The sequence below is a fragment of the Lysobacter sp. H23M47 genome (assembly GCF_015209765.1).
Classification (GTDB): domain Bacteria; phylum Pseudomonadota; class Gammaproteobacteria; order Xanthomonadales; family Xanthomonadaceae; genus Novilysobacter; species Novilysobacter avium.
Window position 1 is genome coordinate 2,223,756 of record NZ_CP063658.1, and the last position, 56,897, is coordinate 2,280,652.

The window sequence follows — 56,897 nt, forward strand, 5'->3', positions numbered from 1 at the left end:
ACACCGGAGCAACGCAAGGCATGGGTGGAGGCCAACCCGGCGCCGGAAAGTGGGGATCGCCCGCGCTGACCTGACGATACTGGCTGGCATCGGCTGAGCCGGGCTAGCGCCGCGTTGCCGGAGACGGCCCCGCCTTCACGACGTGAAGGTATTCGCACGGCCGGACTTTCGATATTGACTTCGGACCGCCCACACGGTCGCCTGAAGCTCAGGCGCCGGTGGCTTGTCCGGCTGCGGACACCTGCGGCTAGGTCGCCGATGCCGGCGCCTCGGACGGTGCTTCCGGGCGCGGCGGCCACACCGTCTTCGCCAGCAGTTCATCGTCCCAGTCGAAATCGATCGCACCATCGCGGACGAACAGGCTGACGAAATTCAGGACGTTGCGGGCGAACATCTCGCTGGCGTGGGTAGCACCGCTGCTGGGCAGGTTCAGCGGCCCGGCCACGGTGACGCCACCCACATCAACCGTCTCACCAGGCCGGGTGCACTCGCAGTTGCCGCCGGTTTCCGCCGCCAGGTCGACGATGACGCTGCCCGGCCGCATCCCCGCCACCATCGCGGCAGTGAGGATTTTTGGCGCCGGCCTGCCCGGTACAGCAGCGGTGGTCACCACCACATCGACGAGCTTGAGGTGTTCGCCAAGCCGGCGCTGCTGCTCTGCTCGCTCCTCTTCGGTGAGCTGACGCGCGTAGCCGCCCTCGCCCGCTGCGCTGACGCCCAGGTCGAGGAACTTGCCGCCGAGCGATTCGATCTGCTCGCGGGTCTCCGGGCGCACGTCGAAACCCTCGACCTGCGCTCCCAAGCGCTTCGCGGTCGCCACCGCCTGCAGGCCGGCAACGCCTGCGCCGATCACCAGCACACGTGAGGGGCGGATCGTCCCGGCGGCCGTGGTCAGCATCGGAAAGAACCGCGGGGCGAGCTGGGCGCCGAGCAACACCGCCTTGTAGCCGGCCATGCCCGCTTGCGAACTGAGTACGTCCATCGCCTGGGCGCGGGTGGTGCGTGGCAGGCGCTCCAGCGGAAAGGCGACCAGTTGCCGCGCGGTGATCGCTTCGCTGCGGGCGGGGTCGGCCTCGGGCGCCAACTGGCCCACCAGCACGGTTCCGGGCTCCAATGCCTGCAGGACGTCCGCAGGCGGGCTCTGCACGCAAAGCACGACGTCGGCTCCTGCAAGGGCGCTGACGGCATCAGCGACGACCTCGACACCTGCCGCTGCATACGCGTCGTCGGCAAAGCCCGCTGCGCTGCCGGCGCCGCGCTCGATACGCAGTTGCGCACCCAGGGCGGCCAGCTTTTTGGCAGTCTCGGGGACCAGGGAAACGCGACGCTCGCCGGCCGCGGTTTCGCGGGCGACGCCGATGGTGATCGTCATCAGGCATTCCTTATGCGGGTTCAGCCCATCCTAGCGAATGCCCTGGCAATTGGGCGCACCGCGATACCGGAACGGCGGGCCAAAAGGGGAAGCTACGGCTGCGCGCACATGGCGAGCCGCGCTCGACCCGGCGCTAGCGGGCCACGGAACCGGCGGCGCGGTCAAGCTGCTCGCGCACGTGCTGCATCGCCTGCTCGAACGCGGTGGGCTCGCAGCCCACCTTCAGTCGACCGGACGCTTCCATGACCGCCAGTTCCTCCACCGTGGCCACCAGGATCCGCAAGCCGCGGCGGTTGACCAGCAGCCGGCGGTCGCTGAGCGGACTGACCCAGGCGATCTTGGCTGCAAGTGATTCGCCCTTCAGGTCACTGATCTGCAACCACGACCCGGCCTCGAGCGCGCGCAGCTCTTCCACCTGCGCGGACTTCGCACGCGCCGCGCCGCGCGGGTCCAACCACAGCCGGCGCTCCTCATCGTCGTCCTCCGCCTGGCGCGGCGGCGGCGGGTACAGGTCGCGCGGCGTGTGCGGATACACCAGCCCCTTCACCAGCAACGCCAAGGCATGCTCGGCGGCGGTCTGGTCGAGTCCGGAGCTGGCCAGGCATTCAGTGATGCGCGGCTCCAGTGCCAGCAGGTGATCGGCCAGTTCGGCGCCCCGGCCTTCGGCGGCAAGGCGGTCGGCGGCGACCAGCGCATCGCCCAGGGAAACGGCCTCGACCAGGCGTTCGCGGTCGTCGCCGTCGCGCAACCAGGTCTGGACCAGGTGGTGGCGCCAGGACCCGCGCAGGAACTCGGCGATGGCCGGGCTCAGCGGTGGGGCCGAGAGTCGCCTGGCAAGTACGGTGTCGGCCTGCTCACGGGCATGGTTCAGTCGCTCGCGGCCGTTGGTCGCCTTCGCCGCACGCTCTTCCTGCAACTCGATCCGGCGGCGCTGCTGCTGGAGCAAGGCATCCAGCTCACGATGCGCGGTTTCGAAGATCACCAGATCCTCGGTGTATTCGGCGACCACGCGTTGGGAAATGGAGGTGGCACGGTCCAGCAGTTCTCGCTCCTGCGGGGTGTTGCCGGGGTTGCCGGCCACCGCTTCGGTAATCGCATCGAACAGGCGCCGCGCGGGGTGGGTCGGACTGACAAAGAGCTGCTGGTCGGTCAACGCGACCTTGACGTAGGGCAACACGAGGCGCGCATACATCCGCCGTGCACGGTCCTGCAGCTGCTGACTGCGGAACAGCGCGTCAAACAGCATTCCGACCAGGTCGATCGCGTCCTCGTCCTCGGCGCTGAAACTGATCTGCTCAGGGTCCAGCCCAAGACGGCGCGAACCGGTATTGAGCTGCTCGCGGATCGCCCCGGCCAGGCTGCCGGAACCGGCCAGAGCACGTGCAAACACGTCCGCCGGCTCGGACTGCATCAGTGATGCAACGTTGACCAGTTCGTCCAGGCGCAGCTGACGCCGCCCTCCGGACTCCGCCGGCGCCGGACCCGGCGTCGGCGTCGGCGCGGCAGCATCCCCGCGACGGCCTTCGCGCCAGGCGTGCAGCATGCTGCGCAATTCGGTGAGCTCGGCCGGGCTCGGGGTGTCGACCCCGCGAGACCCGGCACGCCCCTCGCCGCCCCAGCCGCCCTGGCCTTGTCCGGAATTTCCGTAGCCGTAAGCGCCGTGCCCCTGTGGACCGGGTCCGCTCACGGAAGCCGCTGCCTGGCCCGATTGGTAGCCGTCCGCAGCGGCGCCCGATCCCCGTCCACCGTGGCCTGCGGAGGTGTCATCTGTCGGGACTGGACCAGGCTGTTGGGGGGGTCCGCCGGACTGACCGCGCGGTGCGGGGGAACCTGCCACAGCGGGTGCATCGGCGGCAGGCAAGCCGTACCCACCACGTGCAAGCAACGTGTTGGCCGCATCGTAGAGCTCGCCCAGGACACCCTCCAGCGCCTTGCCGTAGTGCTGGAACAGTTGCGTCCGCAGCAGCTCGGGGATCTGCTCGTCTTCAAAGGTGTCGACGAATGCCATCGCCAGGCGCGTGGGGCCCAGCGGATTCATCGATGGCTCCGCGCCCAGTGCACCGGCAAGGATGTCCAGGCGTGCGCCCATCATGTCCAGACTCGCGCTGTGCCGGTGATCCAGGGTGGCGGCCAGGGCCTGCCCGGCGAGATGGAAGTCGATCTGGCCCTCGTCGATCAACCCAAGCGGGATGTCCACGCTGTCACGAGCGTGCAGCAGGCGGAAATCATCGAAACCCTGGGCGATCCGCTGGCGGTAACGCATCACGTGCGCCGCATGATGCTGGCGCAGGACCCACAGTGCGGACTGGCTTTGATAGACCAGTTGCGGGGAATGCGACCCATCGCCGCCCACCGCGATGGCAGCCAAGGCCACGTCGATCGCGGGATAGAACTCGCCCGGCAGTCCGGCCAGCCGCTCCAGTACCAGGCGCTTGATCTCTTCAAGCACCCGCGTGGGATCCACGGGAGTGGAGTGGAAGCCGCGAGCGGATGGAATAGACACGTGTGCTCCAGACCGGGTGACGCAGGATGCTGTCCCTAAACCTGTATAGGAGCATAGTGGCAATATGGGTCAGGTCTCTCCGCCCAATGTCTGAACTGTGACTTATGACCCCCAAACCTGATGGCTCGCGGCCACTTGCGTCGTCCCGCGACGCGCTTGACGCCGCATTGGCCCACCTCGACGACCGCCGCTCCGTGCCTTTCATGCGTCTGCAGGAACCGGGTCCGGACCCGGCGACGCTGCTGCGCCTCCTTGCTACTGCGACAAGGGTGCCCGACCACGGCGCACGCGTACCCTTCCGTTTCGTGACCCTGCGCGGGGATGCCCGCCGGGTGTTCGGCGAGCGCCTCGCCGCGCGCCATCGCCAGGCCGACACCGATGCCAGCGAAGCTGCCATCGCCAAGGACCTCGACCGTTACCTCCACGCGCCGCTGATCGTGGTGCTGGTGGCACAGCTCGGCCCGGACCCGAAGATTCCCGAGCAGGAGCGCCTGCTCAGCGCCGGCTGCACCGGTTTTGCGCTGCTGCAGGCGGCCCAGGCCGCCGGATTCGGTGGCTGCTGGCTGACCGGCTGGGCGGCCTACGACCGCGGGGTTGCCTCGATGCTGAGGCTGGAGGCGCATGAACACGTCATCGGCTTCATCCACCTGGGCACGCCCTCGCAGGACATCCCCGAGCGCCGTCGGCCGGACCCGGCGGCCCTGCTGTCGGAGTGGACGCCTTGAATCAGGCGGTCGCCGCGGCGCCACGCGCTCCGACGTCCACCCTCTACCTGGTCGATGCGAGCCTGTACGTGTTCCGCGCCTGGCACTCGATGCCCGACGATTTCCGCGGCGCGGACGGTGCGCCGACCAATGCCGTGCATGGGTTTGCCCGTTTCCTGCTGGAACTGCTGGATCGTGCGCGGCCGCAGCACATCGCGGTGGCCTTCGACGAGGCGCTGGACTCCTGCTTCCGCAATGCGATCTACCCGGCCTACAAGGCCAACCGCGAGCCCGCTCCGGAAGCGCTCAAGCAACAATTCGTCCACTGCCGGGAACTGTGCGCGGCGCTCGGCCTGAGCGTGCTCTCGCACCGCGAGTACGAGGCGGACGACCTGATCGGCAGCGCCTGCATGAGCGCCCGCGCGCACCGGTTCCGCTCGGTCATCGTCTCGGCCGACAAGGATCTCTCGCAGTTGCTGGGAGATCACGACGAGCAGTGGGACTTCGCGCGCGGCCAGCGCTGGGGCGCGGATGGCGTGCCCGCACGGCACGGCGTGGAGGCCCGCCAGATGGCCGACTACCTGGCGCTGACCGGCGATGCGGTCGACAACATTCCCGGGGTGCCCGGCGTGGGCGCGAAGACCGCCGCGGCGCTGCTGGCGCATTTCGGCAGCCTGGATGCGCTGTTGGAGCGCATCGACGAGGTTCCGTACCTGCGCCTGCGCGGGGCGGCGTCCTGCGCCGCCCGGCTGCGCGAGCATCGCGACCTGGCCCTGCTGTGCCGCCAGCTGTCCACGGTGGCCTGCGACGTGGCCCTGGGGGATGCGGACACCCACTTCGTGCGCCGATCCGCCGCGCCCGCCCGGCTGCACGCGCTGTGCGAGCGCGTCCGCTTCGGACCACTGACCCGGCGCCGGCTTTACGGCGCGGCAGGCCTGGAATTCAATCCGGGCACGTGAACAAGCGCGCCGGGAAGGTTTAGCATCGGGCCAATGGACGATCACGCGGACGATCACGAAAAGCCGGTTGAAATCATCTACGACGGCAAGTGGCTGCGGATGTTGCGCCGCGGCCGCTGGGAGTACGTCGAACGCACCCATGGCAAGGGGATGGCGGTGATCATCATCGCCGTGACCCCGGCCGACGAGGTCCTGTTCGTGGAGCAGTTCCGCGTGCCGCTGGGTTCACGCACCATCGAGATGCCGGCCGGGCTGGTCGGCGACGATGACGCCTCCGATACGCTGGCCGCCGCCGCGCATCGCGAACTGGTCGAGGAAACCGGCTGGGAGCCCGGCCGGGTCGAGGTGCTGCTGGTCGGTCCCACTTCGTCGGGGATGAGCAGCGAACGGATCGCCTACGTGCGCGCCCGTGACCTGGTCAAGGTGGGCGAAGGCGGCGGTGTCGGCAATGAGGACATCACCGTCCACCACGTGCCGCGCGAGCGGGCGCCCGCCTGGCTGATGGAGAAACAGCGCGAAGGCTTCGAGCTGGACCTGAAGCTGTGGGGCGGCCTGTGGATGATCGACCGCGACCCGGACGGATCGCCGGTCGCGCCCTGACGGTCATTGACCGCCGGGCTCGGCAGGTGCGCTGGCCTCAGCCGGCGAACCCGTCGGTGGCCCGCACCAGCGAGTCGACGTTCTCGGCCTCGAAGGCCGAATGCCCGGACGCCGGCGAGATGGCCAGCGTCGCCTTCGGCCACGCCTTGTGCAGGTCCCAGGCGTTCTGCACCGGGCACACCACGTCGTAGCGGCCATGCACGATCACGCCGGGAATGTCGGCGATGGCGTCCACGTCGCGCAGCAACTGGTCATCGACTTCGAAAAAGCCGCCGTTGACGAAGTAGTGGTTCTCGATGCGGGCGAATGCCAGCGCGAACTTCGGGTCCTCGTGGCTGGTGGTGAAGTCGTCGTCGATATGCAGGAAGCTGGTCGCACCTTCCCAGACGCTCCACGCCTTGGCGGCCGCGAGCTGCGTGGCCTCGTCCTGGCTGGTCAGGCGGCGATGGTAGGCGCTGATCAGGTCGTGGCGTTCAGTGACCGGGATCGCCTCCAGGTAGTGCTCCCAGGGCTCCGGGAAGAGGCGGCTCGCGCCTTCCTGGTAGAACCACTCCAGTTCCCAGCGACGCAGCATGAAGATGCCGCGCAGCACCAGCTCGGTCACGCGCTTGGGGTGCTTCTGCGCATAGGCCAGCGCCAGCGTCGAGCCCCAGCTGCCACCGAAGACCTGCCACTTGTCGATGTCCAGCTTGACCCGCAGCTTCTCGATGTCCTCCACCAGGTGCCACGTCGTGTTGGCGACCAGGTCGGCGTGCGGAGTGGAGCGACCGCTGCCGCGCTGGTCGAACAGGATGATGCGGTAGCGCGCCGGGTCGTGGAACCGGCGCATCTTCGCACTGCATCCGCCACCCGGGCCACCATGCAGCAGCACCACCGGCTTGCCGTCGGGATTGCCGCACTGCTCGTAATACAGCGTGTGGCGTTCGTCGACGCCCAGCGTGCCGGTGTCGTAGGGCTGGATCTCGGGATACAGGGTGCGCATGGCGACTCCGCCGCAGGGTGGGCCGGCAATTCTACCGAGCGCTGTGCGTGCTCGCAGCCTGACCCAGCGAGCTCATTCAGCGACCCGGCCAACGCTCACCCGGTCGCGCTGCTCCAGATCGACTACCGTTTCCACGTCGCGCAGACCCGCCTGGACCATCAGTGCACGCACCGCAAGACCCTGCTCCAGCCCGTGCTCCAGGAGCAGCCAGCCGGCCGGCGCCAGCAGCGCCGGTGCATCGCCGATGATGGTGCGGATGTCGTCCAGTCCGTCGGCACCCGCGGCCAGCGCGTTGCGCGGCTCGAACCGCAGGTCGCCCTGGACCAGGTGCGCATCATCCTCGGCGATATAGGGCGGATTGCTGACGATCAGGTCGAAGCGCATGCCGGCCAGCGGTTCCAGCCAGTTGCCGTGGCGGAATTCCACGTTGCCCAGATCCAGCGCCCGCGCGTTGCCGGCGGCCACTTCCAGCGCCGTTTCGCTGGCGTCCGTGGCGATCACCCGGGCCAGCGGGCGCTCCATCGCCACGGCGAGCGCCACCGCGCCACTGCCCGTGCCGAGATCTGCAACCCGAAGCTCCCGATCCGCTGGCAGCCGGGCCAGGGTTTGCTCTACCAGGAGCTCTGTTTCCGCCCGCGGGATCAGCGTGGCCGGGCTTACCTGCAGGTCGAAGCGCCAGAACCCGCGTTGGCCGGTCAGGTAGGCGACCGGTTCGCCCGCGCGCCGGCGCTCCAGCAGCGCTCCGAAATGCTGCGCGGCCGCGTCATCGAGCTCCTCGTCGCCGTGCGCGTAGAGCCAGGTGCGCGAGCGGCCGAGCGTGTGGGCGAGCAGCAACTCGGCCTCGCCCGGCTCCGTGCCCAAACGCGCCTCGCGCAGGAGTGAATCGATTCGCGCCATAGGTTCTACCGAACGTTGGAAAGCCGCGCGCCTCCGATCCGACTGCGGCGCATCGAACGCCATGATAAGCGAGCCTGCTTTGCCACAATCGAGAACGGCCGGGGTTGATAAGCGCTGCTCACGCCGCGATGTCGAAAGGGTCGCCTTCACCGGCGATGTGCGTTTTCGAACGTCCGCCGCGAATGATAGGTCTTGGCTATTGAATCAATCATATCAATCGATTTGATTAATCCCATAGGCCCCACTAACCTGTGATTCGTAGCTTCTTCTCCCCCATCCACTGCAAGAGGATCCAGCGATGTCCCTGATCAATACCGAAATCAAACCGTTCAAGGCCCAGGCATTCAAGAACGGCGAATTCAAGGAAATCACCGAGGCCGACCTGAAGGGCAAGTGGTCGGTGTTCTTCTTCTACCCGGCCAACTTCACCTTTGTCTGCCCGACCGAACTGGAAGACCTGGCCGACAAGTACGAGGAGTTCCAGAAGCTCGGCGTCGAGATCTACAGCGTCTCCACCGACACCCACTTCTCGCACAAGGCGTGGCACGACACCTCCGAGTCGATCAAGAAGATCAAGTACACGATGATCGGCGACCCGACCGGCACGATCACCCGCAACTTCGGCGTGATGATCGAGGACGAGGGCATCGCTGACCGCGGCACCTTCGTTGTCGACACCGACGGCAAGATCCAGATCGTCGAGATCAACGCCGGCGGCATCGGCCGCGATGCCAGCGAGCTGCTGCGCAAGGTCAAGGCAGCCCAGTACGTTGCTGCCCACCCCGGCGAGGTCTGCCCGGCCAAGTGGAAGGAAGGCGAGAAGACCCTTGCTCCTTCGCTTGATCTGGTCGGCAAGATCTAAACCGCTGCAATGGCGACGCTGCGGCGTCGCCCAGATGTCGGCCCGGGCGCTGTAGCCGCCCGGGCGCATGATCCGAGCCCCGGGTGTTCTCCACCCGGGGCTCTTCAGGGCTGGTTTCGCCGGATTCCACACCGATTCCACACTCGATCTCGCCGTACGCGAGTGGGTGACGCGTCACCGGTTGCTTGCACAAGCGGCCTGGGCTGAGCCGGATGCTGGAGATATCCACCGGCACCCCCCACCGGCCCCCTCCCCCGGCCCAGGCCGCTCCTGCAAGCATCCCTACGCCTTCCCCCCTTTCAATGGAGCCGTTGCCATGCTCGATGACAGCCTCAAGACCCAGTTGCAGACCTACCTGGAAAACGTGACCCAGCCGATGGAGCTGGTCGCCTGCCTGGACGACAGCGCCAAGTCGCAGGAGCTGCATGCCCTGCTGACCGACATCGCCGCGATGTCCGGGAAGATCACGCTGCGCCGCGATGACGATTCGCAGACGCGCAAGCCCTCCTTCGCGATCAACCGCGTCGGCACCGATATCGGCGTTGCCTTCGCCGCGATCCCGATGGGGCATGAGTTCACCTCACTGGTGCTGGCGCTGCTCCAGGTCGGCGGCCACCCGGGCAAGATCAGCGATGAGCTGGCCCGGCAGGTGCGTGAGCTGAAAGGCGAGTTCAACTTCGAGACCTTCATGTCGCTGTCCTGCCAGAGCTGCCCCGACACGGTGCAGGCGCTGAACCTGATGAGCGTGCTGAATCCCGCCATCCGCCACGTGGCCATTGATGGCGCGCTGTTCCAGGACGAAGTGGAAACCCGCGAGATCATGTCCGTGCCCACCGTGCTGCTCAACGGCGAGGCCTTCGACACCGGGCGCATGTCGGTCGAGCAGATCGTTGCCCGGCTCGACACGGGCGCCGGCGAGCGCATGGCCGAGGAAATGAGGACCAAGGCGCCGTTCGAGGTGCTGGTCATCGGCGGCGGCCCAGCCGGAGCGGCGTCGGCCATCTACGCCTCACGCAAGGGCATCCGCACCGGCTTGGTCGCCGAGCGTTTCGGCGGCCAGGTGCTGGACACGATGTCAATCGAGAACTTCATCTCCGTGCCGCACACCGAGGGCCCGAAGTTCGCGGTGGCCATGGAGCAGCACGTGCGCGAGTACGACGTGGACATCATGAACCTGCAGCAGGCCACAAAGCTGGTGCCTGCCAGCGAACCCGGCGGCCTGGTGGAGGTGCAGCTGGCCAATGGCGCATCGCTCAGGTCGCGCAGCGTGGTCCTGGCCACCGGCGCGCGCTGGCGCCAGATGGGCGTGCCCGGCGAGGAGGAGTACCGCAACAAGGGCGTGGCCTATTGCCCGCACTGCGACGGCCCGCTGTACAAGGGCAAGGACGTGGCGGTGATCGGCGGCGGCAACTCGGGCGTCGAGGCCGCGATCGATCTGGCCGGCATCGTCAACCACGTCACCCTGGTGGAGTTCGACAGCCGGTTGCGCGCCGACGAGGTGCTGCAGCGCAAGCTGCGCAGCCTGCCCAACGTCACCATCCTGGTCAGCGCGCAAAGCACCGAGGTGCTCGGCGACGGCAGGAAGGTCACCGGACTGGTCTACAAGGACCGCGAGGGTGGCGATATCCACCGCGTGGCGTTGGACGGCATCTTCGTCCAGATCGGCCTGCTGCCCAACACCGAATGGTTGAAGGGCGACCTGGACTTGTCGCCGCGTGGCGAGATCGTCATCGATGAGCGCGGCGCCACCTCGATGCCGGGCGTGTTTGCCGCCGGTGACGCTACCACCGTGCCCTACAAGCAGATCGTGATCGCCATGGGTGCCGGCTCGACCGCCGCGCTGAGCGCGTTCGACTACCTGATCCGCACTCCCGCGCCCGCCGAAGCCGCAGCCGCCCTGGCAGCGGCCGCGGACACCGCCGCGGCCTGAGGGCCAACCGTTGCCGCCGCGCCCAACGGCCGGCGGCAGCGGGTCTGGAATCCCCGATGAATCTTCGCGACCTCAGGTACCTCGTCGCCCTGGCCGAACACCGCCACTTCGGCCGCGCCGCGGCGGCCAGCTTCGTCAGCCAGCCCACCCTGTCCACCCAGATCCGCAAGCTGGAGGAGGAGCTGGGGGTGACCTTGGTGGAGCGCGCACCGCGCAAGGTGATGCTGACCCCGGTCGGTCGCGACATCGTCGAACGGGCCCGGCGCGTGCTGGCGGACGTCGACCAGATGGCCGAGATCGCGCGCCGCAGCCAGGATCCCGACGCCGGCTCGATCCGTCTGGGCATGTTCCCCACGCTGGGGCCCTACCTGCTGCCGCACGTGCTGCCGGGCCTGCGGGAGAAGTTCCCGCGCCTGGAAATGCTGCTGGTGGAGGAGAAGACCGACGCCCTGCTCGAGCGCCTGCGCGAGGGACGACTGGATGCCGCGCTGCTGGCACTGCCGATCCACGACGACCAGCTCCACGTGGAGACGTTGTTTGAGGAACCCTTCCTGCTCGCGGTTCCACGCCAGCACGCGCTAGCCAAGCGCCGCTCGCTGGCCATCGACGACCTCGACCGGATCCCGCTGCTGCTGCTCGAGGAAGGCCATTGCCTGCGCGACCAGGCGCTGGATGTGTGCCGCCTGACCGGCGCGGGCGAGCGTGAGGGGTTCCGCGCGACCAGCCTGGAAACCCTGCGCCAGATGGTCGCCGCCGGGGTGGGACTGACCCTGCTGCCGGCGCTGTCGGTGCAACCGCCGGTGCCGCCGTCGCCGGACATCGCGCTGTTGCCTTTCGAGGGCGAGTCGCCGCACCGCACGATCGCCATGGTCTGGCGCAGGAGCTCGGCGATGGCCTCGTTGCTGGAGCGCATCGCCGGCCAGCTGCGTGAACTGCCACCCGGTTTGCTGCTGCCGCCGGCGGAATCCTAGAAACCAGGGAGCACCCGACAGCGGATCAGACCGCCGGCGCTGCCCCATCCAGCCAGTCAACCTGGTCGTCTTCGAGCGAAACGGGATTGCCGAGGTCCAGCGCGTCGACCACCTCGCGCGCCTGCATCCACGCCGCTTCCGGCACGCAGACCTGGACCAGACCGAACATCGGCAGCTCGCCCATGCCGCCCAGCAGGGCCTCGCCCTTGACGAATACGGGGATGTCCGCCGCTTCCAGTGCATGCCGCACAAGATGGGCATCGATGATGCCGGCGGCTTCATAGACCACCCGCATCATGGGCGGGCTCCGGGACGGGCAGAGACGTGGCTTCGCATCGCTCCACCATACGCCGCCGCGCGTGAGCGCCAGCAGTCCGGCGACACCGGCTAGACTGGTCGCTTCCCCACGCCGATCCCGCGCCGCATGTCCGACTCGACCGCCTCAGCATCCATTCCTCCGGCCGACGCGCCGATCAAGCAGGACTTCGTCCGCCAGATCGTCCGCGACGACATCGCCAGCGGCAAGCACACGGCAATCAAGACCCGCTTCCCGCCCGAGCCCAACGGCTACCTGCACATCGGCCACGCCAAGGCGATCTGCCTGGACTTCGGCATCGCCGACGAGTTCGGCGGCGTGTGCAACCTGCGCATGGACGACACCAACCCCTCGCGCGAGGACATCGAGTACGTCACCGCGATCCAGGAGGACGTGCGCTGGCTGGGCTACGAGTGGAACGAGCTGCGCCATTCCTCGGACTACTTCGAGGTCTTCTACCTGGGCGCGGAGAAGCTGATCGAGCAGGGCGATGCGTTCGTCTGCGACCTCACCGCCGAGCAGGTGCGCGAGTACCGCGGCAGCCTGACCGAACCCGGCCGCGAATCGCCTTGGCGCAACCGCAGCGTCGAGGAAAACCTCGACCTGTTCCGGCGCATGCGTGCCGGCGAGTTCGCCGAAGGCGCGCACACCTTGCGCGCAAAGATCGACATGGCCAGCGGCAACATCAACCTGCGCGACCCGGCCATCTACCGCATCCGCCACCTGGCCCACCAGAACACCGGCGACGCCTGGTGCATCTACCCGATGTACGACTACGCGCATGCGCTGGGCGACGCAGTGGAAGGCATCACCCACTCGCTGTGCACGCTGGAGTTCGAGGATCACCGGCCGCTGTACGACTGGTGCGTGGACCGCGTCGACCTGGCCGGCCATCCCGAATTGCTGCGCCCGCTGACCGAACAGGGCATGCCGCTGGAGGCCGCCAAGCCGCGCCAGATCGAGTTCTCGCGGCTCAACATCAACTACACCGTGATGAGCAAGCGCAAGCTGATGGCGCTGGTGCAGTCCGGCCTGGTCGACGGCTGGGACGATCCGCGCATGCCCACGCTGCTGGGCCTGCGCCGCCGCGGGTACACGCCCGCGTCGCTGCGCCTGTTCGTCGAGCGCCTCGGGGTGAGCAAGGTGAACTCGGTGATCGATTTCTCGGTGCTCGAAGGCTGCCTGCGCGAGGACCTGGACGTCAGCGCTGCACGCCGCATGGCCGTCATCGACCCGCTGCAGGTGACGCTGACCAACCTGCAAGACGGTCACGGCGAATCGCTGGAGTTCCCCAACCATCCCAAGGACGAGTCCTTCGGTAGCCGCCAGGTGCCGTTCTCCAATCGCCTGTGGATCGAGCGCGACGATTTCGCCGAAGTGCCGCCCAAGGGCTTCAAACGTCTGGTGCCCGGCGGCGAGGTCCGCCTGCGCGGCGCCGGCATCATGCGTTGCGATGAAGTCATCAAGGACGCGGACGGTACTGTCATCGAACTGCGCTGCTCGCTGGATCCGGAATCGCGGCCCGGCATGGAAGGCGCCAACCGCAAGATCAAGGGCACCATCCACTGGGTCAGCGCCGAGCACGCGGTGGCCACCGAGGTCCGCCTGTACGATCGCCTGTTCTCGGTCGCCGATCCGGACGACAACAGCGACGGCCAATCCTACGAGGACCACCTCAATCCCGAATCGCGGCGCACCGTCACCGGCTATATCGAGCCGGCCGCGGCGGACGCGACGCCCGAGCAGTCCTGGCAGTTCGAACGCCTGGGCTATTTCGTCGCCGATCGCCAGGACCACAGCCCGCAGCGACCCGTGTTCAACCGCAGCGTCACCCTGCGCGACATCTGGGCGGCCAAGGCGTGACCGATCCACGGCTGCAGCAGCCTGCGCAGCCTGCCAAGGAGTTCCAGCCGATGCTGTACGCCCAGGTGCACCTGACCCTGCCCGCGTGGATTCACGAGGGCATCGACACCAGCGCGCCCTATCCGGGCGATGAGGCGAAGGTCGCCCTGGCAATCGAACTGTCGGCACGCAACATCGAAGCGCGCAGCGGCGGCCCGTTCGGCGCGGCGGTATTCGGCCCCGATGACCGCATCATCTCGGTCGGCGTCAACCGGGTGATCCCGCAGGCGTGCTCGCTGGCGCATGCCGAAACGATGGCCTACATGCTCGCCCAGCAGCGCACCCAGCGCAGTCGCCTGAACGAGAGCGAGCCCGGCGTTCGCGCCGGACCGGTCACCCTGGCCACCTCGGCGCAGCCGTGCTGCCAATGCTACGGCGCGACCATCTGGGCCGGCGTGGACCGCTTGCTGATCGGCGCCCGCAGCGAAGACGTCGAAGCGCTGACCGAGTTCGATGAAGGCCCGTTGCCGGCAGATTGGGTCGGCGAACTGACCCGCCGGGGGACCGACGTCGTGCGTGATATCCAGCGCGATGCGGCGTGCGAGGTGCTGAAAGACTATGCCCGCTCCGGCGGGGCGGGCTATTGACGATGCCCGACGCCCTGTTTTGCTGGTGCCGCGCGGGCTTTGAACCCGAACTGGCCGCCGAACTCACCGAGCGCGCCGCGCTGGCCGGCCACCCCGGCTATGCCCGCGCCGAACGCGGCAACGGCTACGTCGAGTTCATCGCCTCCGGGGCGCGTGCGTTGGCGATGGCCTTGCCGCTGGAGCGGATCGTCTTCGCCCGCCAGAAGCTGCTGCGCCTGGCCGACCTGCCCGGCCTGAACCCCAGCGACCGCATCACGCCCATCATGCAGGCCCTGGACGCCCTGAAAGAACAGGGCGAAGTGGCGCCGGGGATGTTCGGCGAGCTGTGGGTGGAGCATCCCGATTCCGACGACGGCAAGACCCTGGCCGGGCTGGCCCGCAGCTTCGGCAACGCGCTGCGTCCGAGCCTGCGCAAGGCCGGCTGGCTGAGCGCGAAGGACGACCCGCGCCGGCCGCGCCTGCATGTCGCCTTCCTTGGCGGGCACCACGTCGTGCTCGCCACCAGCGATCCGCGTGACAGCTCGCCGTGGCCCCTGGGCATTCCGCGCCTGCGCATGCACGCCGAGGCGCCCAGCCGCTCGGCCCTGAAGCTCGAGGAGGCGTTCCTGACCCTGCTCGACGAGCGCGAACGCGGGCTCCTGCTTCGCGACAACATGCAGGCGGCCGATCTGGGCGCCGCGCCCGGGGGTTGGAGCTGGGTGCTGATGCGCCACGGCATGCTGGTCACCGCGGTCGACAACGGCCCGATGCGCGAGCAGCTGCTCGACAGCGGCCGGGTCGAGCACGTCAGGGCGGACGGCTTCCAGTGGCAGCCGCGGCGACCGGTCGACTGGATGGTCTGCGACATGGTCGAGCAGCCGCGCAAGGTCGCCGACCGCATGGCGACCTGGTTCCGTGAAGGCTGGTGCAAGCAGGCGGTGTTCAACCTCAAGCTGCCGATGAAGAAGCGCTGGGAGGAGACGCGTATCTGTCTGGAAGCCTTCGAGCTGCAGACCCACCGGCCGATGACCATCCGCGCACGTCAGCTTTATCACGATCGTGAAGAGATCACGGTTCTGGCGATGCCCTCGCGTTGAGGTTCGCCGACGCGCGCCGTCGGATCCGTTCAGGCAAGCCGCCTGTTTATTGACGTCGGATTAACCCGTGGCGCCGCACGCTTTTTGCCTCCCCCGCAGACTGTGAGGTGGCACCATGAAAATGCAAGCGAGCCTGCTCGGCCTGGCCCTTGTCACCGCAATGGGCGTATCCGCAACCGTCACCGCGCAGGATGCCCGGCTTGATCCCCAATCCAGGGTCGACGCCGCCAATGCAGCAGAACAGGCAGTTGACGACGCGCATGCCGCCAGGGACGCCGCCGAGATTGCAGGGGAGGCCGCGCGCGAAGCGAAAGCGATGGAAGCCGGTGCGCTGACCGCCCATGGCGCCGCGATCGCCGCGGATGCAGCCTCCGTCGCCGACCAGTCCGCCGTGGAGGCGCGCGAAGCGTCCAATCTGGCTGGACAAGCGGCAAACGAGGCGCTTGGAGCAAAGAGCTACGCGGACGTAGGCAACCAGCCCGAACGCGCGGTGGCCGAGGCACGCGATGCCGCGACCGAGGCCGAACGCGCCGGCAACCTCTCCGCTGATGCGGCCGCCAACGCAGCAGCCGCGGCCGCCGCAGCCGAAGACGCGGCTGCGATGCTGCCGGCACCGCCGGTCTCCGAAACCCTGATCGTTGCCGAAGTGGTCGAGCCCGAGGTGACCATCGTCTCCCAACATCCCGATTCAATCGTGGGTGAGTACCACGTCGACTTCGCGGCGATGGATACCAACGATGATGGCGTCATCGACGCCGCGGAAGCCTCCTCGAACCCGACACTGACCGCGGAATTCAAGGCGGTCGATACCGATAGGGACGGCAAGCTCAGCAAGGCCGAGCTCAAAGGTTGGACCCGCTGAAGCAATCGGCGCGCCGCGCTGCGCGGGACGCTAGAGGCCGGCCGCGTGGCGCCACAGGGCCCGCGTAAGGGGTGGCGCCCGGCCCGCCAGCGCCAGCAATTGCCCACGCACCAGGGTCGGCATCAGGGAATCATTGGAAAATACGAGATTGATCGCCTCGAACGCGTAGGCCGATACCGCAGCGTCGCTGCGGCGCTGGCGGTTCCAGTGCGTCAATCGGTGCGATGCGCCGACATCGTCATCGCGCCGGGCGCCATCGCGCGGTGCGGACGACGCCAGGGTCGCCAGGAGAGCATTGATATCGCGCAGGCCCAGATTGACGCCCTGACCTGCCAGGGGATGGACCGCGTGGGCCGCGTCGCCGACCAGCACCATTCGTCCACTGAGTTGCGTGGTCGCCAGCTGTCGGCGGAGGGGAAACGCCGCCCTGCGCGAAACGCCCGTCAGTTCGCCCAGAGGCCCGTCGAATGACCGCGCCAGCTCCGTCAGGAACGCCTCGTCATCGACCGCCAGCAGGCGCTCGGCCTCTGCGTCGGGCAGGCTCCAGACGATGGAACTGCGCGGGCTGCCGTCCTCGGCATCGGCAAATGGCAGGAATGCCAGTGGACCGCCGGGGAGAAACCGCTGCCAGCAGGTCGACTGGTGCGATCGGGAGTGACGGATGAAACCCACCAGACCGCGCTGGCCGTACTCGTGGCGCGGCGCGTCGATTCCGGCCATCTGCCGCAGCTGTGAGTCGGCGCCGTCGGCGGCCACCACCAGCCGGGCGCGTAACCGATTGCCGGACGCCAGCGTCAGGACTTCGCTGCGATCATCCTCGTTGTGCTCCCGCGCGGTGACCTTGTCGGGGCAATGCAGTTCCACCCCGGCGCCCAACGCGGCCTTCCAGAGTCGATCGATCAAAAGCCCGTTCTCGAGGATCCAGCCCAGATCGCGGCGGCCAAGGCGGTCGGCGTCGAAGGCCAGCGTGCCACCACCTGCTGCATCCCACACCTGCATGCGTCGATACGGCTGGGCACGAGCGCTGCGGATCGCTTCCCATACGCCGAGGCGTTCCAGCAGCTCGATGTTGTCAGGGGCAACGGCGAACACGCGCAGGTCAGGCAGGTCGTGGCGCCACGGCGCTGGCTCGCGGCCCTCGACCAGCGCGACCTGCCAACCTTGCCCGGCGAGCCCAAGCGCTGCCGCGGTACCGACGACCCCGGCACCCACCACCACCGCATCCAGCACGCCGCGGCGACTCATGATTGCGCTCCGTCCGGCCGGCACAGCGCGGGCACATCGGCCCGGTAACCCAGCGCGCCCGCCACCACCTCGGCCTGCAACGAGGGCAAGCGGTCGATCGCCAGCAGGCCGATGCTGCGCAGCGGTCGGAGCAGCTCGGAAGGGTTGGCCGTCAGGCGCGCCAGACCATCGGAAAATTCCAGCGTCCGCCGCCGGTCTTCGGCGCGCGCAGCGACATAAGCGGACAGCAGCTCGGCGTCACCACAATCGACCGGCGCAGAGGCGTCGCGCGCGTTGCTGATCAGCTCGGCCAGCGTCAGGGCATCCCGCAGCCCCAGATTGAATCCTTGAGCGCCCAAGGGGTGAATGGTCTGGGCGGCGTTCCCGACCAGGACGACGCGCTCAGCGACCTGTCGATCAGCCAGCACGCGCACCAGCGGATAGGCGACCCGCGGACCGCAGGCCAGGAAGCGCCCGGCGCGCCAGCCGAAGGCTTCCTGCACCCAATCTAAAAAGCCTGCTTCATCCAGGGCCCCCACGGCGTCGGCGTCATCGCGCGCGACAGCATGGACCAGTCCGTAGTGGCGATCGCCGCGTGGCAGCAGTGCGGTCGGACCGTCATCGCCCAGACGCTCGTAGGCGGTGCCGTCGGGAGCACGGTCGGTCCGCAGCCGGGTGACAAAAAGTGTTTGCCGGTAATCGTGCTCACTGGTGCCGATGCCCAGCGCGCCGCGAACGGCGCTGCGGGTGCCGTCGGCACCCACCACCAGCCGCGCCAGCACGGTGCGCTCACCGTCGCCTTCCGCCAGCCGCACCGCCCTGCAGCCGCGGTGGGCGGTCTCCGAAAACCCAAGGAAGCGCGCAGGGCGGTACCGGCGCAGGCGCTGCAGTCCCGACAGGCGCTTCTCCAGCGCATCCCCGAAGTCGCGCGCGACCACCACCCTGCCGAACTCGCTGCGATCGTGGTTGGCAGCTTCCAGAACGCTGCGGCCGAAATCACCGCGGCGGCTGACATGGATCCGCTTGATCGGACCGCCTGGAGAGGCAAGCTCCTGCATCACTCCCAGCGCGGCCAAGGCGTTGACGGTCGCCTCGGCAAAGCTGAGGTTGCGCTGGTCGAACACGCTGGTATCGGAGGGACCGGGAGCGACCGCTTCCACCAGCCCGACGTTGATCGCCAGCGGCTCCAGCGCGATCGCAAGGCTGGAGCCGACCAGCCCGCCGCCGATGATCAGAACGTCATGGATGACCGGCGCCTCAGCGGTGCCCGCAGCGGCGTCGCCTGCGGCATTCGCCGCGTTGCCGGGGATGGGTGCGGATTCGGGGGATCGGGACGATGCGGCCATTGCGCTATGCTAACGGCTCCGTCGTTCCACACCCAGCCACGATGAAAAATTCCGATTCCCGCTCCCTGCTGACTGCCGGCCCGCTTGTGCTCGTCGCACTGATCGTGCTCGCCGCGCTGACCCGGGTCCTGCCGCACCCGCCCAACTTCTCGCCGATCACCGCGATCGCGCTTTTTGGTGGGGCGTATTTCGCCAACCGCAGCTGGGCGTTGCTGATGCCCCTGATCGGCCTGTTCGTGTCCGACCTGGTCCTCGCCGGCGTCAACGGCGGCCTGTATGCCAGCTGGTTCGGCGGCGCCGGCATCTGGGTCGTCTACGGCTGCATCGTGCTGACCACCGTGATGGGCTTCGGGATGCGGGGCAAGGTCAGTGGCGGCTCGGTACTGGGCTACTCGCTGGCCGGGTCGATCCTGTTCTTCCTGGTGACCAACTTCAGCGTGTTCGCCTTCGATGCCATGTATCCCAAGACCGTCGCCGGGCTTGCGGCCGCCTACGTCGCCGGCATTCCGTTCTTCAAGTGGAGCGTGCTGGGAACGCTGTTCTATTCGGCGGTCCTGTTTGGCGGCTTCGAACTGCTGCGCTCGCGCGTGCCTTCGCTGCGCCCGCAAACGGTCTGACCCGGCGCCATGGGCAACCGTCTTTCCCGGATCTACACGCGCACCGGTGACGATGGCAGCACCGGTCTGGGCGATGGCAGCCGCACCGGCAAGGACTCGGCCCGGGTCAACGCCTACGGCACCATAGACGAGGCCAATTCGACCATCGGCCTGCTGCTTGCGGTCGAAGTTCCAGACCCCATCCGCGATCTGCTGGTCTCCATCCAGCACCAGTTGTTTGACCTCGGCGGAGAGCTCTGCATTCCGGGCCATGCGGCCATCACCACCGCCGACGTGGACCGGCTTGAGCAGCATCTGGACGCTTTCAACGAGGACCTGCCAGCGCTGAAGGAGTTCATCCTGCCCGGCGGCGGCGAAGCGGGCGCGCGTTGCCACATCGCACGCACCGTGGTCCGCCGCGCCGAGCGCGCGACGGTCACCCTTGCGCGCGAGGAGCCGGTCCGTCCCGAGGCGATCCGCTACCTGAACCGGCTGTCGGACCTGCTGTTCGTCCTGGCAAGGGTCCTCGCGCGCGGTAGCGGCCACGGTGAAGTGGTGTGGAACCACGAGCGCCGGAAAGGCTGATCGTCGTGGGCAAACGCGCACCGCTGTTGCGCCTGTATACGCACCCCACCTGCCTGGAACATCGACCCGGACCGGGCAACCCCGAAAGTCCTGCGCGCCTGGAGGCCGTGGTGGAAGCCATCTCCACGCGTTGGCCCAACGAGCGGTGGCACCACGCGCCTGCGGCCACCCGCGAGCAGATCATGCGCGTGCATCGCGCTGATCTGGTCGCCCTGATACTCGACAGCCGCTTCCAGGATGCCGACGACACACTCCATATCGATCCCGACACGGTGCTCAGCCCGGGCTCCGCGGACGCGGCACTGCACGCCGCCGGCGCAGGAATCCACGCGGTGGATGCTGTACTGGGCGGCCAGGCCCGACGTGCGTTCTGTGCGGTACGCCCGCCAGGCCACCATGCAACATCGATGCAGGCGATGGGTTTCTGCCTGTTCAACAACATCGCTCTGGCCGCCGAACACGCGATCTGGGTCCACGGCTTGACCCGCGTCGCCATCGTTGACTTCGACGTGCACCACGGCAACGGCACCGAGGCGATTTTTGCCGCGGATGCCCGCGTGCTCTATCTCTCCACGCATCAATCGCCCTTGTTTCCCGGCACCGGCGCAGCCGGCGACGTCGGCATCGGCAACGCGATCAATCGTCCGCTGGCGCCGCAGACCGGCAGCGGGGCGTTTCGCGGACTCTGGTCGGGCGACCTGCTGCCCGCACTGGCGGCGTTCCGCCCGCAGCTCGTCCTGGTATCGGCCGGGTTCGACGGCCATCGACGTGACCCGCTTGCCGACCTGCAGCTGGACGCGGACGATTTCGCCTGGTTGACCGGTGAACTGGTAGCGATCGCCGAACGCCACGCCAGTGGGCACCTCGTCTCGATGCTGGAAGGTGGTTACGACCTGAAGGCGCTCCAGGAGTGCGCGATTGCGCACGTCGATGCGCTGCTTGAAAACTGAAGACGGCGCAAACATGAACGTTGAACCAGTGCGGACCTGCACCGCGTCGTTGCCGCGCTCCGGGCGATGCGGCAAGCTAGCGGCCGCTCCATGCCTACCGGATCGCCGCGTGCACAGTCGCTTCCCCCTGCTCCGTTTATCGATGTGCATCGCCCTGGCACTGCCGGCGTTCTCCGCGCGCGCCTCCGAAGACTGGAGTCTTTGTCCGCTGGAAGACGCCGTGCCGGCGTTTGACGATGCGCCGCAACCGGTCGGCATCGACGGTGCCCGCATCGATCAGCCCACCGACATCTCCGGCGATGCGCTCGACGCAAGCGAGACCGACAACACCGTGTTCCAGGGCAATGTCGCATTGCGTCGCGGTGACCAGTTCCTTGGCACCGACCAGCTCAGCTACCGCAGCGATGACGGCACCTACGTGGCCGACGGCAGCGTCCGCTACCAGGACTCGGGCATGCGCATCGTCGCCGAGCGCGCGCACGGGGACCAGGACGCGGACACGCATACGATCGAAGACCTTCGCTACCAGTTGATCGAGCAGCGAGGCAACGGTGGCGCTGAGCGCATCGAGATCCAGGGTGACAGCGGCTCGCTGATCGGTTCGACGTACTCGACCTGTCCGCCCTCGCAGCGCAGCTGGGAGTTGCAGGCCAGGCGGATCGACTTCGACACCGAGAAAGGCACCGGCGTCGCGCGCAATGCCGTCGTCCGCGTCGGCCGCGTGCCGATCCTCTACGTGCCATGGCTGATGTTCCCCATCGATGACGAGCGCCGCACCGGGCTGCTGTACCCGGCGGTGAAACTGTCCGGCCGCAACGGCTTCGACTGGCGCCAGCCGATCTACCTCAACCTGGCGCCCAACTACGATGCCACCCTCACCCCGCGCTGGATGAGCAAGCGCGGGGTCCAGTTGGGAGGTGAATTCCGCTGGCTCTACGACGGTGGCAGCGGCGAGGTGTCCGGCGACTGGATGCCCAAGGACCGGCTGCCGGAAAACCAGCCGTATCGGTATCTGCAGGATGCCAACGGCCGGCCTATAGCCGGCGCCACGCTGCCGGGCGACGACCGCGGCCAGTTCCAGTTCCGCGGCGTACACCGGATCAATGGTCAGTGGCGCGCGCAGGCCAACCTGGGATGGGTCAGCGACACGCACTACCTGGAAGACTTCAGCAACACGCTGTACGGCCTGTCAACGTGGCAGATACGCAGCTCCATGGGCCTCTACGGCCGGGGCGCAAACTGGGATGCCGGGCTGATGGCAGACCACAATCAGCTGGCCGACTACACCCTGAGCGAGAGAAACCTTCGCTACGACCGGCTGCCGCGGGCCTACCTCAACTGGTCCCAGCCCTTCGGCAACTGGTTCGAGGCCGGTGTGACCGCCGAAGCCGTCCGTTTCCGCCACGAAGTCCGCAACGAAGGCAGCCGCCTGGACGTCATGCCCTATGTGAGCATGCCGCTGGAGGGTTCCAGCTGGTATGCAACCCCGAAGATCGCCTGGCGCCACACCGCCTACGACCTCGACGACGCCCTTGCCGCGGCGAATGGCGGTGATGCCAGTCCCAGCCGCAGCCTGCCGATCGCCTCGCTGGACGCCGGGATGTTCTTCGACCGCAAGGTCAGCTTCGGCAAGGACACCTACACGCAGACGCTGGAACCGCGGATCTATTACCTGAATGTGCCGTATCGCGACCAGAACGGCCTGCCGCGTTTCGATACCAATCCGATGACGTTCAGCTGGGGCCAGTTGTTCCGCGACAACCGCTACACCGGCCCGGATCGCCAGATCGACGCCAACCAGCTGACCACCGCCCTCACCACGCGCTTCATCAACGACGCCAACGGTCGCGAGCGCCTGTCGGCCAGCCTCGGCCAGATCCAGTATTTCGACGACAGCCGCGTGGTCGTGCCCGGTGAGACCGCCGTGGAGCAAGGCAAGTCGGCGTGGGTAGCCGACGTGGGCATCTCGCCCACCAGGCGCTGGAGCATCAACATGGCGTACCAGTGGGATCCCAAGTACCGCCGCCAGGACCTCGCCAGCATCCGCACCCGCTACCTGGTTGGCGACAAGGGCGTGGTCAACCTGGGCTACCGCTACCGCCGTGACCTGACCGAGCAGGTCGACTTCTCGTTCCTGTATCCGATCAACAATGCCTGGAGCGTGGTCGGCCGCTACTACTACGCGATCGACGACCGCAAACTGCTGGAATCCATCGCCGGCGTGCAATGGGAAAGCTGCTGCATGGCGGTCCGCTTCATTGCGCGCCGCTACGTGCGCGAGCGCAACGGCGACCTGGATGACTCACTGCGGTTGGAATTCGAACTCAAGGGCCTGGGATCGGCGGGCCAGAAAACCGAGACGATTTTGAGCCGTGCTATCCTCGGTTACGATCGTGATGATCTCTATCTTGTGCCGCCTTCCTCTCTGGAAGACGACGATTTCGACAACTCCCTCGATCAAATTCCATGAAGAAACTATTCGCGTCTCTCCTCGCCGGCGCGCTGCTGCTTGCGCCCGCATTCGCGCAACAGGTGGCTCCCATCGACGGCATCGCGGTGGTGGTTGACGAGGACGTCATCCTGCAAAGCGAGCTCGACCGCGCGGTGGCCAACATCCGCGCCCAGTACGCCGGTCGCACCGAGCAACTGCCGCCACCGGAAGTGCTTGAGCGCCAGGTGGCCGAGCGTCTTGTCCTGCTCAAGCTGCAAGTCGCCCGTGCCAACAGCACCGGGGTGAAGGTCAGCAGCCAGGAAGTCGATCAGACCATCAGCGCGATCGCCGCCCAGAACCAGGTCAGTGTCGACCAGCTCGCCGCGCAACTGGCGCGCGACGGAACCTCGCTGCCGCAGTTCCGCGAATCCATCCGTGACGAACTGCTGGTGCAGCGTTTGCGCCAGCGCCTGGCGCAGTCGCAGATTTCCGTCAGTGACGCCGAGGTCGATGCCGCGCTCGCCGCCCAGCAGGGCTCAGGCACGCAGTATCACCTGGCCCATATCCTGGTCGCGGTGCCCGAGGGCGCCACCCCGGAGCAGATCGCCACGGCCCAGTCCAAAATCGAAGGCGTGCAGGGGTTGATCAAGCGCGGCGAGATGGATTTCGCAGCCGCTGCGGTGCGTTATTCGGACAGTCCCAATGCGCTTGAGGGCGGCGATCTGGGCTGGCGCAGCAGCGACGAGATTCCGTCCGCGTTTGCCGACCTGGTGCGCGGCATGAGCCCGGGCCAGGTCACCGAGCCGATCCGCGGCCCGAGCGGGTTCCAGATGCTGCAGGTGGTCGAGAGCCGCGATGCATCCCAGGCCGCTCCGAGCATGGTCACCCAGTACAAGGCCAGCCACATCCTGATCCGTGTGGACGAGACCACGAGTGCGGCGGAAGCAAAAGCCAAGGCCGACACCCTGCACGCCCGCCTGCTCGGCGGCGCTGACTTCGCCGCGCTCGCGCGAGAGGAGTCGCAGGACCCCAGCTCCCAGGCCCGCGGCGGTGACCTGGGCTGGTTTGCCCGCGACCAGTTCGGTCCCGACTTTGGCGGCGAAGTGGCCCAGCTCGACGACGGCGCGGTCTCCGCACCGTTCCGTACCCAGGCGGGATGGCACATCGTCAAACGCGCCGGATCGCGCCAGAGCGACGTGGGCGATACGTCCCAGCGCGACCAGGTCCGCGAGACGATCGGCCGGCGCAAGCTGGAAGACGAATGGAACCGGTTCCTGCGCGAAATGCGCGGCGAGGCGTTCGTGGACTTCCGCAACTTAGCCGGTGCCGGCGACGCGGGCGAAGCGGGCACGACCGACGCCAGCGGCAACTGATTGGCCCAGCTCCGGCTCGCGCTGGTTCCGGGCGAACCGGCCGGCGTCGGTCCGGAGTTGTGCGTGCGGCTTGTGCAGTCGGCGCGCACCCACCGGCTGACCGCCTTCGGCGATCCGGAAACCCTGCAGGCGGCCGCCCATGCGCTCGATCTCCCCTTGCGCCTGGTCGCACCTGAAGACGATCAAGGCCGCGCCAGCGAGCTCGCCCTGCATGCCATTCCCAATGCCGTTGGCGTCGCCTTCGGCCGGCCCGATCCCGCCAACGCCCGTGCAGTGATCGATGCGCTGGAGACTGCTGCCAACGGTTGCCTGGGAGGCGATTTCCACGGTCTGGTAACCGGCCCGGTTCACAAGGCGGTGATCAACCAGGGCGGCATTGCCTACACCGGCACCACCGAGCTGCTGGCGACCCAGGCGCGCTGCAGCGTGGTGATGATGCTGGCCAATGAGACGATGCGGGTGGCACTGGCCACCACCCACCTGCCCCTGCGCGAGGTCGCCGATGCCATAACGCCGGGCGCGCTGGTCGCCACGCTGCGCACCCTGCATGCGGCGCTGCGAAGCGACTTCGGTATCGAGCGTCCGTGCATCGCCGTGCTGGGCCTGAATCCGCACGCAGGGGAAGCGGGTCATCTGGGCCAGGAAGAAATCGAGGTGATCGAACCGGTTCTTGCCTCGCTGCGCAGCGAGGGCATGGTGCTGGAAGGTCCGCTGCCGGCGGACACCGCCTTCCTGCCCGCCCGTCTGCGCCACTACGATGCCGTGCTGGCGATGTACCACGACCAGGGCTTGCCGGTACTGAAGTTCAGCGGCTTCGAGCAGGCGGTCAATATCACCCTGGGACTGCCGTACCCGCGCGTGGCCGTCGACCACGGCACGGCGCTGGACCTGGCCGGCAAAGGCAGCGCCGACCCGTCAAGCCTGATCGCCGCGATGGCCACGTGTGCACGCATGGCACGCGGCCGCAGCGCCATAATGGCGCGATGAGTTCCCACAAAAGCACCGCCCGCCCGTTCGGCTCAGCCTTCTCGAGTCCGGCCAAGAAGCATCTGGGCCAGAACTTCCTCCACGACCGCTCCGTCATCGACAGGATCGTGCAGGCGGTGAACCCGAAACCGGGCGACCGGCTGGTTGAAATCGGGCCGGGCCAGGGCGCGCTGACCTTTCCGCTGCTCGACCGCCATGGCCAGCTGACCGTCATCGAGTTCGATCGCGACCTCGTCGGGCCGCTGATCGAGATGGCCAAACAGCGCGGTCAGCTGGATGTCATCCATCGCGACGTGCTGCAGGTCGACTTCACCGCGCTGGCGGCCAGCAGTGACGCCGACAGCGATCCTGGCGCGGGAACGACGAACGCGCGCATCCGACTGGTCGGCAACCTGCCCTACAACCTCTCCTCGCCCATTCTCTTCCACGCCCTCGAGCACGCCGCTGCCATCACCGACATGGTCTTCATGCTGCAAAAGGAGGTGGTGGACCGGATGGCCGCGGGCCCGGGCAGCAAGGTGTACGGCCGGCTGAGTGTGATGCTGCAGGCCTACTGCACCGTCTACCCACTGTTCATCGTCCCCCCGGGCGCCTTCCACCCGGTGCCCAAGGTGGACTCGGCCGTGGTGCGCCTCGTCCCGCGGCCCGCTACGGAGATTGGCGTGGCCGATCGCACGGTGTTCGCCAACGTGGTGCGTGACGCGTTCGGCCAGCGCCGCAAGACCCTGCGCAACGCCCTCTCGCGAATATGCGATACCGCGACGATGGAGGCCGCCGGCATCTCGCCGCAGGCGCGCGCGGAGCAGATCCCGGTGGCGGATTTCGTCCGTCTGGCGAACTCGCTGACGGAACGGCCCGCCTGACCACTGCCGCGAACCGGTCGCAGACGCTCCCTTATGCTGCGGCCAGCCTCTACACTGTCTGACATGAAACACCGTACCGGCCCCGCCATCACGATCGATGTGACCACGCGCTACCTGGATGAGCAATCCGAGCCTGCCAACGGCCACTTCCTGTTCGCCTATACGATCCGGATCGGCAACGCCGGCGATGAATCGGCGCAACTGGTCTCGCGTCGCTGGGTGATCACTGACGCCAACGGCAAGGTCGATCGGGTCGAGGGCGACGGCGTGGTGGGCGAGCAGCCTTGGCTGCATCCCGGCGAAGGTTTCGAGTACACCTCCGGCGCGATGCTGGACACCGACCTGGGGACGATGGAAGGCAGCTACACAATGGTCACCGGTGATGGCACCCGTTTCGAGGTCCCGATACCCGCGTTCACCCTGACCGTGCCGCGCACCCTTCACTGATGGCAGGTCCGGCATGAGTGTCTGGGCCATCGGCGATCTGCAGGGCTGTTACGACGAATTGCAGCGCCTGCTGGAGCGCATCGCCTTCGATCCGGCCAGTGACCGCCTGTGGTTTTGCGGCGACCTGGTAAATCGCGGTGGCCAATCGCTGGAAACGCTGCGCCTGGTCCATTCCCTGCGCGCCAACTCCAGCGTCGTGCTGGGCAACCACGACCTGTCACTTCTGGCCATTGGTGAGCGCCGCGAGGAAGACCAGCGCAAGGTCAACGCCGACCTGCAGCGAGTGGTGTTCGCGCCCGATCGCGACGAGCTGCTGACGTGGTTGCGCATGCAGGAGATGGTGCACATCGACCGCGAGCTGGGCTGGATGATGATCCACGCCGGACTCGCACCGAAATGGACCACGCAGCTGGCGGAAAAGCACGGCCGCGAGGTCGAGGCGGCCCTGCGTGGCGACCAGTACCGGCAGTTGCTCAGGCACATGTACGGCGACGGCCCGGCGTGGAATCCGCGCCTGGGCGGGATCGATCGCCACCGCGCGATCATCAACCTGCTGACCCGCATGCGCTACTGCTCACCCAAGGGCCGGATCGCCTACGAGGAGAAAGGCGTCCCCGGTACCCAGCCCCCGGGCCTGTACCCCTGGTACGCAGTTCCCGGGCGCGTCGAGCGCGACCTCAAGATCGTCTGCGGGCACTGGTCGGCGCTGGACCTGTTCATCGGCCATGGCGTGCACGCGATCGACACCGGTGCCGTCTGGGGCGGCAAACTGACCGCGCTGCAGCTGGACACCGGCGAGTTGCGGGTCGTGCAGGTGCCCGGACGCGACAAGCCCGCACCACCGCCGAGGCCGCGTCATCGCTCACGACCGCAGCGTGCGCCGCAGACATCGCAGAAGTAGGTCCGGCGGCGACGGCACGTCGAAGCATCGGAGCCACGGAATGCGCCGTCTCAGGGCTTGCGCACGTACTCTACGAACTCGAACGCAAACCGGTGCCGCTCATCCGCCGGCTGTGACTCGCGCGAGGTGACGGTCCAGTTGTTCGCGTCGAAGGCCGGAAAGAACGCATCTGCATCTTCCACAGCCGTGTCGACGTGGGTCAGCTGCAGCTGCGTCGCGATCGGCAGGCACAGCGCGTAGACCTCGCCGCCGCCGATCACGCACAGCGCAACGGTTCCCCCGCTCCGCGCGGCGGTGATTGCCTCATGCACGCTGCCCACGGCCTCCATGCCCGGAAACGGGGCGCGACCGCTGCGGGTCAGCACCAGGTTGCGTCGCCCGGGGAGCGCCCTGCCCAGCGACTCGGCGGTCTTGCGGCCCATCAGCAGGGTCTTGCCCAAGGTCAACGCCTTGAAGCGTTTCAGATCGTCCGGCAGCCGCCAGGGCAGGTCATTGTCGCGCCCGATCGCGCCGTTGCGGTCCAGCGCCGCGACCAGCACCACCGGCGGGTTCACACCGCCACCGGCGCCTTGATGGCGGGCATCGGATCGTAGTCCTCGATGCTGATGTCATCGATGCTGAAGTCGAATATGCCGGTCACTTCCGGGCGGAGCGTCAGGCGCGGCAGTGCGCGCGGCTCCCGCGACAGCTGTTCGCGCGCCTGCTCGAAGTGGTTCGAATACAGGTGCGCATCGCCGAGGGTATAGACGAAGTCGCCGACCTCCAGCCCGCACACCTGCGCCACCATGTGGGTCAGCAGGGCGTAGCTGGCGATATTGAAGGGCACGCCCAGGAAGATGTCGCCGCTGCGCTGGTAGAGCTGGCAGCTGAGCCTGCCGTTGACCACGTAGAACTGGAACAGCGTGTGGCACGGCATCAACGCCATCTGCGGCAGCTCGGCGACATTCCACGCCGACACGATCAGCCGCCGCGAGTCCGGATTGCGCCGGATCTCGTCGACCACCCACTGGATCTGGTCGACCTCGATCCCGTCCGCTCCCGCCCAACGCCGCCACTGCTTGCCGTACACCGGGCCCAGCTCGCCAGCCTCATCGGCCCATTCGTCCCAGATGCGCACCCGGTTCTCGCGCAGGTAGCCGATATTGGTATCGCCCTGCAGGAACCACAAAAGCTCATGGATGATCGAGCGCAGGTGCAGCTTCTTGGTCGTGACCAGCGGGAACCCGGCGGCAAGATCAAAGCGCATCTGCCAGCCGAACACGCTACGGGTGCCGGTGCCCGTGCGATCGGATTTTTCATCGCCGCGCTCGAGCACATGGCGCATCAGATCCAGATACTGGCGCATCTCAGGCTCCCGGGGCAGCCGGCTGGACCGTGGGCGAACGCCGCGACAGCCACAGGCAGAACAGTCCCAGCACGATCAGTGGCAGGCTCAGGACCTGGCCCATGGTCAGCCAGCCAAACGCGAGGTAGCCCAGTTGCACGTCGGGCACGCGCACGAATTCGACGAGGAATCGGAAGCTGCCGTACAGCAGCAGGAACAGTCCCAACACCGCATAGCGCGGCCGCGGCTTGCGCGAGAACCACCAGACCAGGCAGAACGTCACCAGCCCCTCGAGGAACGCCTGATAGAGCTGGGACGGATGGCGGGCGAACCCGTCCAGCGCCCCGCTGGCGAACTGCGCTTGCAACCGCTCCGCGCTCCAGCCGGCGAATTCCGGCGCCCGCGGAAACACCACGCCCCAGTCGGCGCCGGTGGGTTTGCCCCACAACTCGCCGCCGATGTAGTTGCCCAGCCGGCCCAGACCCAGGCCGGCCGGCACCAGCGGCACGACAAAGTCGGCCACATCGAAGAAATGCTGGTGCTGCTTGCGCGACCACCACAGACCGGCGGCGGCGACGCCGAGCAGGCCACCGTGGAAACTCATCCCGCCCTCCCATATCCGCAGCAGCATCAGCGGATCCTTCACCAGATCGGCAAACCCGTAGAACAGCACGTAGCCGATGCGGCCACCGAGGACGACGCCCAGCATCCCGTAGAACAGCAGGTCACCGAACGCCTGCTCGGTGACACCAGGCAGCCGCCCGGCGCGGATCCGCCGCACGCCAAGCCACCACGCGATGCCAAAGCCGAGCAGGTACATCACGCCGTACCAGTGGATGTGCAGTGGGCCGAGGCTGAGGGCGATCGGGTCGATTTGATGCAGGATGATCATTGAGTCGCTGGAGTCCGGTCGAAGTGGGGCTGCGTCGCCTATTGTCGCCGCTGTCGGCGCGATTTACAGGCGGTGGGGCTGATTGGACAGCTGGTTGTCGTCCGCTTGCCCCGGAATGGCCGGGAAGGCGCCCGCCATCAGGGTCGAAAGCGCATCCACGCCGCCGAGGATCGCGGCCTCCGCGTCGCCGGCCTGCAGGTGCTGCTCGATCAAGCCGCATGCCTGGCGCCACTGGGCCGGTTCAACCCGGCCGTCAAAGCCGCGATCGGCGACCACTTCGATCCGGTGCTCCGCCAGCAGCAGGTAGAGGAGTACGCCGTTGTTGTCCCTTGTGTCCCACACGCCCAACTGCCCGAACAGCTCGCGCGCCCGTTCTCGCGCACTCACGCCGGCAAGTACCGCCCGCAGTTTCAGCGCCGGCTCCACCGCAAAGCACAGTTCGCCGCTATGCCGCTGCTCGCCTGCCGCGATCGCCGTGGCAATGCGCGCCATGACCGGGTCGGGAAACCAGCGTCGGCTCGAGGGTGGGAAGAGGTGCCGGAACCAACGCATCAGCAAAGCCCAGAGTTATGGATTGAATGCATCACCAACTGCCCGAGGCGCCACCGCCTCCGCTCATTCCGCCACCGCCGCTCCATCCACCACCGCCCCCCATGCCTCCACCCCCACCCCAGCCGCCGCCGCCCAGCCCGCCGCCGCCCAGGCCACCAAAGCCGCCCCGGCGGGCGAAGCCACCACCGCCGGAACCGGCGAGCGCGAGCACCAGCCCCATCACCGCGCCGATGCCGCCGATCACCAGCAACGAGGACAACAGCCATGCGACGCCGCCTGCCGCGGCCGCTCCGGCCACGCCGCGGATCGGCTTGGGCGCGCGACCGAACATGCCCGCCACCATCCGCGCGACGATGAAGGCGGCCATCAGCGCGAACAGCCAGTTCCCGCCTCCCGCGTCCGGGCGGTTGTCGGCCATCGGTGCCGGCAGGGGCTCGCCATTGATGAGGCTTGTCAGTGCAGCGGTCGCCTCGACAATTCCGCCGGCGTAGTCGTCGCGCCGGAAGTGGGGAACAAGGTATTCCTGGATCACCCGGCTGGCCGTGGCATCCGGGATCGCACCCTCCAGGCCGTAGCCGACTTCAATGCGGGCGCGGCGATCGGCCTTGGCTACAATCAGCAAGACCCCGTCGTCGACCTTGCCGCGGCCCAGCTTCCACTCGTCGTAGACGCGGGTGGCGTACTGGGCAATGTCTTCCGGCGAAGTGGTTGGCACCACCAGCACCTGCAGCTGACTGCCCTTGCGATCGCGCAGCGCGACCGCCTGGGCTTCCAGCTGCTGCCGTGTCGCCGCGTCGATGGTGCCGGTGGTATCGACCACGGGCGAGTCCAGCGCCGGCACCGGCGCCAGCGTTTGTGCGTGCAGCACCCCGGCCGCGAAGAAGAGCGCCAGCATCCAGACCCGGCATGCCAGCGAACGGAAATTCCGGCGCTTCGTTGGCCCACCCAGGTTCATGCAAGCCGCGCGGACTGGACGAGGCGCACGAACGCAATATCAACCATTGGCAGGCGCGGGAGCCGGCGCAGGCTGGCCGAAGTCGACCTCCGGCGGACGCTGGATTTCCTGCACGTTGTCGACCGTGAAGTTGGGCTTGGGCTTGTAGCCGAATACCTTGGCCGTCAGGTTGGTCGGAAACTGGCGGATATAGGTGTTGAAGTCCTGCACGGTCTGGATGTAGCGCTGGCGCTCGACCGTGATCCGGTTCTCGGTGCCTTCCAGCTGCGCCTGCAACTGCAGGAAACTCTGGTCCGCCTTCAGGTCGGGGTAGTTCTCGCTGACCATCAGCAGTCGGCCGATCGCACTCTGCAACTGGCCCTGGGCCTGCTGGAACTGCTCCAGTGACGCCGGGTCGTCGGTATCGACGTTGATGCTGCCGACCCGGGCGCGCGCCTCCGTCACCTGGGTCAGCACCTGCTGTTCGTGGCTCGCGTAGCCCTTCACCGTTGCGACCAGGTTTGGCACCAGGTCGGCGCGGCGCTGGTAGACGTTGAGCACCTGTGACCAGGCGGCATCCACCGCCTCGTCCTTCTGCTGGATGGTGTTGTAGCCGCAACCGCTGAGCAAGGTCGCCAGCACGAGCAGAAGCAAAATGCGCATGGAAGTACTCCGTTCAGGTCAATACCGGCATTGCACCACCCGGGACCGGGGGGTGCAATGGGCGCGCCGTGAAGTGCGCGCCCCCGCGCATCGCGAGCCCCGCGCGCAGGCGGATTACTCGCCAAGCTCGCGCAGGGTGGCCCGGCGCTTCGCCCAGAGGTTGAGCCCTTCCACCAGCGCCGAGAAGCCCATCGAGCCGTAGATGTAGCCCTTCGGAATGTGGATACCGAGACCATCCAGCAACAGGTAGGCACCGATCAGGACGATGAAGGCCAGCGCCAGCATCTTCACGGTCGGATTGCGGTCGATGAAGCGGCCCAACGGCGTGGCCGCGAACAGCATCACCACAACCGCCAGCAGGATGGCGGCGACCATGATCCAGGTGTGGTTGGCCATGCCCACTGCGGCGATCACCGAGTCGAGCGAGAAAACGATATCGATCACCGCGATCTGCGCCATCACCATGCCAAAGGTCGCGACAGGCTTGGCCGGCAGGCCATCGGACTCCTCGCCGCCGAAGATCGAGTCGCGGATCTCCATCGTGCCCTTCACCAGCAGGAAGATGCCGCCGACGATCAGGACCAGGTCGCGGACCGAAATTCCCTCGCCGAAGAGCTCGAACAGCGGCGTCTTCAGTCCCGCCAGCCAGGCCAGCGCCAACAGAAGGACAATGCGGCTAACGCACGCGACCGCGATTCCCAGCTTGCGTGCCTTCTCCCGGATTTCCACCGGCAACCGGCTCACCGCGATCGAAATGAACACCAGGTTGTCGATGCCCAGCACGATCTCGATCGCGCTCAGGGTCATCAGGGTGATCCAGACGTCCGGATCCATCAGCATTTCAATCACGGGGATTTCCTAGGTTCGGCAGGGAACGTGGCGCAAGGGTAATAACTGAGGGTGCGCGCGGGACTATCAACCCCCGGCCGATCAGTCCGTGCCGGCAAGAAGACGCGGCAGCAGGATCAGCGACCAGGTCATCAGCACGTTCATCATCAGCACGAACACGGCCGCCGAGCCCATGTCCTTGGCCCGACCGATCAACTCATGGTGCTGGTTGCCGAAGCGCTCGATCACCGCCTCAATGGCGGAATTGATGAGCTCGGCCGCCAGTACCAGCAGCATCGTGCCGACCAGCAGGACCCTCTCGACCCCGGTGGCTCCGAGCCAGAGCGCAATCGGTGCCAGCAGCACGAAGGCGCACACCTCCAGGCGGAAAGAAGACTCATGCAGCCAGGCCGCTTTCAGCCCCTGGATCGACCATTGGCCCGCCTTGATCACCCCACGTGGCCCGCGCGGGACATGGCCATACCGGTCCGCCATCTCAGCGCGCCACGGGGACGGCAACGAGGCCAGAAGGGATGCAGCGCCAAAGCCTCAACATCGAGCTCATCATCGATAACGGACCGCGGCGGCGCCGCAACAAGCGCAGAAGTCTGCCACATCGACCCATACCGCGTCTGTCCGACCATCCCAAACCTGGCGTGGTGGCAGCAATCTACTCCTCGAAAATCGCCACGCCGCGGCTGCCATCGGGCCTGATCCAGGCGCGGTACATCGTGCCGCTGTTGAAGGGCATGGCGATGTTGCCGTCCCGGTCCAGGGCGATCGCGCCACCGTCGCCGCCTGCAGCCGGCACGATCCGGTTGACCACTTCCTCGGCCGCATCCGCCAGCGAATCCCCGCGGTAGGCGACGCGTGCGCAGATGTCGTGGGCGACGGCATTGCGGATGTAGAACTCGCCCCAGCCTGTGCCGGAGACGCCGCAACGGTCATCGGCCCAAGTGCCCGCGCCGATGATCGGCGCATCGCCGACCCGTCCCCATTTCTTGTTGGTCATGCCGCCGGTGCTGGTCGCCGCGGCGATGTGGCCGTGCCGGTCCAGCGCCACCGCTCCGACAGTGCCGAAGTACCGGCCCGGCTCATCGCCGATGACTGTACGTGCCTGCGCCTTGCGCTGTGCCGCGTCCAGCTGCCGCCGGCGCTTGTCCGTGTCAAACCACCGGTTGGGAACGCGCTCGATCTCGGGCTGTGTATCGGCGAACGCCTCCGCGCCACGACCGGCAAGCATCACGTGCGCGGAGTGGTCCATCACCGCGCGGGCCAGCGCGATCGGGCTGCGCACGGTGGTGACTCCCGCCACCGCTCCGGCGCGGCGGGTGTGGCCTTCCATGATCGAGGCGTCCAGTTCGTGTCCGCCTTCGGCATTGAACACGGCGCCCTTGCCGGCATTGAACCGCGGCGACTCCTCCAGCACGTGCACGGCCGCCTGCACCGCGTCCAGCGCGGCTCCACCACTGGAGAGGACCGCGTTGCCTGCATCCAGGGCGGCGTCCAGATCCGCGCGGGCGGCCTTCTCGTCCTCGGCGCTCAGCGCGTCGCGGGCCACGTACCCCGCCCCGCCGTGGATCACCAAAGCGGTGTGTGGAGTGGCCGGCCCGTGGCTCGTTGGCGCCTGCTGCGCTCCGGTGGCCGGGGCGGCAAGGCCCAACACGAGAGCCGGCAACACAAGACAGGTGCGCATCGCGAGATCCCCGCTGAGAGAGCGACGAGGATAACGCGAGCCGTCGCACTATTGCTGCCGCAGCGCCTCGATCGGGTCCAGCAGGGACGCCTTGCGCGCCGGGTAGTAGCCGAAGAACAGCCCGGTCGCGATGGAGAACCCGGCCGCGAGCAGGATCACCTGCGCGTTGAGCACCACCGGCAGGGCACCGAACTTGCCGACCAGCAGCGCGCCGGCGATCCCGATCGCAATCCCCACGGCGCCACCGATCAGCGATATCAGCATCGCCTCGGCGAGGAACTGGGAGCGGATATCCGAAGGTCCGGCGCCCACCGCCATGCGCAGGCCGATCTCGCGGATCCGCTCGGTCACCGAGACCAGCATGATGTTCATGATGCCGATGCCGCCAACGATCAGCGAGATGGTTGCCACCGCCGCCAGCAGCAGCGACATCAGGCGCGTGGTCTGGCTGCGCGCCTCGACGATTTCGGCGATGTTGCGGACGCGGAAGTCATCGTCCGCGCCCGGCTGCAGCTTGTGGCGCTGGCGCAGCAGGGATTCAATCTGCTCCTGCGCCCACGCCAGGTCATCCGCGCGCGCGACCCCGACCGCGATCTGCTGCACCGCGCCCGGCGGCAGGCCCATCGCTCCCATCAGCCGGCGCCGACCGGTTTCCAACGGCACCAGCATCACGTCGTCCTGGTCCTGGCCGAAGCCGCCCTGCCCCTTGGGCGCCAGCACGCCCACAACGGTGAAGGGAACACGGCCGATGCGTACGCTCTGACCCACCGGGTCCTCGTCTCCGAACAGCGACCGACGCACCGTCTCCCCCAGGATCACCGACTTGCTGCTGCCGCTGTAGTCGCGTACATCGAACGCGGTGCCCAGCGCGATCCGCCAGCCCTCCAGATCGAAGTAGTCCGGCTGTACGCCGTACCAGCTTGCCGCCCAGTTGTTCTCGGCAAATACCACCTGGGTGCTGCCGCGCAGGGCGGCCGCGACGTACTGCACCTCCGGGATCTCCTCGCGGATGGCGTCCGCGTCGTCTGCCGTGAGGGTGTAGGCGCTGCCGGCGCTCATCCGCACGCCGCCGGCGCCGCGGCCGGAATTGGAACTGATGTCCAGTCGATTGGATCCCAGCCCGGACACCAGCTTGTCGATCTGCGCCTGGGTGCCCTGGCCAACGGACACCATCACGATCACTGCGGCGATGCCGATGATCACCCCCAGCGACGTCAGCGCGCTGCGCAGCCAGTTGCCGCGCAGGGCGAAGATGGCCGTCCGCAGGACCTCGGTGAAATTCATGCCGGCGCTCCGTGCTCATGCAGTTCACCGTCGTGCATGACGAACGTGCGGTCCGCGTGCGCGGCCACCTCCGGGTCATGGGTGATGAGGATCACGGTGTGGTCGTCGTCGCGAAGCTGCTTGAACAGCGCCAGGATCTCCTCACCGGTCTTGCTGTCCAGCGCGCCGGTGGGCTCGTCGGCCAGCAGGATCGGCGGACGGTTGATCAGGGCGCGGGCGATCGCCACGCGTTGCTGCTGGCCGCCGGACAGCTCACTGGGCCGGTGCTGCTCGCGGCTGCCCAGCCCCACCGCCGCCAGCGCAGCGTGCGCGCGCTGCGCGCGCTCGGCAGCCGGTACGTTGGCATAGCCCATGGGCATGGCCACGTTCTCCAGCGCGCTCATTCGCGGCAGCAGGTTGAAGCCCTGGAAGACGAAACCGATCTTGTCCCGGCGCAGGACGGCCCGCTCTTCTGCGTCCAGGGTAGCGATGTCGACGCCATCGCAGTGGTAGGTTCCCGTGCTTGGACTGTCCAGGCAGCCCAGAAGGTTCATCAGCGTCGACTTGCCCGAGCCGGACGGACCCATGATGGCAACGAATTCGCCGCGCTCGATCCGCAGATCGACGTCGCGCAACGCGACCACCTCGGCCTGGGTACCCGGCGAGTAGACCTTGCCCAGTCCGCGGGTCTGGATCACCGCGACGGGAGCGCTCATCGTGCCGGTCGCCCGCTGCCGATGATCACCTGGTCGCCTTGGGCGATATCCCCAGACACCTCGGTCCAGCTGCCATCGCTGACACCGAGCCGCACGGTGATCGGCTTCGGCTTGCCAGCCACCAGCAGGTACAGCGGGGCGCGACGGGCGGCGAGCAGCGAGGCCAGCTCGCCATCCCAGCGAGCCTTCTTCTCATCCGACAGCGTCTCGCGGAAGGCGGCGAACTGCTGGGTGAAGCGCTCCTGCATGCGTTGCCGCATCGCGCCGCTGTTGCCGGCGCCGGCATTGGCTCCCCCGCGAGGCGGTCCCATCATGGGCGGTCCGCCAGCGGGAGGACGAGCCGCCGCAGGTGCGCGGGCGGCGGCGCGCTCGCGCATGGTCCCCAGCGCCTCATCGAAGGCAGACTGCTGGTCGGCGTCGAGCTCAAGCGCGGCCGCAATGCGGGGCAACTCCTCGGTGGGGCTGCTGCGGGTGGCGGTGGGCGCCGCAGCCGCATCACCCTCGGCGGGCTTGTAACGCAGTGCCGCGTTGGGGACCCGCAGCACGTCGTCGCGCCGGCTCACCTCGATCTCCGCGATGGCGGTCATCCCCGGGAGCAGGATCTGGTCGGGGTTGTCGACCGACACCACGACGGGATAGGTGATCACGTTGTTGGTGTTGGTGGCCGACAGGCGCACCTGCTGCACGCTGCCTCGGAACTGTCGATCCGGGAATGCGTCAACCCCGAACGACACCCCCTGGCCGGTCTTGACCTGGCCGATGTCGGCCTCGTCGATGGCCAGAACGATCTCCATCTTGGAGAGGTCCTCGGCGATCTGGAACAGCACCGGTGCCTGCAGGCTGGCAGCCACCGTCTGGCCGGGTTCGACGGTCCGGGTCAGCACCACGCCGTCCACCGGAGAACGGATCCCGGTGCGCTCCAGGTTGAGCTGCGAGGTGCGGGTTGACGCACGCTGCTGAGTGATCTGCGCCTGCGCGGACTGCACCTGCGCCCGTGCCTGGTCGCGCGCGGCGCGCGCCAGGTCGATGTCGCTTCTCGCCACCATCTGGCGCTCCCCCAGTTCGGATTTGCGGCGGAAATCGGCCTCGGCGTTGGCGGCCGCGGCGCGGGCGGTCGCCAGGCCGGCCTGCGCGGCCTGGACGGCGGCATTCCCCTGCGCGATCTGGGCATCGAACGTGCTTGGATCGATCCGGGCAATGACCTGCCCCTTGCTTACGGTGTCATTGAAGTCGGCGAGGACCTCGGTGACCAGACCGGAGATCTGGCTGCCCACGTCGACGGTGGAGATCGCGCCGAGCGTGCCTGTAGCCGAGATGCCGACCCGGACATCGCCGCGCTCAGCGGTGGCGGTCCGGTAGTCGCCGGCGCCCGCGTCGGCTCCGCGCTTTTGCCACACATACGCGCCCGCCACGACGAGCAAGATCAACCCGCCAGCGACAAGAATTCGACGCCATGGCCTGGGCGATCGGCGGGAAGCGGATGTTGTGCGGGCGGCTGCAGTCATCGTTGGCGTCGTCAATCCGGGGAGTCAACGCGTCAACGTTCGAGAAGGCCATCGGTTGACCGCCATCGGACTCTCGCTCACGGCGCCACCGATCAGGGAACCAGCCGGATCGTCGCCGTGGTGCCCTTGCCGGGCTGACTACGCAGATTGACGGACCAGCCCACGCGGTCGCCAAGGCGGCGGGTAATCGCAAGCCCCATTCCCTTGCGATCCTCGTGGGCGATGTCCGCACGGTAGAACGGCGTGAACGCTTTGGCCAGGGTTGCCGGATCCATGCCGATGCCGCTGTCGATCACCTCGATCTGATCGGCTGACATGCGCACCTGGATCCGGCCCAGGTGGGTGAAGTGCGCCGCGTTGCTGAGCAGGTTGCCAACCATCACAGCGAGGACGTGCGGGGACCCGACCACGGCCGGTGCACCTTCATCGAGCACCTCGATCGAGACGGGCTTGTCGGCCAGGCGCGGCTGCATCCGCTCCACCTGGTCGCGCACCACCTCGGCCACGTCGAACTCCCGGTCCTGTGGACCAACATCGGTTTCGCGGGCGAGGATCAGGAATGCGTCGATCACCGCCTCCATGTCGCGCCCGGCACGCTGCACGCGGGCCAACGAACGACTGGTGGCCGGCAGTGTGTTCGGGTCCGCCAGCAGCATGTCTGTCGCCATGCGGATGACGGTCAGGGGCGTGCGCAGTTCGTGGCTGGCGTCGCGGGTGAAGTCACGCTCGCGCTGTACGAACTCGGCGACGCGGTCGGTCAGGCCCACCAAGGCCTCGGCAAGCTGCTGCACCTCCACGCCGGAATCGCGCGGCAGGCTGCCGGCCTTGATCGCCGTCACGTCGGATTCGCGCGGATCCCAACGCGAGACCACCCCGGCCAGCCAGCTGACCGGCGCGACCAGCCGCTTGGATGTGCGGTAGGTCAGCCAGGTCACCAGATACGTGGCCAGAAGCGACAACACGAGCGAGACAAGCCCGGTCAGGCCGATGGCCCGATCGATATGACCCGATTCAAAGCTCAGGTAGAAGGTGTCAGCCCCCCGTGTCTCGACCAGAACCACTTCATCGATGGAGCGCTCGCGGAACGCGCGGTCGGGCCGCGGCGCAACAGGTGGCGTCACGCGATGACGCCCCGCAGACAGACCGCGCATGTACTCCGGGACCGCGCGCTGGCCGGCACCCGCGGGCACGATGTAGCCGGTAAGCGTCGCGGTCTTCGGCAGCGGGTAGGCCGGATCGGCCGCACGACCGGCCCAGAACGTGTCCGCTTCGGCATCCAGTCGCTCGCTTATGACGCTGTCGCGCACGATCAGGCCCGTCACCAGCACGCCAGCGGTGATGACGATGCTGGCGATCGCCGCCTGCATGAGGAACGCCAGCTTGATCCGGCGCGGCAGTCCAGGACTCATTGAGGCAACCGCAGAATCATTCCTGCGGCTGCGAGATGTCCGCCACGCGGTAGCCGGCCGATTGCACGGTATGCAGCAACTGCTTGTCGAACGGCTTGTCGATCGTCTTGCGCAGGTTGTAGAGGTGGCTGCGCAGGGTGTCGGAATCAGGCAGGCCGTTGCCCCAGATCTCGCGCTCGATTTCCTGGCGGCTGACCACCCGTGGCGATTCGCGCATCAGGATGGTGAGCAGGCGCAGGCCAATCGGCGAGAGCTGCAGCTCACTGCCGCCACGGGTGACGCGAAGGCTCGCCGGATCCAGCACCAGATCGGCGACCTTGAGCACCTCCCCGCCGACCTGGCGACGCTCCCGCCGGATCAATGCGCGAAGGCGTGCTTCCAGTTCCTGGATGGCAAAAGGCTTGGTCAGGTAGTCGTCCGCGCCCGCCGACAGGCCGGTGAGCTTCTCGTCCAGGGTGTCGCGTGAGGTCAGCATCAGCACGGGCGTCGACTTGCGCGCTTCCTCGCGCAGCCGCTTGCACACCTCCAGCCCGTCAAGGCGCGGCAGCATCAGGTCCAGCACGATGACGTCGTAGCTGTTCTCAGCTGCGAGGCGATAGCCGTCAAGCCCGTCGGCGGCGAAGTCCACTTCGAAGCCCTTGCTCTCGAGGTATTCACCCACCATCTCGGAAATATTGCGGTTGTCCTCAATGATGAGGACCAAGCCGCCATCTTGCGTGTTCTGCATGTACGTCCCCTTGGCTTCAGTTTTGTGAAGACTGACGCCGTCCGGGTCTACAGGATGTGAAGACGAGAAGGGTTTCCCGGTACTTTCGTTGCGCCTTCACCGGCCGCCATGGGTACTGCGTTCTGTTGACTGGAACCCATCGCAGCCGGGCATGCTCAAGCGCCAGCCCAGTCCCGCCAGGGCAGCGACGTGTCACCCAATGCCACGAATCCGCCATTGAGCAGACCCGCGCGCTGGTTGTAGCGGAACGGACGTCCTTGCAGGTCATACAGGCCGCCGCCGGCGCCCTCCAGCACGGCCTGGCCGGCGGCCGTGTCCCACTCGCTGGTCGGTCCGAAACGGGGGTAGACGTCGAGTTCGCCCTGCGCAAGGAGGCAGAACTTCAATGACGAGCCAATGCCCAGCGGTTCCGTGTCACCCATGCGGTCGATGAAGTCCGAGCTGCGCTGATCGCGATGGGAGCGGCTGGCGGCCACCCGCAGCGGCGCGGTTGCCGGTGCGCGTACATCGATCGCTCGTTCGCGGCCGGCGCTGTCGCGGCGGAACGCCCCCAGTCCGGCGCCTCCGTGCCACAGCACGCCGGTTACCGGGGCCTGGACCACGCCCCAGGTCGCCACGCCACTTTCGATCAACGCGATGTTGACGGTGAACTCGCCGTTGCGCTTGATGAACTCGCGCGTCCCATCGAGTGGATCGACCATCCACAGGCGCGACCACTGGCAGCGCTCGGCGATATCGACGGCGGCCGACTCTTCCGAGAGAACAGGAATGGCAGGCGTCAGACGCGCCAGTCCATCAAGGATGCAGCGGTGCGCAGCCAGGTCGGCGGCGGTAACGGGCGATCGATCGTCCTTCTGCTCGATGTCGAATGCACCTTCGTACACCTGCAAGATTTCCGCAGCAGCCTGATCGGCAATACGGATAACGCGCTCACGAAGTGCAGGCTCGATCATGTTGTTCCTCCCGGGTCGGTCGGCACGCCGCGTGCACGCGGATCAGCCATGCATGCGCAACCATTCGCGCACGATGAACAAGGCCGCCATGCTCCGACCTTCGGAGAAATCCTCGCGCAGGACCAGCTCGTGCAACGCGTCCAGTCGCCACGGCACCACTTCCAGCGGTTCCGGCTCATCGCCTGGCAGCCGCTCCTCGTAGAGATCACGGGCGAGGATCACGTGCGCCGAATGACTCATATAGGACGGCGCCAGGGTCAGCTCGCGCAGGTTGAGCAGCGAATGCGCGCCGTAGCCGGCCTCTTCCTTCAACTCGCGATTGCCCGCCTCTACCGGGGTTTCGCCTGCGTCGATGCGGCCCTTGACCAGGCCCAGCTCATAGCGGTGGACGCCAGCGGCATACTCGCGGACCAGCAGTACCGTTTCCGCGTCCAGTAGCGGCACCACGACCACGGCGCCGTGCCCGCGTCCGTGCATGCGCTGGAACCTGCGCCGTTCGCCGTTGCTGAATTCCAGGTCGAGATCTTCGACCCGGTATGGCCCGACGTCGCTCTCGACGACGCGGTGGATGATCGGCAGCTTGCGCGTCATGGATGCGAGCCGTGAGGCGGCGCGGCTCGGCGCGGAAAGACGATAATGGAGGAATGACTGATAGAGATCACGATCCCACGATGCTAGCAGAGCCCGGCGACCGCGCCGCGCGCCGGCTGTTGCGCACGCCTGTCCGCCACCGGACTTTCGCGGCGCTCGCATGCGACTGACCCGGGTCTACGTGGAGATGCCGCTGGCGGTTGGCGCTGAGCTGGCCCTGCCCGACGGCCCTGGGGCCCATCTGGCGAGAGTGTTGCGTCTGGCGGTGGGCGGCCGCTGCGTCCTGTTCAACGGAGATGGGCAGGACTATCCGGCGATCGTCACCGCGGCCGGCAAGCGCGAGCTGCGGGTGCGCCTGGATGCGCCGGTCGCGGTCGATAACGAGTCATCACTGCGGATCGTGTTGTTGCAAGGAGTTGCGCGCGGGGAAAAGATGGACCTGATCCTGCAGAAAGCCACCGAACTGGGGGTGGCGGAGGTGCGCCCTCTGGTTTCGCAGCGAAGCGAGGTGAAGCTCGATGCTGCCCGCGCGGCGCGCCGTCTCACCCACTGGCAGGGCGTCGTCATCGCTGCGTGCGAGCAATGCGGGCGCGCCCGGGTCCCTCTGGTAGCGGCTCCCCTGCCGCTGTCAGCCGTGCTGGCCGGACTCGGCACGTCGCCGCACCGTGAGCGGGTACATCGGGCAGACGATCTGCGATGGCTGCTGGATCCGGACGGAGATCTCGCCATCAGGGACCTGCCCATCGCGAACGGCGTTACCGAAGTCGTCCTTGCCGTTGGCCCGGAGGGCGGCTGGTCACCGGATGATCGTGGGCAACTGCTTGCGGCGGGATTTGGCGGGCTGCGCCTTGGCCCGCGGATCCTGCGCACGGAAACGGCCGGCCTGGCGGCGATCGCCGCGTTGCAGGCGGGCTTCGGCGACCTCGGCTGAGCCCGATCGGTTCGAATTCGTTCGAGTGCATTGGGGCTCGGCAGGCACTGCGTCGCCGCGAGCGGGCTTCAGGCTGCGGCGGAAAGCGTATCGATAATCAGGTTCTCGATCTCGACCAGGTCCGGCACGTAAGCGTCGTCTTCGTTCAGGCGGACGGCGGCAAGCACCATCGAGGGCAGCTCCTCGGTGTCCTCATTCACGCCGAGTGCAGCGCGCGACACGGTGACCAGGCGTGGGAATCCCTGGCTGAGGATCGCGAAATAGGGGGCTTTCGGATCGCCGCCCAGCGCCTTCAGCACCAGCACCTTGCTGCTCAGGCTGCCCTGCTCATCGGCAAGCCCCGCCAACTGGGAGAAGCCGATCAGCGGTACCTGCCAACCCCGCCAGCGGGTGAGGCCGAGCAGCCAGCCGGGCGCGCCGGGAACCGTCTCGGGCTGGGCAAATGACATCACCTCGGCCACGGTGGCGTTGGGCAACAGAAGGCGCGCGCCAGCGACCTGGATCAGGACTCCCCGGATGTCCTGGTCGGAACCGTCGAACGGCGCGGATTCGTTGTGGTTCGGTCGTGGATTTTCTGCATCATTTGACATGCTTATTCCTCAGGCCGGCCAACGTTCGCCAAGCCGCTGCGCCAACTCGGCCGGAGTTGCGGTGTCGCCGCCGCGTGATGCCAACGCAGCAGACGCAGTGGCGTCGTAGCAGCCGTCGGCGGATTGCCCTGCGACCAGCGCCCCGGCCCAGCCCAGCCGCAGGGTCGCGTCGACCACCGAGGGGTCGGTGCCACTGAGCAGAAGCACCGCGCTGTCACTGGACGGCAACGACGCCACGAGTTCGCTTCCCGTCTGGAAACGGATCCCGGCGTCGCTGACGTCAATGCCCAGTTCCTCCGCAAGGATGTACACGGTGCCCGCCATCGCGTACTGATCGGCTTCGGCAAGCCGGACCGGCAATTCGGTGGCACGCTGCATCTGCGCGACCAGCCGGTCATGGCGCCCGCCATCCAGGCGTTGCTGGATCAGGACAGGACGCGGGAATCCGGCGGGCATCGCGGCAACCAGTTGTCGCACTGCATCGGGTCCACCCAGGCCCGCCAGGACCAGCACCGCGCCACGCGCGTGCTCGGGCTCCTTCCTGGGTGAGTCGTCCACGAGGGTCAATCCGGAGATCCGCTCTTCCAGTTCGACGATGTCGCGAGCCAGGCGGTCGTCCGATTCCTCCGAGTCGCCCGACACCAGCGGAGCGGATCCATCGTCCAACGTCAGTACGCCGAAGCGCCCGGCCGCCTCGCCTTCCTCACCGGAGGCGACGGCAGTGGCGGGCGATCGAGGCTCGGCGGAGGCTTCAACGGCTGCGGCGTCATCATTGTCGACCACCGGGTCGAGGGTGAGGCTCAGGTCAAGTCCGTCGGCCACATCGCCGGGTTCAAATACGGGAACGTGGCCGGATTCCTGGTCTGCGGTCTCGGCGAACACGGGATCGAACGGGTTGGTCGTCTCCGCCGGAGCGGCAGACCCGCCTTGCCATTCGCGCTCCGGGGCATCACCCGCGGCGGAGCTGATGTGGTCAAACCGGGTGGACTGCCCAGTTTCTGGCGCTTCCTGTTCGGTTCCGGGCGGCAGGACGTCGCCGTGGCTCTGCATCTTTGCCACCAGGTGGCGCTGCCACCGGGCCATGTCCCAGCCCTCGCGGGCAGCCGCCAGGCTGGCTTCCTCGTAGATGACTTCCACGTCCGGGTCAGCCAGCACCTCGTCAAACGCCTCCAGCGCATCCTCGGTCTGGGGATCCAGCGCCACCAGCACGACTTTCGCCTCCGACGTCGGGACATCCGCGGGGTCGATTTCCTGCGGGTCCGACTCCAGCACGCACTGCGCCCCCGCCGCTTCGATCGCCTCCCGCAGCCGGTCACGGGCGGGACCGGCCTGGGCCAACAGTGCAACTTTCAGCGGATTACTGCTCATGGCGGCTTTCAAGGGCGAGCAGCTCGTACACGTTGCGCATCAATTCGGGTTCCTGATACGGCTTGCCGAGGTAGCGATCCACGCCGATCTCCATCGCGCGCTGGCGGTGCTTGTCTCCGGTCCGCGAGGTGATCATGACGATCGGAACGTCGCGCAGGCGGGCGTCGCCCTTCATCCGCGTCGCCAGTTCATAGCCGTCCATGCGCGGCATCTCGATATCCAGCAGCATCAGGTCCGGCACCATGTCCGCCATCCGCTCCAGCGCATCCTGGCCGTCGCGCGCGGTGGCGACTTCGAAGTTGTGCCGCTCCAGGATCCGGCCGGTGACCTTGCGCATGGTCACCGAGTCGTCGACCACCATGACGAGCGGGACAGGGCGCGACTCCACTGTCGGTGCGGGCGCGGCAATCATCGAGGCCGGCATCGAGATCAGGCGGCGCACCAGCGGCGCAACGTCGAGGATCACCACGACCCGACCGTCACCCATGATGGTCGCGCCGAAGATGCCCGGCATCGAACCCACCTGCGGCCCGACCGGCTTGACGACGATCTCGCGGTTGCCGATGACCTGGTCAACCGTCACCGCCGCGTGCAGATCGCCGGAGCGTATCAGCAGCACCGGCATCTGGATCTGCCCTTCGGCGACCGCCGGCGCCTGGCCGACGAGTTGGCCGAGGTCGTGCACCGTGTAGTCGTCGCCACCGTAGCGATAGCTGGCCTCGCGCGGCTGGCCCTGCTCGTCGACCAACTCCTCGCGTGCGATGCGACCCACGCCGCGCACCGAGGCAATCGGCACTGCAAAGGTGGTCTCGCCAATCTTGACGAACACCGCCTGGGTGACGGCCAGTGTCTGCGGCAGGCGCAGGACGAACGTGGTCCCCTGCCCGGGACGGGACTGGATGTCGAGAGAGCCGCCGAGCTGGCGAACCTCGCTGGCCACCACGTCCATGCCCACGCCGCGACCGGCCAGCCGACTCACTGAATCGGCCGTCGAGAACCCGGCCTGGAGGATCAGGGAATGCAGTGCGAAGTCGCTCATCACCGCATCGGGCGCGACCAGGCCTCGCTCCTCGGCGCGACGACGGATCGCCGCGCTGTCGAGTCCGCGACCGTCGTCGCTTACTTCCAGCACGACTTCGGAGCCTTCGCGCCGGATCGCGATGCGGACCGTGCCTTCCTCGGGCTTGCCGGCGTTGCGGCGCTGCTCTGGGGTCTCCACGCCGTGCGCGATGGCGTTGCGGAGCATGTGCTCCAGCGGCGCGGTCATGCGCTCGAGCACGTTGCGGTCCAGCTCGCCCTGCGCACCGTCCAGCTTGAGCGCGACCTGCTTGTCCAACTCGCCGGAAGCCTGGCGGATGACCCGGCGCAGACGTGGCAACAGGCCATCGAAGGGCACCATGCGGGTGCGCATGAGGCCTTCCTGCAGGTCGGAACTGACGCGCGACTGCTGCAGCAGCAAGGTTTCGTACTGACGGGTCAGGTCGTCGAGCGTGACCTGCAGGCTGCTCTGGTCGGCGGCCGATTCGGACAGGCCGCGCGAGAGCTGCTGCAGGTTGGAGAACCGGTCCAGCTCCAGCGGATCGAAGGTCTGCTCGGCATCCTCGCCTTCACGTTGGTAACGGGCAACGATCTGCGCTTCGGTCTCCATCTCCAGCCGGCGCAACTGGTCGCGCATGCGTTCGTTGGTGGCCGCCATTTCCCCGATGGCACCGCGGAAGGCACCCAGCTGCTGCTCCAGCCGCGCGCGGTAGATCGCCACTTCACCGGCGTAGTTGACCAGGCGGTCCAGCAGGTCCGCGCGGATGCGCACCTGTTCCTGTGGAGCGCGGATACCGATCTCTTCGTCGTCATCCTGATGTTCGACGATCGGGGCGGAAAGGGGACCAAGGATGTTCGTCTTGTGGACGAGCTGCGTCACTTCAGCCGGGGCAGCCGGCTCCTCTGATGCCTCCGGCATCTGTGGCGCTTGCGCAATTTCCGGCTGCGCCTCTGCATCTTCTGCGACGTCTGCACCGGGCCCATCGACGGGTTGGGCAACCAATGGTTCGGACGTCCCTGCGGCAACGGCCGGATCGGCTTCGGTCGTGGAGAACCCGGCCTCGGCAACCACCGACTCGCCGCGCGCGCGTGCTTCGAATTCGTTGACCAGCGCGGCGGGCATTGCGATGGCGCGGCGATCGCCGACCCGCGTCAGCATCGCGTGCAGGCGGTCGAATCCGCGCTCGAGCAACGGTACGCCGTCGCCGCCCAGCTCGGACTGCTGCCCGACGACCGCCTCGAGCAGCGATTCCATGACGTGGCCGAGTTCGCCCACTTCCATGATCCCGCACATGCGGGCGCCACCCTTGAGCGTGTGGAGATCGCGCTGGAGGCCGACGAGAAGCTCGTCGTCGCCCGGGCTTTCGCGAAGCTGGGCCAGGAGCGAGTCGGAGTGGTCCAGCAGATCGCTGCCCTCTTCCACGAAAATGTCGATCAGCTCCGGGTCCAGATCACTCAGGTCGAGCGGCTCATCCGGATCCTCGACCGTCGAGAATGCAGCGGACGGCGCCACAATGATCGGCTCAGCGCCAGCGACGACCGCCGGGATGCTGGACTCGATATCGGCTTCGATCTCCGATTCCGCAGTCGGCTCGGTCTCGGTCTCGGCTTCGGCTTCGGGTTGAAGCGCGCGCTGTGCTGATTCAGCCTCTTCGACGGAGACGTCGGTCTCCTGCTCTTCCAGGTTTTGCGAGGAATCCGGCTGCTCACGGGCAAGTCGCTCGGCCTCGTACTGCGCCTCAAGGAGGGCGTATTCGGCTGCCTCTTCGGCTTCAATACGCTCGGCTTCGAGCCTCTCGGCCTCCACTCGCTCGGCTTCGATGCGCTCGGCTTCGATGCGTTCAGCTTCGATGCGTTCTGCTTCAACTCGCTCGGCTTCGACACGCTCGGCTTCGAGGCGCTCAGTCTCAATCCGCTCTGCTTCGAGCCGCTCCGCTTCGACACGCTCGGCTTCGAGGCGGTCAGTCTCAATGCGCTCCGCCTCGATCCGCTCTGCTTCGAGCCGCTCTGCTTCGAGCCGCTCTGCTTCGAGCCGCTCTGCTTCGATGCGCTCCGCCTCGATCCGCTCGACCTCGAGACGCTCTGCTTCCACCCGCTCGGCTTCGATCCTCTCCGCTTCGACGCGCTCGGCTTCGAGCCTCTCGGCTTCGAGCCGCTCCGCCTCGAGTCGCTCTGCCTCGAGCCGCTCGGCTTCCACGCGCTCGGCCTCGAGGCGTTCTGCTTCACGCGCCTCGGCCGCAGCATCCTCGATGTCGCTGTGCGCGCCTTCCTCTTCCGGCTCGATATAGGGTGTGAGGTCGGCCACGGAGGGGGCGACAGCAGACACGCCCGGCAGCGGCTCGTCCGCGTCGGCCGCGTGGTGCGTGCGCACTTCGGGAAGACTGTCGCGCAGTGCAAGCAGTTGCTCTGCAACGCCGGCGAAGGCGGGAATCCGCGGGTGGCTGGATTGCAGGGCCGACAACGTGCGCTCGACGGCGTCGCAAACCGCCGCGATGCCGGCAACGCCTTCGGCAGTGGCAGGCTCGCCGGCCGCCAGCAAGCGGCGTACGTACGCCTCGGCTGGCGTGGTGATGTCGGTGATCACCGGCACTTCGGTCATCGCGAAGGCGCCGTTGAGCGTATGGATGGCGCGCTGCAGGCGATCATCGGCGGGCTGCGGGACCAGATACGCCTCACTCAGCCACTGGTGCATCGTCTCCAGGTGGCCGGCGACCTCGCTGCCCAGGATCTCCAGCAGCACGGCATCGACCGAGGCCGGAATGCCCTCGTCCAGCGCCAACTCCGTGTCCACCGTCGCCGGCTCGGGCGCAATGCTGTCCGCTTCGATTTCGGAAACTTCGGCCGCGACCGCTTCCTCGGCCGGTGCGGCATAGAACGCTTCCTGCCCGTCCGCAATCCGGTCGGCAACCGCTTCCAGTCCAGCCAGGTCGGCGCTGACGCTACCGGTGCCCGCAAGCGCTGCGTGCAATTGCGGCAGGACCGCGTGAGCCTGTTCGACCAACGCGACGACCGCCGGACTGGCAAGCCGGGTTCCGCCGAGCACGCCGTTGAGCATGCTTTCCACTTTCCAGCTGAACTCGCCCAGGGTCCTCGCCCCGACCAGCCGGCCGCTGCCTTTGAGCGTGTGGAACACACGGCGGATGCCGCGCAACTGCTCCATGTTCTCCGGTGCGTGCCGCCACTGCTCCAGCATCGTACCCAGATTGGCGATTTCCTCCTCAAGCTCCTCGAGGAAGACTTCGCGGATTTCATCGTCGATGTCGTCGCTTTGCGCAAAGCCGTCAAGGCTGTCAGCGGCAGCCACCGTTGGTGCGGCAACCTTGTCTTGGACAGGCGTCGGGGTAGCGGAGGTATCCAGCGGGACTTCTGAAAGGGTCTCAGCCACGCTTTGGGAGTCCGGCTGCTCGGCCGGCGGGGTGGCGTCCGATGCGGCCTCGGTCCATCGCGGCGCATCCATTTGGCGCGCCGTGGAGGCCCACTGGTCCAGCGCAGCGGCGGCGTTCTCTTCGTCCTGCTCCGAGACCGGCGAGGACGGCTGTTCCGTCTCGGCCTGGTCGCCGGGCACGGGCCAATAGCCCAGTGCCTCAAGGCTGAAGCGGGCGATTTCGAGAATCCGGTCGCGGTTGGGCCGCTGCTCGCGCAGCGCCTCCAGGTAGTACTCGACGCTGGCCAAAGCGTCGGCCAGCGTGTCCAGCTGCTTGCCGTGGGGAATCCGCTTGCGGCCGATCAACTCGACCTCGATGTAGCGTTTTACTCCGTACAGGTAATCCGCCGGTAGGTGCAGATCCAGAATGCGCAGCGCGCCGCACACCTCGTCCAGCAGGCGCGGGATTTCCACCAGCTCGGCGTGGTCCCAGTTGGTCTCGACGAAGGCGACGAAGGACTGCCGAGCGTCACCGAAGTTGCCGATGGCCTCGCGCACGACCACCTCGAGTACCTTGCGCGACTCGCTCTCCAGCAGGTCCTTGTCGGCGCGCTCGTCCGACAGGCCGAGGCGTGCGACCTGGTCGTCCAGCGAGGTCTCCACGTACAGCAACGCACCGGCCACATCCAGCAGGGCCGACTCGTCGGCCGCGCGGTTGCCGGCGACGATTTCGTGCATCGCGTCGCGCTGCTGCATCACCACGCCGCGCGCGACGCCCAGCCCCATCATTCCCAGGGTGTCACTGACCCGACCCAGGGCGTCGACCTGCGGGCGCAGGTCCTCGACCCCTGTCTGGCCGGTGCGCAGGTGCAGGTCCAGCGCATCCTTCACCCTCAGCAGGTCTTCCTTGATCGCCGCCGACACCGTGTCCAGCAGGGCGCGGTTGCGCCCGGTCAGGCTGCCACGGGCGTGATCGAGCTCCGATTCCGACGGCAGCTGGCTGTCGAGTTCGAAGGTCTTGCGCAGGTTGTCGAGGGCCGGATGCCCACCATCACTGTGGGCGACGTGATAAAGCAATTGGCGCGTCGGCTCGGCATTGGGCTCTATGCCTGGGACGCTGAAATCATCGCGCATCAGCTGGCGCGCTTCGCGCTCGACGCCACCGAAGGCCTGGCGCAGCGCGCGGGTTGCCGGCAATGCACCGTCGCGCAGTGCGCCGGCCACCGAGGAGGCCACCCACAGCATCCGCCGCAGCGGCTCCACCGAGACTTCGGCCAGCAGGCCATCCACCACTTCAGCCAACCGCGCCGGATCGGCAGGCTCGCCACCTTCGGGCCACTGCGCCATGGCCTCGCGCAAACCGGTCAGGTTGGCACTCAGTGGCTGCACACCGGTACGGATGGTTGGAGCGTCTTCCACGACCGGGGCCGGCAGGTCGACAGGCAAGGGGCGGTCGAGATTGGGCGCGAAAAGGACGCTTTCGTTCAGGCCCGACTCGCCCCGCGTGGCACGCAGCTCATTGAGCAGCGGCAGCAGGACGATGGGAATGTCCCGGTGCCCACCCTGCAGGCGCTCCAGGTAGTCGGGCAACTGGACGGCGCCGCGCATCAGGATGGTGCACGCGACGTCGCGGTTGGCGATCTCGCCGTGCAACAGCCCGAGGGCGAGACGCTCCATTTCCTCTGCGACCATTGCCGGCGCGTACAGCTCGACCATGCGCAGGGTGCCGTGCACCTGGTGCAGGTGACTGGCACAGATGCGCATCGCCTCGCTGTCAGCGGGCGACTCGGCGAACGCCTCGATCTGCTCGCGCGCCTGGCGCAGGGTCTCGTCCAGCTCCGGCTTGATCCAGCCCAGCGTGGTGGTGTCGATGGCATCGCGCATCACCGTCATGGCGCGATGCTCCATTGCGCTGCGCACTGGCGCAGCGGGTGCGGGCGGCGGCCGGGGGTCATGCTGTTCATCCTTCGATCCAATGCGGGGCTCAGGCAGGAAGCGTGAAGTCGGCGACCGAACGACGCAGGTCGGAGGCCATCTGCGCAAGGTTGCCAATCGACTGCGCGGTCTGGTTGGCACCCTGCGTGGTCTGCGAGGTGATCTGCTGGATCGTGTTCATGGTCTCGGTGATGTTGGCCGCCGCGCCGGACTGCTGCTGGGAGGCCAGCGAGATGCCCTGGATGAGCCCGGACAGGTCGGACGAGACCTTCTCGATCTCGCCCAGGGCGGTGCCGGCGTCCTCGGCCAGGCGTGCACCGGCGACCACCTCGGTGGTGGTCTGCTCCATCGAGCTGACCGCCTCGTTGGTATCGGCCTGAATGGCCTGGACCAGCGACTCGATCCGCTTGGTCGCGTTGGAGGAGCGCTCCGCCAGTCGCTGCACTTCGTCGGCCACCACCGCGAACCCGCGACCGGCCTCACCGGCGGAGGCCGCCTGGATCGCCGCATTCAGCGCCAGGATGTTGGTCTGCTCGGAGATGTCGTTGATCAGTTCAACGATCGAGCCGATTTCCTGCGAACTCTCACCCAGGCGCTTGATGCGCTTGGAGGTTTCCTGGATCTGGTCGCGGATGGAGTCCATGCCCTGGATGGTCTGGCGGACCACGCCCGCACCGGCGGTCGCGATCTGCACCGAGCGTTGCGCCACGTCCGCGGACTCGGCGGAGTTGCGCGAGACCTGGTCGATACTGGTCGCGATCTCGCTGATGCGGCTGGACGCGGAGGTGATCTCCTGCGCCTGGTGCTCGGCGGCCTCGGCCAGGTGCATGGCGGTGGCCTGCGTTTCCTGCGCGCTGGAGGCGACCTGCACCGAGGTGTCGGTGATCGTCTGCACCAGGGTGCGCAGCTGCTCGATGGCGAAGTTGATGGAGTCGGCGATCGCGCCGGTCATGTCCTCGGTCACCGTGGCCTTCACCGTCAGGTCGCCTTCCGCCAGCGAACCCATTTCATCCAGCAGGCGCATGATCGCCTCCTGGTTGCGGTCGTTGAGTTCCTTGGTGGTGGTGTAGCGGTCGCGCTGCGCCTTGCTCAGGGAGAACAGAAGGCCAACGATGGCGGCCAGGGCGAATGCGCCGGCAATGATGGACACCCAGAGGTTGCCCAAAAGGCTGGGATCCTTGAGGGTGCCGAGGGCGTTGAATGCGTTGAACAGCGACTCGCTGTCGGCAAGCAGCTTGTCGGAGCCGTTGGTGATCGCATCCGCCGCCGACTGCGCCGCAAACAGGTCCTGCGAGGTCGCCAGGATGGCGTCGAGGTCGGTTTTCATCGTCTGCCACAGCGCTTCGGCCTGGCCGAGCGCGGCCACCGCGCCCGCATTGCCCAGCGGAGTGATGCCGGTCGCCTCGTCGCCGTTGCGCAGGCCGGCCAGCACGTTGCCGAACACGGCTGCGTCACGCGCGAGGCCTTCACCGGCCGCTTCGGCGTTGCGCCCGCCGGCGCGGATCTCGGTCACGCGACGGGCCATGGTTCCCGACAACACCACCTGGCGCAGCGCGTAGTAGACCTGCGAGGACGGCGAGCCGCTGGCGGACATCGCCCGGACGAGTTCATCCAGGCGCGCCTGCAGGTCGGGCACTTGCTGCTCGAAGCTGTTGGCATTGGTCGCCAGGCCCAGCACCGCCTTCTCGCTGGCGATCAACTGCTCCGCGCTCTTGTCCAGCGGCGCCCATGTATTGGTTACCGTCGCGATCGGCGAGGACACTCCCGGAGTGTCGCCGAAGGTGGCGTTCAACTCACTGATGTCGGAAACCACTTCGTTCCTGGTGGTCTTGAATGCGGCGTAGGCCGCCTCATCACCGCCGACTGCCTCGCGTCCCTGCACCGCCAGGCGTTGCGACGCCACCTGCAGACTGCTGGCGGACGCGCCGGCGCCACTGAGCAGGCTGGCCTTGTAGGTGGCATAACCCACGTTGAGCGCAAGGACCAGTACTGAAATGCCCAGCACCACGAGCCAGGTGTTGGTGCCAACGGTACGGCCCTTGCCGGCGACGGAATTCATCTCAGTGCTCATGATCGACCTCAATTTCGGTGCTGGCGTGGTTTTCGGTAGCGGGCTGCTCGACCCGTGGGGTATCGAGCGCTGCGTGTCGGAACTCGGGGGTACGTGCCAGCCGGTCCAGGCTGAAAACGCCCCAGGTGTGCTCGCCCAGACGGTAGGCCCGGTCGATGAAGTAGGAATAGCGGCCCTCGCCAAGACCGGTCGCGAGGACGGCCTCGGCGTCGAGCTGTGACTCGTTGAAACTGCGCTGACCGAACAGTTCGTCGATCAGGACGGCCACGTCGCCACCGGGCTGGCGGACCAGCAACATGCGCTGGCCTTCGTGGAGAACCGTCCGCTCGCCCTCCAGGAAGTGCTTGAGGTCAACCACCGGCAACAGGTTTCCGCGCACATTGGCCAGGCCCAGCAACCAGGGCTGGGCGCCGGGCACGGGCGTGGCCTGCGGCAAGGGCAGGATTTCGAGCACTTCGTCAAAGCTCGACGCCAGCCGGCGCGAACCCACGCGATAGCCCACGCCCCGCCACATCCCCGGCGCGTCCAGCTGCTCGGGCAGGCCGGCCACGTGGTCCAGGCTGCGACGCTCGTAGTCGTGGAGGATCGCGAACGGGTCGATCCGCTCGATGCCGGCTCGACTCACGGGCCGAGCAACTCGTTGATGCGCGCGACCAGTTCGTCTTCGCGCGGCGGCTTGACGATGTAATCGCGCGCGCCCTGGCGAAGGCCCCAGGCCTTGTCGGTCTCCATGCCCTTGGTGCTGACGATCAGCACGGGAATGGTGCTGGTCTTCTCGTCACGCGACAGTGCGCGGGTCGCCTGGAAGCCGTTCATGCCGGGCAGGATCACGTCCATCAGCACCAGGTCGGGCTGCTCGCGGCGGCACATCTCGATGCCGTCCTCCGCATTCCCCGACACCAGTACTTCGTGTCCGTTGCGCTCCAGCAATTGGGTGAGGACCGCCGTATCCGTCGGCGAATCCTCGATCAGCAGAATGCGTGCCATAAATGCCCTACCCCCCGGTCAGGCGTTGACGTGTGTTCGTATGGCGTCGAGGAGTTCCCCGCGCGTGAATGGTTTGGTCAGGTACTGCTCGGAGCCGACGATGCGGCCACGGGCCTTGTCGAACAGGCCGTCCTTGGAGGACAGCATGATCACGGGTGTGTTCTTGAAAACCTGGTTGTTCTTGATCAATGCACAGGTCTGATAGCCATCCAGCCGCGGCATCATGATGTCGACAAAGATGATCTGCGGCTTCTGGTCGGCGATCTTGGCCAGTGCCTCGAAACCATCGGTGGCGGTCACTACTTCGCAGCCTTCGCGCTTGAGCAATGTTTCAGCGGTGCGGCGGATGGTCTTTGAGTCGTCGATCACCATGACTCGCAGCCCATCGAGGCTGCCGCTGCGGACCTCGTCTTGCATGTTCCCTGTTCCCCAGTATTGCGAAGCGCTTGCGCGAATTCCCCGACGCGCCAGCTAGGGTCCCTTTATTCCAAGCCGGGCGCAAGGTGTCAAGCGCGTTTGCGCGCTGCCTCGATGCTGAATGCGCGCCGCTGCGGGATTGCCCGCATGGCTGCCTGCTACCATCCACGCGACCCCTGCCAAGGCCACCTGCCATGCCGCTTGATATCGTCGTCGTGATGGATCCGATCGAATCCATCACGATAGCCAAGGACTCCACGTTCGCGATGCTGCTGGAGGCGCAACGGCGCTCGCACCGGCTCTGGTACGTGATGCCTGGAGGACTCGGACTGCGCGACGGAAACGCGATCGCGACGATGGCGCCATTGACCGTTCGTGACGATCCGGACGGATGGTTCGATCTGGGACCCGCATCACAGTTCGATCTCGGCCCCGGCCACGTGGTGCTGATGCGGCGCGACCCGCCGGTGGACAACGACTACATCCACGACACCCAGATCCTCAGCCTCGCCCAGCTTGCCGGCGCGATGGTGGTCAACGACCCACAGGGGCTGCGCGACTACAACGAGAAGCTCGCTGCGCTGCTGTTCCCGCAGTGCTGCCCGCCGACGGTGGTCAGTCGCGATCCGGCGGTACTCAAGGCCTTTGTCGCCGAACACGAGGTGGCGGTGCTCAAGCCGCTGGACGGGATGGGCGGGCGTTCGATTTTCCGCGTCGTCCACGGCGATGCCAATACGAATGTCATCCTGGAAACGCTGGTCGGCGAAGGCAGCCTGGCGATGGCGCAGCGTTACCTGCCGGAGATCAGTGAGGGCGACAAACGCATCCTGCTGGTCGACGGCGAGGTGGTGGATTACACCCTGGCGCGCATACCGCAGGGCGACGAGTTCCGCGGTAACCTCGCTGCGGGCGGTCGTGGCGAGGGGCGTCCGGCGAGCGATCGCGACCGCTGGATCGCCGCCCAGGTGGCGCCGGAAATGAAGCGGCGCGGCATGCTGTTCGTCGGCCTGGACGTGATCGGCGACTACCTCACCGAGGTCAACGTGACCAGTCCGACCTGCATCCGCGAGCTCGATGCCCAGTTCGGCCTGAACATTTCCTCCGGCCTGTTTGACGCGATCGAAGCGCGGGTTGCTGCCACGGCATGAGCGTGGTGGCGGCATCGATGACCGGCACGGTTGAGCGCCAACGACTGGGCGCGACGATGGTGCTGTCGCTGCTTTTGCACGCGGTGCTTCTGCTGGGTGTGGGTTTCAGCATGGAACTGGCCGCGCCGGTCGTGCCCACTCTCGACGTGATCCTTACCCGCACCACCAGTGCGCTGACCCCCAAGCAGGCCGACTTTCTCGCCCAGGCCAACAACGAGGGCGGCGGGGAAAGCGAGCGCGCGGTGCGCCCGCGCGACAACCAGTCGGGGCCATTGCCGCAGGACGCCGACGGCCAGGCGCCGCGGGAGCTTCGCGCGCAGTCGCCCACGCAGCAGCCACCGCCGCAGGCGCGGATCATCGCCAGCGCCCGCGGCGAGGACACGGTCGCCAGCGCGCAGGAGACCCCGGAGCCGGCCGAGCGCACGCTGCCGCCTGGCCAGGAAAAAATCGACCGCGACATGGCGATGGCGAGGCTGGCCGCCGAGATCCACCTGCGATCGGAACGCTATGCCAAGCGCCCCAAACGCAAGTTCGTGTCCGCCAGCACCACCGAATATGCGTGGGCGGGTTACCTGCGCGAGTGGGTCGACCGCGTCGAGCGGGTTGGCAACCTCAACTACCCCGATGAAGCGCGGCGGCGGCGCCTGGCGGGCCAGGTGGTGATCAGCATTGCGATCCGTCGCGACGGCAGCGTGGAGAACTCCCAGATCGTGCTGAGCAGCGGGATTCCGCTACTGGATGCCTCGGCGTTGCGGATTGCCCGGCTCGC

At 67.4% G+C, this 56,897-nt stretch carries 52 protein-coding genes and 1 pseudogene (2 of these 53 cut by a window edge); 23 read left to right on the forward strand and 30 right to left on the reverse strand.

Features of this window, described 5'->3' with window-relative positions:
- Positions 1-69, forward strand: the final stretch of a protein-coding gene (locus INQ43_RS10110) for a DUF3106 domain-containing protein (RefSeq protein ID WP_194036352.1). Its footprint begins 363 nt before the window's first position; only the last 69 of its 432 coding nucleotides appear in the window; its start codon lies beyond the left edge, outside the window; it ends in the stop codon at positions 67-69.
- A 178-nt stretch (positions 70-247) separates the two neighbouring features.
- Here INQ43_RS10110 and INQ43_RS10115 read toward each other — a convergent pair whose 3' ends face one another.
- Both INQ43_RS10115 and INQ43_RS10120 read right to left on the reverse strand, forming a co-directional pair.
- A complete protein-coding gene (locus tag INQ43_RS10115) occupies positions 248-1,372 on the reverse strand; it encodes an NAD(P) transhydrogenase subunit alpha (RefSeq protein ID WP_194036353.1) in 1,125 nt (374 codons plus the stop codon).
- A gap of 133 nt (positions 1,373-1,505) precedes the next feature.
- Complete coding sequence (locus tag INQ43_RS10120; RefSeq protein WP_194036354.1) at positions 1,506-3,875, reverse strand: DUF1631 family protein; 2,370 nt, start codon at positions 3,873-3,875, stop codon at positions 1,506-1,508.
- Between the two features lie 104 nt (positions 3,876-3,979).
- On the opposite strand from INQ43_RS10120, the gene INQ43_RS10125 reads away from it, so the two are divergent.
- The 3 genes from INQ43_RS10125 to INQ43_RS10135 are packed head-to-tail and all read left to right on the forward strand — an operon-like array spanning position 3,980 to position 6,138.
- Positions 3,980-4,600, forward strand: coding sequence for a nitroreductase (locus INQ43_RS10125; protein WP_194036355.1), 621 nt, complete (start codon positions 3,980-3,982; stop codon positions 4,598-4,600).
- Positions 4,588-5,538 (forward strand): 5'-3' exonuclease H3TH domain-containing protein, encoded by a 951-nt coding sequence (locus INQ43_RS10130; RefSeq protein WP_194036356.1) that lies wholly within the window; start codon positions 4,588-4,590, stop codon positions 5,536-5,538. The genes INQ43_RS10125 and INQ43_RS10130 overlap by 13 nt, the downstream gene beginning before the upstream one ends.
- Before the next feature lie 33 nt (positions 5,539-5,571).
- Entirely contained in the window at positions 5,572-6,138 is a 567-nt protein-coding gene (locus INQ43_RS10135) for an NUDIX hydrolase (protein ID WP_194036357.1), read from the forward strand.
- A gap of 37 nt (positions 6,139-6,175) precedes the next feature.
- On the opposite strand, the gene pip is transcribed toward INQ43_RS10135, so the two are convergent.
- Positions 6,176-7,120 carry a prolyl aminopeptidase gene (gene pip, locus INQ43_RS10140; protein WP_194036358.1) on the reverse strand — a complete coding sequence of 315 codons (945 nt, stop codon included), beginning with the start codon at positions 7,118-7,120 and terminating at the stop codon, positions 6,176-6,178.
- A gap of 72 nt (positions 7,121-7,192) precedes the next feature.
- The gene (prmC, locus tag INQ43_RS10145; protein ID WP_194036359.1) at positions 7,193-8,017 is read right to left on the reverse strand and encodes a peptide chain release factor N(5)-glutamine methyltransferase; all 825 of its coding nucleotides are present in this window, start codon (positions 8,015-8,017) and stop codon (positions 7,193-7,195) included.
- Positions 8,018-8,315: 298 nt separating this feature from the next.
- On the opposite strand from prmC, the gene ahpC reads away from it, so the two are divergent.
- The 3 genes from ahpC (at position 8,316) to INQ43_RS10160 (ending at position 11,780) form a co-directional block, all read left to right on the forward strand.
- Positions 8,316-8,879 (forward strand): alkyl hydroperoxide reductase subunit C, encoded by a 564-nt coding sequence (ahpC, locus tag INQ43_RS10150; RefSeq protein WP_194036360.1) that lies wholly within the window; start codon positions 8,316-8,318, stop codon positions 8,877-8,879.
- A 316-nt stretch (positions 8,880-9,195) separates the two neighbouring features.
- A complete protein-coding gene (gene ahpF / locus INQ43_RS10155; protein ID WP_194036361.1) occupies positions 9,196-10,809 on the forward strand; it encodes an alkyl hydroperoxide reductase subunit F in 1,614 nt (537 codons plus the stop codon).
- Between the two features lie 56 nt (positions 10,810-10,865).
- Positions 10,866-11,780 (forward strand): LysR substrate-binding domain-containing protein, encoded by a 915-nt coding sequence (locus INQ43_RS10160; RefSeq protein ID WP_194036362.1) that lies wholly within the window; start codon positions 10,866-10,868, stop codon positions 11,778-11,780.
- Between the two features lie 25 nt (positions 11,781-11,805).
- On the opposite strand, the gene INQ43_RS10165 is transcribed toward INQ43_RS10160, so the two are convergent.
- The gene (locus INQ43_RS10165; RefSeq protein ID WP_194036363.1) at positions 11,806-12,075 is read right to left on the reverse strand and encodes a DUF2007 domain-containing protein; all 270 of its coding nucleotides are present in this window, start codon (positions 12,073-12,075) and stop codon (positions 11,806-11,808) included.
- Between the two features lie 129 nt (positions 12,076-12,204).
- On the opposite strand from INQ43_RS10165, the gene INQ43_RS10170 reads away from it, so the two are divergent.
- The 4 genes from INQ43_RS10170 to INQ43_RS12940 all read left to right on the forward strand — a co-directional run bounded on the left by INQ43_RS10170 (position 12,205) and on the right by INQ43_RS12940 (position 16,523).
- Positions 12,205-13,959: a glutamine--tRNA ligase/YqeY domain fusion protein gene (locus tag INQ43_RS10170; RefSeq protein ID WP_194036364.1), complete on the forward strand. Its 1,755-nt coding sequence runs from the start codon at positions 12,205-12,207 to the stop codon at positions 13,957-13,959.
- A gap of 50 nt (positions 13,960-14,009) precedes the next feature.
- Positions 14,010-14,585 (forward strand): nucleoside deaminase, encoded by a 576-nt coding sequence (locus tag INQ43_RS10175; RefSeq protein WP_194037657.1) that lies wholly within the window; start codon positions 14,010-14,012, stop codon positions 14,583-14,585.
- 2 nt (positions 14,586-14,587) lie between these two features.
- Positions 14,588-15,661: a 23S rRNA (cytidine(2498)-2'-O)-methyltransferase RlmM gene (rlmM, locus tag INQ43_RS10180; RefSeq protein WP_194036365.1), complete on the forward strand. Its 1,074-nt coding sequence runs from the start codon at positions 14,588-14,590 to the stop codon at positions 15,659-15,661.
- Between the two features lie 115 nt (positions 15,662-15,776).
- The gene (locus INQ43_RS12940; RefSeq protein ID WP_228062485.1) at positions 15,777-16,523 is read left to right on the forward strand and encodes a hypothetical protein; all 747 of its coding nucleotides are present in this window, start codon (positions 15,777-15,779) and stop codon (positions 16,521-16,523) included.
- 30 nt (positions 16,524-16,553) lie between these two features.
- On the opposite strand, the gene INQ43_RS10190 is transcribed toward INQ43_RS12940, so the two are convergent.
- Positions 16,554-17,768 (reverse strand): FAD-dependent oxidoreductase, encoded by a 1,215-nt coding sequence (locus INQ43_RS10190; protein WP_194036366.1) that lies wholly within the window; start codon positions 17,766-17,768, stop codon positions 16,554-16,556.
- Positions 17,765-19,093 carry a 2-octaprenyl-6-methoxyphenyl hydroxylase gene (gene ubiH / locus INQ43_RS10195; protein ID WP_194036367.1) on the reverse strand — a complete coding sequence of 443 codons (1,329 nt, stop codon included), beginning with the start codon at positions 19,091-19,093 and terminating at the stop codon, positions 17,765-17,767. Before ubiH ends, INQ43_RS10190 begins: the two co-directional genes overlap by 4 nt.
- Positions 19,094-19,134: 41 nt before the next feature.
- Here ubiH and INQ43_RS10200 point away from each other — a divergent pair, with 41 nt between their 5' ends.
- The 9 genes from INQ43_RS10200 to INQ43_RS10240 all read left to right on the forward strand — a co-directional run bounded on the left by INQ43_RS10200 (position 19,135) and on the right by INQ43_RS10240 (position 28,226).
- Positions 19,135-19,710, forward strand: a complete 576-nt coding sequence (locus tag INQ43_RS10200) for a DUF6580 family putative transport protein (protein ID WP_194036368.1) — start codon at positions 19,135-19,137, stop codon at positions 19,708-19,710.
- Between the two features lie 9 nt (positions 19,711-19,719).
- Positions 19,720-20,274, forward strand: coding sequence for a cob(I)yrinic acid a,c-diamide adenosyltransferase (locus tag INQ43_RS10205; RefSeq protein ID WP_194036369.1), 555 nt, complete (start codon positions 19,720-19,722; stop codon positions 20,272-20,274).
- A 26-nt stretch (positions 20,275-20,300) separates the two neighbouring features.
- Complete coding sequence (locus INQ43_RS10210; RefSeq protein ID WP_194037658.1) at positions 20,301-21,224, forward strand: histone deacetylase family protein; 924 nt, start codon at positions 20,301-20,303, stop codon at positions 21,222-21,224.
- A 109-nt stretch (positions 21,225-21,333) separates the two neighbouring features.
- Complete coding sequence (gene lptD, locus INQ43_RS10215; RefSeq protein ID WP_343221385.1) at positions 21,334-23,694, forward strand: LPS assembly protein LptD; 2,361 nt, start codon at positions 21,334-21,336, stop codon at positions 23,692-23,694.
- Positions 23,691-25,028 carry a peptidylprolyl isomerase gene (locus tag INQ43_RS10220; RefSeq protein ID WP_194036370.1) on the forward strand — a complete coding sequence of 446 codons (1,338 nt, stop codon included), beginning with the start codon at positions 23,691-23,693 and terminating at the stop codon, positions 25,026-25,028. The genes lptD and INQ43_RS10220 overlap by 4 nt, the downstream gene beginning before the upstream one ends.
- Positions 25,029-26,015 (forward strand): 4-hydroxythreonine-4-phosphate dehydrogenase PdxA, encoded by a 987-nt coding sequence (pdxA, locus tag INQ43_RS10225; protein WP_194036371.1) that lies wholly within the window; start codon positions 25,029-25,031, stop codon positions 26,013-26,015. It abuts the gene before it with no gap.
- Positions 26,012-26,878 (forward strand): 16S rRNA (adenine(1518)-N(6)/adenine(1519)-N(6))-dimethyltransferase RsmA, encoded by an 867-nt coding sequence (gene rsmA, locus INQ43_RS10230; protein ID WP_194036372.1) that lies wholly within the window; start codon positions 26,012-26,014, stop codon positions 26,876-26,878. Before pdxA ends, rsmA begins: the two co-directional genes overlap by 4 nt.
- 63 nt (positions 26,879-26,941) lie before the next feature.
- On the forward strand, positions 26,942-27,325 hold the full coding sequence (apaG, locus tag INQ43_RS10235) for a Co2+/Mg2+ efflux protein ApaG (RefSeq protein WP_194034161.1): 384 nt from the start codon (positions 26,942-26,944) through the stop codon (positions 27,323-27,325).
- 13 nt (positions 27,326-27,338) lie between these two features.
- Entirely contained in the window at positions 27,339-28,226 is an 888-nt protein-coding gene (locus INQ43_RS10240) for a symmetrical bis(5'-nucleosyl)-tetraphosphatase (RefSeq protein ID WP_194036373.1), read from the forward strand.
- 50 nt (positions 28,227-28,276) lie between these two features.
- On the opposite strand, the gene INQ43_RS10245 is transcribed toward INQ43_RS10240, so the two are convergent.
- The 16 genes from INQ43_RS10245 to nudE form a co-directional block, all read right to left on the reverse strand.
- Positions 28,277-28,768, reverse strand: coding sequence for a dihydrofolate reductase (locus INQ43_RS10245; protein WP_194037660.1), 492 nt, complete (start codon positions 28,766-28,768; stop codon positions 28,277-28,279).
- Positions 28,769-28,776: 8 nt separating this feature from the next.
- Complete coding sequence (locus INQ43_RS10250) at positions 28,777-29,571, reverse strand: thymidylate synthase (protein ID WP_194036374.1); 795 nt, start codon at positions 29,569-29,571, stop codon at positions 28,777-28,779.
- A 1-nt stretch (position 29,572) separates the two neighbouring features.
- A complete protein-coding gene (gene lgt / locus INQ43_RS10255) occupies positions 29,573-30,442 on the reverse strand; it encodes a prolipoprotein diacylglyceryl transferase (RefSeq protein ID WP_194034165.1) in 870 nt (289 codons plus the stop codon).
- A 63-nt stretch (positions 30,443-30,505) separates the two neighbouring features.
- Positions 30,506-30,934 (reverse strand): TPM domain-containing protein, encoded by a 429-nt coding sequence (locus INQ43_RS10260; protein WP_228062486.1) that lies wholly within the window; start codon positions 30,932-30,934, stop codon positions 30,506-30,508.
- Positions 30,935-31,025: 91 nt separating this feature from the next.
- A complete protein-coding gene (locus INQ43_RS10265; protein ID WP_228062487.1) occupies positions 31,026-31,889 on the reverse strand; it encodes a TPM domain-containing protein in 864 nt (287 codons plus the stop codon).
- A gap of 99 nt (positions 31,890-31,988) precedes the next feature.
- Positions 31,989-32,591: a LemA family protein gene (locus tag INQ43_RS10270; RefSeq protein ID WP_194034168.1), complete on the reverse strand. Its 603-nt coding sequence runs from the start codon at positions 32,589-32,591 to the stop codon at positions 31,989-31,991.
- Between the two features lie 114 nt (positions 32,592-32,705).
- On the reverse strand, positions 32,706-33,431 hold the full coding sequence (locus INQ43_RS10275) for a TerC family protein (RefSeq protein WP_194035859.1): 726 nt from the start codon (positions 33,429-33,431) through the stop codon (positions 32,706-32,708).
- A gap of 90 nt (positions 33,432-33,521) precedes the next feature.
- Entirely contained in the window at positions 33,522-33,914 is a 393-nt protein-coding gene (locus INQ43_RS10280) for a diacylglycerol kinase (RefSeq protein ID WP_194034169.1), read from the reverse strand.
- Between the two features lie 175 nt (positions 33,915-34,089).
- Entirely contained in the window at positions 34,090-35,115 is a 1,026-nt protein-coding gene (locus INQ43_RS10285) for an isoaspartyl peptidase/L-asparaginase (RefSeq protein WP_194036377.1), read from the reverse strand.
- Between the two features lie 48 nt (positions 35,116-35,163).
- Positions 35,164-36,399 carry an ABC transporter permease gene (locus tag INQ43_RS10290; protein WP_194036378.1) on the reverse strand — a complete coding sequence of 412 codons (1,236 nt, stop codon included), beginning with the start codon at positions 36,397-36,399 and terminating at the stop codon, positions 35,164-35,166.
- Positions 36,396-37,094: an ABC transporter ATP-binding protein gene (locus INQ43_RS10295; protein ID WP_228062488.1), complete on the reverse strand. Its 699-nt coding sequence runs from the start codon at positions 37,092-37,094 to the stop codon at positions 36,396-36,398. The genes INQ43_RS10290 and INQ43_RS10295 overlap by 4 nt, the downstream gene beginning before the upstream one ends.
- Positions 37,091-38,506: an efflux RND transporter periplasmic adaptor subunit gene (locus tag INQ43_RS10300; RefSeq protein ID WP_228062691.1), complete on the reverse strand. Its 1,416-nt coding sequence runs from the start codon at positions 38,504-38,506 to the stop codon at positions 37,091-37,093. Before INQ43_RS10300 ends, INQ43_RS10295 begins: the two co-directional genes overlap by 4 nt.
- A 185-nt stretch (positions 38,507-38,691) precedes the next feature.
- Complete coding sequence (locus INQ43_RS10305) at positions 38,692-40,008, reverse strand: HAMP domain-containing sensor histidine kinase (protein ID WP_194034174.1); 1,317 nt, start codon at positions 40,006-40,008, stop codon at positions 38,692-38,694.
- 16 nt (positions 40,009-40,024) lie between these two features.
- Positions 40,025-40,735, reverse strand: a complete 711-nt coding sequence (locus INQ43_RS10310) for a response regulator transcription factor (protein WP_043957701.1) — start codon at positions 40,733-40,735, stop codon at positions 40,025-40,027.
- Between the two features lie 155 nt (positions 40,736-40,890).
- On the reverse strand, positions 40,891-41,688 hold the full coding sequence (gene cysQ / locus INQ43_RS10315) for a 3'(2'),5'-bisphosphate nucleotidase CysQ (protein ID WP_194036380.1): 798 nt from the start codon (positions 41,686-41,688) through the stop codon (positions 40,891-40,893).
- Positions 41,689-41,730: 42 nt separating this feature from the next.
- Positions 41,731-42,279: an ADP compounds hydrolase NudE gene (nudE, locus tag INQ43_RS10320; RefSeq protein WP_194036381.1), complete on the reverse strand. Its 549-nt coding sequence runs from the start codon at positions 42,277-42,279 to the stop codon at positions 41,731-41,733.
- 160 nt (positions 42,280-42,439) lie between these two features.
- Here nudE and INQ43_RS10325 point away from each other — a divergent pair, with 160 nt between their 5' ends.
- Entirely contained in the window at positions 42,440-43,210 is a 771-nt protein-coding gene (locus INQ43_RS10325) for a 16S rRNA (uracil(1498)-N(3))-methyltransferase (protein WP_194036382.1), read from the forward strand.
- Positions 43,211-43,278: 68 nt separating this feature from the next.
- Here INQ43_RS10325 and INQ43_RS10330 read toward each other — a convergent pair whose 3' ends face one another.
- The 7 genes and pseudogenes from INQ43_RS10330 to pilG form a co-directional block, all read right to left on the reverse strand.
- Complete coding sequence (locus INQ43_RS10330) at positions 43,279-43,800, reverse strand: chemotaxis protein CheW (RefSeq protein WP_194036383.1); 522 nt, start codon at positions 43,798-43,800, stop codon at positions 43,279-43,281.
- A gap of 9 nt (positions 43,801-43,809) precedes the next feature.
- Complete coding sequence (locus INQ43_RS10335) at positions 43,810-45,168, reverse strand: chemotaxis protein CheB (protein ID WP_194036384.1); 1,359 nt, start codon at positions 45,166-45,168, stop codon at positions 43,810-43,812.
- A complete protein-coding gene (locus tag INQ43_RS10340; RefSeq protein ID WP_194036385.1) occupies positions 45,158-51,463 on the reverse strand; it encodes an Hpt domain-containing protein in 6,306 nt (2,101 codons plus the stop codon). The genes INQ43_RS10335 and INQ43_RS10340 overlap by 11 nt, the downstream gene beginning before the upstream one ends.
- A 91-nt stretch (positions 51,464-51,554) precedes the next feature.
- A complete protein-coding gene (locus INQ43_RS10345) occupies positions 51,555-53,576 on the reverse strand; it encodes a methyl-accepting chemotaxis protein (protein WP_194036386.1) in 2,022 nt (673 codons plus the stop codon).
- Between the two features lie 67 nt (positions 53,577-53,643).
- A pseudogene (locus tag INQ43_RS10350) lies at positions 53,644-54,177 on the reverse strand (chemotaxis protein CheW); the annotation flags it as partial.
- A 20-nt stretch (positions 54,178-54,197) separates the two neighbouring features.
- Positions 54,198-54,563, reverse strand: a complete 366-nt coding sequence (locus INQ43_RS10355) for a response regulator (protein WP_194034182.1) — start codon at positions 54,561-54,563, stop codon at positions 54,198-54,200.
- An 18-nt stretch (positions 54,564-54,581) separates the two neighbouring features.
- Entirely contained in the window at positions 54,582-54,980 is a 399-nt protein-coding gene (gene pilG, locus INQ43_RS10360) for a twitching motility response regulator PilG (RefSeq protein WP_194034183.1), read from the reverse strand.
- Positions 54,981-55,174: 194 nt separating this feature from the next.
- Here pilG and gshB point away from each other — a divergent pair, with 194 nt between their 5' ends.
- Positions 55,175-56,128, forward strand: a complete 954-nt coding sequence (gshB, locus tag INQ43_RS10365; RefSeq protein WP_194036387.1) for a glutathione synthase — start codon at positions 55,175-55,177, stop codon at positions 56,126-56,128.
- Positions 56,125-56,897 carry the 5' portion of an energy transducer TonB gene (locus tag INQ43_RS10370; protein WP_194034185.1) on the forward strand. It continues 103 nt past the right edge of the window, so 773 of the gene's 876 nt are visible here — the first part of the coding sequence; it begins with the start codon at positions 56,125-56,127; its stop codon lies beyond the right edge, outside the window. Before gshB ends, INQ43_RS10370 begins: the two co-directional genes overlap by 4 nt.

Bases quoted from the DNA above. Each gene is read 5' to 3' on its own strand.
- apaG (WP_194034161.1), top strand. From the start codon at position 26,942: ATGAAACACCGTACCGGCCCCGCCATCACGATCGATGTGACCACGCGC.
- INQ43_RS10330 (WP_194036383.1), bottom strand. From the start codon at position 43,800: ATGTCAAATGATGCAGAAAATCCACGACCGAACCACAACGAATCCGCG.
- INQ43_RS10175 (WP_194037657.1), top strand. From the start codon at position 14,010: ATGCTGTACGCCCAGGTGCACCTGACCCTGCCCGCGTGGATTCACGAG.
- INQ43_RS10265 (WP_228062487.1), bottom strand. From the start codon at position 31,889: ATGCTGGCGCTCTTCTTCGCGGCCGGGGTGCTGCACGCACAAACGCTG.
- rlmM (WP_194036365.1), top strand. From the start codon at position 14,588: ATGCCCGACGCCCTGTTTTGCTGGTGCCGCGCGGGCTTTGAACCCGAA.
- ahpF (WP_194036361.1), top strand. From the start codon at position 9,196: ATGCTCGATGACAGCCTCAAGACCCAGTTGCAGACCTACCTGGAAAAC.
- INQ43_RS10280 (WP_194034169.1), bottom strand. From the start codon at position 33,914: ATGGCGGACCGGTATGGCCATGTCCCGCGCGGGCCACGTGGGGTGATC.
- INQ43_RS10355 (WP_194034182.1), bottom strand. From the start codon at position 54,563: ATGGCACGCATTCTGCTGATCGAGGATTCGCCGACGGATACGGCGGTC.
- INQ43_RS10115 (WP_194036353.1), bottom strand. From the start codon at position 1,372: ATGACGATCACCATCGGCGTCGCCCGCGAAACCGCGGCCGGCGAGCGT.
- INQ43_RS10260 (WP_228062486.1), bottom strand. From the start codon at position 30,934: ATGGCGCGCATTGCCACGGCGATCGCGGCAGGCGAGCAGCGGCATAGC.
- prmC (WP_194036359.1), bottom strand. From the start codon at position 8,017: ATGGCGCGAATCGATTCACTCCTGCGCGAGGCGCGTTTGGGCACGGAG.
- lgt (WP_194034165.1), bottom strand. From the start codon at position 30,442: ATGATCATCCTGCATCAAATCGACCCGATCGCCCTCAGCCTCGGCCCA.
- INQ43_RS10270 (WP_194034168.1), bottom strand. From the start codon at position 32,591: ATGCGCATTTTGCTTCTGCTCGTGCTGGCGACCTTGCTCAGCGGTTGC.
- INQ43_RS10205 (WP_194036369.1), top strand. From the start codon at position 19,720: ATGGGCAACCGTCTTTCCCGGATCTACACGCGCACCGGTGACGATGGC.
- INQ43_RS10325 (WP_194036382.1), top strand. From the start codon at position 42,440: ATGCGACTGACCCGGGTCTACGTGGAGATGCCGCTGGCGGTTGGCGCT.
- gshB (WP_194036387.1), top strand. From the start codon at position 55,175: ATGCCGCTTGATATCGTCGTCGTGATGGATCCGATCGAATCCATCACG.
- INQ43_RS10345 (WP_194036386.1), bottom strand. From the start codon at position 53,576: ATGAGCACTGAGATGAATTCCGTCGCCGGCAAGGGCCGTACCGTTGGC.
- INQ43_RS10240 (WP_194036373.1), top strand. From the start codon at position 27,339: ATGAGTGTCTGGGCCATCGGCGATCTGCAGGGCTGTTACGACGAATTG.
- INQ43_RS10335 (WP_194036384.1), bottom strand. From the start codon at position 45,168: ATGAGCAGTAATCCGCTGAAAGTTGCACTGTTGGCCCAGGCCGGTCCC.
- INQ43_RS10275 (WP_194035859.1), bottom strand. From the start codon at position 33,431: ATGCTGATGGATCCGGACGTCTGGATCACCCTGATGACCCTGAGCGCG.
- INQ43_RS10125 (WP_194036355.1), top strand. From the start codon at position 3,980: ATGACCCCCAAACCTGATGGCTCGCGGCCACTTGCGTCGTCCCGCGAC.
- INQ43_RS10135 (WP_194036357.1), top strand. From the start codon at position 5,572: ATGGACGATCACGCGGACGATCACGAAAAGCCGGTTGAAATCATCTAC.
- ahpC (WP_194036360.1), top strand. From the start codon at position 8,316: ATGTCCCTGATCAATACCGAAATCAAACCGTTCAAGGCCCAGGCATTC.
- INQ43_RS10290 (WP_194036378.1), bottom strand. From the start codon at position 36,399: ATGAATTTCACCGAGGTCCTGCGGACGGCCATCTTCGCCCTGCGCGGC.
- pip (WP_194036358.1), bottom strand. From the start codon at position 7,120: ATGCGCACCCTGTATCCCGAGATCCAGCCCTACGACACCGGCACGCTG.
- INQ43_RS10340 (WP_194036385.1), bottom strand. From the start codon at position 51,463: ATGACGGTGATGCGCGATGCCATCGACACCACCACGCTGGGCTGGATC.
- nudE (WP_194036381.1), bottom strand. From the start codon at position 42,279: ATGACGCGCAAGCTGCCGATCATCCACCGCGTCGTCGAGAGCGACGTC.
- INQ43_RS10220 (WP_194036370.1), top strand. From the start codon at position 23,691: ATGAAGAAACTATTCGCGTCTCTCCTCGCCGGCGCGCTGCTGCTTGCG.
- ubiH (WP_194036367.1), bottom strand. From the start codon at position 19,093: ATGGCCGCATCGTCCCGATCCCCCGAATCCGCACCCATCCCCGGCAAC.
- cysQ (WP_194036380.1), bottom strand. From the start codon at position 41,688: ATGATCGAGCCTGCACTTCGTGAGCGCGTTATCCGTATTGCCGATCAG.
- INQ43_RS10200 (WP_194036368.1), top strand. From the start codon at position 19,135: ATGAAAAATTCCGATTCCCGCTCCCTGCTGACTGCCGGCCCGCTTGTG.
- INQ43_RS10250 (WP_194036374.1), bottom strand. From the start codon at position 29,571: ATGCGCCAGTATCTGGATCTGATGCGCCATGTGCTCGAGCGCGGCGAT.
- INQ43_RS10295 (WP_228062488.1), bottom strand. From the start codon at position 37,094: ATGAGCGCTCCCGTCGCGGTGATCCAGACCCGCGGACTGGGCAAGGTC.
- INQ43_RS10285 (WP_194036377.1), bottom strand. From the start codon at position 35,115: ATGCGCACCTGTCTTGTGTTGCCGGCTCTCGTGTTGGGCCTTGCCGCC.
- INQ43_RS12940 (WP_228062485.1), top strand. From the start codon at position 15,777: ATGAAAATGCAAGCGAGCCTGCTCGGCCTGGCCCTTGTCACCGCAATG.
- INQ43_RS10310 (WP_043957701.1), bottom strand. From the start codon at position 40,735: ATGCAGAACACGCAAGATGGCGGCTTGGTCCTCATCATTGAGGACAAC.
- INQ43_RS10305 (WP_194034174.1), bottom strand. From the start codon at position 40,008: ATGAGTCCTGGACTGCCGCGCCGGATCAAGCTGGCGTTCCTCATGCAG.
- pilG (WP_194034183.1), bottom strand. From the start codon at position 54,980: ATGCAAGACGAGGTCCGCAGCGGCAGCCTCGATGGGCTGCGAGTCATG.
- INQ43_RS10165 (WP_194036363.1), bottom strand. From the start codon at position 12,075: ATGCGGGTGGTCTATGAAGCCGCCGGCATCATCGATGCCCATCTTGTG.
- INQ43_RS10190 (WP_194036366.1), bottom strand. From the start codon at position 17,768: ATGAGTCGCCGCGGCGTGCTGGATGCGGTGGTGGTGGGTGCCGGGGTC.
- INQ43_RS10160 (WP_194036362.1), top strand. From the start codon at position 10,866: ATGAATCTTCGCGACCTCAGGTACCTCGTCGCCCTGGCCGAACACCGC.
- rsmA (WP_194036372.1), top strand. From the start codon at position 26,012: ATGAGTTCCCACAAAAGCACCGCCCGCCCGTTCGGCTCAGCCTTCTCG.
- INQ43_RS10170 (WP_194036364.1), top strand. From the start codon at position 12,205: ATGTCCGACTCGACCGCCTCAGCATCCATTCCTCCGGCCGACGCGCCG.